The sequence below is a fragment of the Streptomyces sp. CS113 genome (assembly GCF_002188365.1).
Classification (GTDB): Bacteria; Actinomycetota; Actinomycetes; order Streptomycetales; family Streptomycetaceae; genus Streptomyces; species Streptomyces tendae.
In genome coordinates this window covers 2824895-2880438 of sequence record NZ_KZ195574.1, presented here as the reverse complement: position 1 = coordinate 2880438, position 55544 = coordinate 2824895, and the positions used below count along the sequence as shown (strand labels likewise).

The window sequence follows — 55544 nt, the reverse complement described above, 5'->3', positions numbered from 1 at the left end:
GGCGCAAGGCCCTGCTCGTCGCGGCCTGGAGCGCCGCGGGCATCGTGGTCCTGGGCGGCACCGGAGCCGGAGTCCTGTACTTCAAGCTCAACGGCAACCTCACGAGCGTCGACATCGACCAGGCGCTCGGCGCCGACCGGCCCGACAAGGCCGACAACGGCTCGGAGAACATCCTGGTCCTCGGCTCCGACACCCGCTCCGGCGGCAACAAGAAGCTCGGCGGCGGCACCGACGACGGCACGGCCCGCTCGGACACCGCGATGATCGTGCACGTCTACAAGGGCCACAAGAAGGCCAGCGTGGTCTCCATCCCGCGCGACACCCTCATCGACCGCCCCGACTGCACCGACACCGACGGCGGCGAGCACCCCGCCGCCGACGACGTCATGTTCAACTCCGCCTACTCCACCGGCGGCGCCGCCTGCGCCGTGAAGACCGTCGAGTCGATCAGCGGCCTGCGCATGGACCACTACCTGGAGGTCGACTTCAGCGGCTTCCAGAACCTCATCGACGACCTGGGCGGCGTCGACGTCACCACCACCGAGGCCATCAAGGACCCCGACAGCCACCTCGACCTGCCCGCCGGCACCCACACGCTCGACGGCGAACAGGCCCTCGGCCTGGTCCGCACCCGGCACGGCGTCGGCGACGGCTCCGACCTCGGCCGCATCCAGCTCCAGCAGGCCTTCGTCAAGGCCCTGGTCGACCAGGTCAAGGACGTCGGCCTGCTCGGCAACCCCAAGAAGCTGTACGACATCGCCGACACCGCCACCAAGACCGTGACCACCGACTCCGACCTGGGCTCGGTCAACTCCCTGATGTCCTTCGCGAGCAGCCTGAAGGGCATCGGCCCGGACAAGATGCACATGATCACCATGCCGGTGGTCTACGACCCCGCGGACCCGAACCGGGTGCTCCTGGAGAAGACCAAGGCCGACCAGGTGTGGACGGCCCTCAAGAACGACCGCCCGATCCCGGAGTCGGCCACGCAGGGCACGGCCACCGGTGAGGCCAAGGGCGTCGTCAACTCCGGGGAATAGATCACCCCGCCCCCCGGTTTTGGGGGATGGCGCCAGTCCTGGCAGACTGGTACGTCGGCTCCGGTTCACGCTCCCGCATCCCGTGGAAGCGACCCGGCGCCCTCCCGGAACAGTAGGAGACACCTTGAAGCGCGACATCCACCCCGAGTACGTCGAGACGCAGGTCAGCTGCACCTGTGGCGCGTCGTTCACCACCCGCAGCACCATCGAGTCCGGCACCATCCGGGCCGAGGTCTGCTCCGAGTGCCACCCGTTCTACACGGGCAAGCAGAAGATCCTCGACACCGGTGGCCGTGTGGCCCGCTTCGAGGCCCGCTTCGGCAAGGCCGCCGGCTCCAAGAAGTAGCGAGCCTCCAACCGCCGGTCCACGGCCGCATCCCCTCCCCGGGGAGCGCCGGGACCGGCGTTTTTGGTCGCCCGCCTTCCCCTTCCCAAGCAGTAAGCAGGAGCCCAAGATGTTCGAGGCCGTCGAGGAACTCGTCGCCGAGCACGCCGACCTGGAGAAGAAGCTCGCCGACCCGTCGGTCCACTCCGACCAGGCCAACGCGCGCAAGCTGAACAAGCGGTACGCCGAGCTGACCCCGATCGTCGCCACGTTCCGCTCCTGGAAGCAGACCGGCGACGACATCGAGACCGCGCGCGAGTTCGCGGCCGACGACCCCGACTTCGCCGCCGAGGTCAAGGAGCTGGACAAGCAGCGCGAGGAGCTCACCGAGAAGCTGCGCCTGCTGCTCGTCCCGCGCGACCCCAGCGACGACAAGGACGTCATTCTCGAGATCAAGGCGGGCGCGGGCGGCGACGAGTCCGCCCTGTTCGCCGGCGACCTGCTGCGCATGTACCTGCGCTACGCCGAGCGGATCGGCTGGAAGACCGAGATCATCGACTCCACCGAGTCCGAACTGGGCGGCTACAAGGACGTCCAGGTCGCGGTGAAGACCAAGGGCGGCCAGGGCGCCACCGAGCCCGGCCAGGGCGTCTGGGCCCGCCTCAAGTACGAGGGCGGCGTGCACCGCGTGCAGCGCGTCCCCGCGACCGAGTCCCAGGGCCGGATCCACACCTCCGCCGCGGGTGTCCTCGTCACCCCCGAGGCCGAGGAGATCGACGTCGAGATCAACCCCAACGACCTCCGCATCGACGTCTACCGCTCCTCCGGGCCCGGCGGCCAGTCCGTCAACACCACCGACTCCGCCGTGCGCATCACGCACATCCCGACCGGAGTCGTCGCCTCCTGCCAGAACGAGAAGAGCCAGCTGCAGAACAAGGAGCAGGCGATGCGTATCCTGCGCTCCAGGCTGCTCGCGGCGGCGCAGGAGGAGGCGGAGAAGGAGGCCGCGGACGCCCGGCGCAGCCAGGTCCGCACCGTCGACCGCTCCGAGAAGATCCGCACGTACAACTTCCCGGAGAACCGCATCTCGGACCACCGTGTCGGCTTCAAGGCCTACAACCTGGACCAGGTCCTGGACGGCGACCTCGACTCGGTGATCCAGGCCTGCGTCGACGCGGACTCGGCGGCCAAGCTCGCCGCCGCGTAAGCCCCGTAGCCGCACCCGTACGCCCGTACCGGACGACCAGCTCAGCCCCGGAGGACCAGCGTGAACCTGCTGCTCGCGGAGGTGGCCCAGGCCACCCAGCGGCTGGCCGACGCCGGCGTGCCCTCGCCGCGCACCGACGCGGAGGAGCTCGCCGCGCATCTCCACGGCGTCAAGCGGAGCGAGCTGCACACCGTGCCGGACGCGGACTTCGACGCCCGGTACTGGGAGGTCGTCGCCCGCCGGGAGGCGCGCGAGCCGCTCCAGCACATCACCGGCCGCGCCTACTTCCGCTACCTGGAGCTCCAGGTCGGCCCCGGCGTCTTCGTGCCCCGCCCCGAGACCGAGTCGGTCGTCGGCTGGGCCATAGACGCGGTGCGCGCCATGGACGTCGTCGAGCCATGCATCGTCGACCTGTGCACCGGCTCGGGCGCCATCGCGCTCGCGCTCGCGCAGGAGGTGCCGCGCTCGCGCGTGCACGCCGTGGAGCTGTCCGAGGACGCCCTGGTGTGGACGCGCAAGAACATGGAGGGGTCCAGGGTCGACCTGCGCCAGGGAGACGCCCTGACGGCCTTCCCGGACCTCGACGGCCAGGTCGACCTGGTCGTGTCCAACCCGCCGTACATCCCGCTCACCGAGTGGGAGTACGTCGCCCCCGAGGCCCGCGACCACGATCCCGAACTGGCCCTGTTCTCCGGCGAGGACGGCCTGGACCTGATCCGCGGCCTGGAACGCACCGCGCACCGGCTGCTGCGCCCCGGCGGCGTGGTCGTCGTCGAGCACGCCGACACCCAGGGCGGCCAGGTGCCGTGGATCTTCACCGAGGAGCGGGGCTGGGCCGACGCGGCCGACCACCCCGACCTCAACAACCGGCCCAGGTTCGCGACCGCCCGCAAGGCCCTGCCGTGAGCGACCGCACCCCGCCGACTTCGACCCCGCAGATCCCGCAGTACGTGTACGAGGAGGCCCGCTAAATGGCACGGCGATACGACACCAACGACGCGACCGACCGAGTGACCGGTCTGCGCGAGGCCGCGTCCGCCGTCCGCCGGGGCGAGCTGGTGGTGCTGCCCACGGACACCGTGTACGGCATCGGCGCCGACGCCTTCACCCCGGAGGCCGTCGGCGACCTGCTGGAGGCCAAGGGGCGCGGCCGCAACATGCCCTCCCCGGTCCTCATCGGCTCGCCGAACACCCTGCACGGCCTGGTCACCGACTTCTCCGAGATGGCCTGGGAGCTGGTCGACGCCTTCTGGCCCGGCGCGCTGACCCTGGTCGCCAAGCACCAGCCGTCTCTCCAGTGGGACCTGGGCGAGACCCGGGGCACGGTCGCCGTCCGCATGCCGCTGCACCCGGTCGCCATCGAGCTGCTCACCGAGGTCGGCCCGATGGCCGTCTCCTCCGCCAACCTGACCGGCCACCCGGCCCCCGAGGACTGCGACGCGGCCCAGCAGATGCTCGGCGACTCCGTCTCCGTCTACCTCGACGGCGGCCCCACCCCCGGCATCGTCCCGTCGTCCATCGTCGACGTCACCCGCGAGGTGCCCGTGCTGCTGCGCGCGGGCTCGCTGTCGGCGGAGGAGCTGCGCAAGGTGGTACCCGACCTCGAGGTGGCGAATTGACGGCCCCTGAGACGGGGCGTGGCATAGGCAACGGGGAACGCGCCGCGGAGATCACGACCACGTTCGTCGGACTTCCGCGCGACAGCTTCCGCATCCTCCACGTCAGCACCGGAAACGTCTGCCGCTCGCCCATCACCGAGCGGCTGACCCGGCACGCGGTGCAGGAGCGGCTCGGCGTGCTGGGCGGCGGCCTGATCGTGGAGAGCGCCGGCACCTGGGGCCACGAGGGAGCCCCCATGGAGGCGAACGCCGAGACGGTCCTCACCGACTTCGGCGCCGATCCCGCCGGCTTCACCGGCCGCGAGCTGCTCGACGAGCACGTGATCCGCGCCGACCTGGTCCTCACCGCGACCCGGGACCACCGGGCACAGGTCATCTCCATGGGCCACTCGGCGGGCCTGCGCACCTTCACCCTGAAGGAGTTCACCCGCCTGGTGAACGCCATCGACCCGGCGACGCTCCCGCCCCTGGAGGACGGCGTCGTCGCCCGCGCCCGCGCCCTGGTCCGCGCGGCCGCCGCGCTGCGCGGCTGGCTCCTCGCGCCCACGGTGGAGGCGGACGAGGTGTACGACCCGTACGGCGCGCCCCTGACGTTCTTCCGCTCGATCGGCGACGAGATACACCAGGCGCTGGACCCCGTGGTGACGGCCCTGACGGGGGTTCCCGCGCGGGCGTGAGGCGGGGTGGGGCTCGCGGGCCTACATTGGTCGTACGTCACCGTCGACGCATGCCCGGAGCGCACCATGTCGGTCACCCACGACGTCATCGAGGCCGAGGACAGCTCGCTCGGCGTCCTGCTGAGCCAGGACCCCGAGCTGGCCGAGATCCTGTTCGCCGAGGGCCGCCGGCAGTCGACGACCCTCCAGCTGATCGCCGCCGAGAACTTCACCTCCCCCGCCGTGCTGGCCGCCCTGGGCTCCCCGCTGGCCAACAAGTACGCCGAGGGCTACCCGGGCGCCCGCCACCACGGCGGCTGCGAGATCGTCGACGCCGCCGAGCGGCTCGCCGCGCAGCGCGCCCAGGCCCTGTTCGGCGCCGAGCACGCCAACGTGCAGCCGCACTCCGGCTCCTCCGCCGTGCTGGCCGCCTACGCCGCCCTGCTGCGTCCCGGCGACACCGTCCTGGCCCTGGGCCTGCCGTACGGCGGCCACCTCACCCACGGCTCGCCGGGGAACTTCTCCGGCCGCTGGTTCGACTTCGTCGGCTACGGCGTGGACGCGGAGACCGGGCTGATCGACTACGACCAGGTGCGCACCCTGGCCCGCACGCACCGCCCCAAGGCCATCGTGTGCGGCTCCATCGCCTACCCCCGCCACGTCGACCACGCCGCCTTCCGGGCCATCGCCGACGAGGTGGGCGCCTACCTCATCGCGGACGCCGCGCACCCGATCGGGCTGGTCGCCGGGGGAGCGGCGCCCAGCCCGGTGCCGTACGCCGACATCGTGTGCGCCACCACGCACAAGGTGCTGCGCGGCCCCCGCGGCGGCATGATCCTGTGCGGAAGCGAACTGGCCGAGCGGGTCGACCGGGCCGTCTTCCCGTTCACCCAGGGCGGGGCCCAGATGCACACCATCGCCGCCAAGGCCGTCGCCTTCGGGGAGGCGGCGACCCCCGCCTTCGCCGCGTACACCCACCAGGTGGTCGCCAACGCCCGGGCCCTCGCGTCCCACCTGGCGGCCGAGGGCCTGGTCGTCACCACCGGCGGTACGGACACCCATCTGCTCACCGTCGACCCCGCCCCGCTCGGCGTCGACGGCAAGGCCGCACGGGGGCGGCTGGCGGCGGCCGGGATCGTCCTGGACTGCTGCCCGCTGCCGCACGGCGACGCCCGCGGGCTGCGCCTGGGCACCGCGGCCGTGACCACGCAGGGCATGGGGGAGCGGGAGATGCGGGCGGTGGCCACGCTGCTCGCCGGGGTACTCAGGGGCGACCCGGAGCCCACCGCGGCGCGGGGCGACGTACGGGACCTGGTGACGGAGTTTCCTCCGTATCCGGACTGAGATCTCCCGCGGTGTCCGGGCCGGGGCGGGGGAGGCGGACACGGGTGCACAGCCGCACGTGCAACCATCGTCGTTACCCGGAAGTCCTCATCCATATGCGTGGATGGCTAGGCTGTGAGGCCGGGAATGGCCAGCGAGACCTGTGGGGAAGCCCGTGCGTGAATACCTGCTGACGCTCTGCGTCACGGCCGCGGTGACGTATCTGCTCACCGGGCCGGTACGCAAGTTCGCGATCGTGGCGGGTGCGATGCCCGAGATCCGGGCCCGCGACGTGCACCGGGAACCCACTCCGCGGCTCGGCGGGATCGCCATGTTCTTCGGGCTGTGCGCGGGCCTGCTGGTCGCCGACCACCTGACCAATCTCCACCAGGTCTTCGAGCAGTCCAACGAACCGCGCGCGCTGCTCTCCGGCGCCGCCCTGATCTGGCTGATCGGTGTCCTGGACGACAAGTTCGAGATCGACGCCCTGATCAAGCTGGGCAGCCAGATGATCGCCGCCGGCGTGATGGTGGTGCAGGGTCTGACGATCCTGTGGCTGCCCATCCCGACCGTGGGCACGGTCGCGCTGACCCAGTGGCAGGGCACGCTCCTCACCGTGGCGTTGGTCGTCGTGACCATCAACGCGGTCAACTTCGTCGACGGCCTCGACGGTCTCGCGGCCGGCGTGGTGTGCATCGCGGCGGCGGCGTTCTTCATGTACGCCTACCGGATCTGGTACTCGTACGGCATCGAGGCCGCGGCGCCCGCCTCGCTGTTCGCCGCCATCCTGATGGGCATGTGCCTGGGCTTCCTGCCGCACAACATCCATCCCGCGCGCATCTTCATGGGCGACTCGGGCTCGATGCTGATCGGCCTGGTCCTGGCGGCGAGCGCGATCTCCATCACGGGCCAGGTGGACCCGGACAGCCTCTTCGGCGGCTCCGAGCGCAACACCGTGCACCAGATGGTGCCGGTCTACATCCCGCTGCTGATGCCGCTGACCATCATCGCCATCCCGGCCGCCGACCTGATCCTGGCGATCGTGCGCCGCACCTGGCGCGGCCAGTCGCCGTTCGCCGCGGACCGGGGGCACCTGCACCACCGCCTGCTGGAGATCGGGCACTCGCACAGCCGCGCGGTGCTGATCATGTACTTCTTCTCGGCGCTGATCGCCTTCGGCGCGCTCGCCTACTCGGTGAACGCGGCGTCGATGTGGATCGTCCTGGGCGTCGTCTTCCTCAGCGCGATCGGTCTGGTCCTGCTCCTGCTGCCGCGCTTCACCCCGCGCGCCCCCCGCTGGGCCGAGGCCTTCGTGCCGCCGCGCTACCGGCGCCGCCGGGCGGCCACCGCCACCGCGGCCGAGGGGGCGGCCCCGGCGGTCGCGGAGGAGGACGACGAGGAGGAGCGGGTGCGCGTCACCGTGGGCGTCTCGGGCGTCAACGGGGCGACCGCCGTCGGACCCCGTTCGCGGGCACGGTAAGAAAAGGCGTGGGGATAAACCTCCCCATTACCAGACAAGTGGGTGCAGTAATTGCACAAACGCGCACTGTCACTCTCACGTGTGACAGCAAGCACACCCACAGGTAAAGACCTCATCAAATAGTTTGTGATACGGTTCACGAGTATTCCCGGGTTAGAGCCCAAGGACCGTAGTGCGACGGTCTCTTGAACGTGCGGACACCGTCCGACCCGGGGCTACGCTCGTCCATGACGACACCTGCCCCCTGTGTGTTGAAAGCGGAGTTGCCGCCATGCCGTCCAATGACGTCCGGATCCTGCTTCAGGCTGCCGTGCCCACGGCTGCCGTCGGCGCTGTAGCCGCCGTCGTCAGTGCCGTGGTCGCCGGTGGCAAGGGCGCGGTCGGAGCCGTCGTCGCGACCGTGGTTGCGATGCTCTTCATGGGGATCGGCCTCTACGTCCTTCAGCGCACCGCCAAATCGCTTCCGCACCTTTTCCAGGCGATGGGCCTGATGCTCTACGCGGCACAGATCCTGCTGCTGTTCGTCTTCCTCGCCGTCTTCAAGAACACGACGCTGTTCAACCCCCGGTCCTTCGCGATCACTCTGGTCGCCGTCACGCTCGCGTGGATCGCGGCGCAGACGCGGGCGCACATGAAGGCCAAGATCCTCTACGTCGAGCCCGATCCGACGGGCGAAAAGCCCGAAAAGACGGGCCACTCGTCGTGAGGGGTAGGGCCGGGATAAAGAGGCAAGTGAAGTCCTGCTATCGTCCGGTGCCAACTGCGGCATCGCGGGCGCGGGCATCTCGGCTGACGCCTGCTGAATCGCGAGGCGAGATGCCCCACAGCCGCCCCCACATCCGTAACACCAGTCCCGTGCCGAACAGCGGTTACGCGCCGCGCCGACACAACGAGGTTGCCGTACCCATGCGCCACGATGAAGGAGCCCGCGGTGAGTGCTGACCCGACGCAGGTGCTCGCCTTCGAGACCGACTGCCACCTGTTCGACGGGTGTGGCTTCCCGGCTCCCGGCCTGCATTCGTTCCTCTTCGAGCCGCTCTGGGGCAACGCAGACGGCAACGGCATGTACTTCAACAAGCCGATGCTGCTGGCCCTGCTCGGCTCGATCATCATCGTGGGCTTCTTCTGGGCCGCCTTCAACAAGCCGAAGGTTGTCCCGGGCAAGCTCCAGATGGTCGCCGAGGCCGGCTACGACTTCATCCGCCGCGGCGTGGTGTACGAGACGATCGGCAAGAAGGAGGGCGAGAAGTACGTCCCGCTCGTCGTGACGCTCTTCTTCTTCATCTGGATGATGAACCTCTGGTCGATCATCCCGGTCGCCCAGTTCCCGGTGACGTCGATCATCGCCTACCCCGCGGGCATGGCCGCGATCGTCTACATCCTGTGGGTCTCGCTGACCTTCAAGCGCCACGGCTTCGTCGGCTTCTTCAAGAACGTCACCGGCTACGACAAGTCGCTCGGCGCGGTGCTGCCGCTGGCCATGACGATCGAGTTCTTCTCGAACCTGATCGTCCGCCCCTTCACCCACGCCGTCCGGCTCTTCGCGAACATGTTCGCGGGCCACACCCTGCTGCTCCTCTTCACGATCGCCAGCTGGTACATGCTGAACGGCATCGGCATCGCCTACGCGGGCGTCTCGTTCGTGATGACGATCATCATGACGGCCTTCGAGCTCTTCATCCAGGCCGTGCAGGCTTATGTGTTCGTGCTGCTGACCTGCACCTACATTCAGGGCGCGCTCGCCGAGCACCACTGAGTCGTCCCGCACCACACCCCAGCCGTCCGGTGGCCAACCCCCACCGGTCCGTAAAGAGAAGGAAGAACTGGCATGTCCCAGACCCTTGCTGCCGTCGAAGGTTCGCTCAGCTCCGTCGGTTACGGCCTGGCCGCCATTGGCCCCGGCGTCGGCGTCGGCATCATCTTCGGTAACGGCACCCAGGCCCTCGCCCGCCAGCCCGAGGCGGCCGGTCTGATCCGCGCCAACCAGATCCTGGGCTTCGCGTTCTGTGAGGCGCTCGCCCTCATCGGTCTCGTCATGCCGTTCGTCTACTAAGACGAGCACGGACGACCGACCCTTTCGACGAAAGGCACTGATGTGAACTCCGCCCTGGTTTTCCTGGCGGCTGAGGGTGAGAAGGAGAATCCCCTCATTCCGCCGTGGCCGGAAGTTGTCATCGGCCTCATCGCTTTTGCCATCGTCTTCGGCTTCCTCGCCAAGAAGCTCCTCCCGAACATCAACAAGGTTCTGGAAGAGCGCCGCGAGGCCATCGAGGGCGGTATCGAGAAGGCCGAGGCCGCGCAGACCGAGGCCCAGAGCGTCCTCGAGCAGTACAAGGCACAGCTCGCCGAGGCCCGGCACGAGGCCGCGCGACTGCGTCAGGAAGCGCAGGAGCAGGGCGCCACGCTCATCGCCGAGATGCGCGCGGAAGGCCAGCGGCAGCGTGAGGAGATCATCGCCGCCGGTCACGCCCAGATCCAGGCCGACCGCAAGGCCGCCGCGTCCGCGCTGCGCCAGGACGTCGGACAGCTGGCCACTCAGCTGGCCGGCAAGCTGGTCGGCGAGTCCCTCGAGGACCACGCCCGCCAGAGCCGTGTGATCGACCGGTTCCTGGACGAGCTGGACGACAAGGCGACGACGGCAGAGGCAACCCGATGAGTGGGATGCACGGAGCGAGCCGCGAGGCCCTGGCCGCCGCGCGCGAGCGTCTCGACGCGCTGACGGACTCCACGTCCGTGGACGCCGGCTCGCTCGCCGACGAGCTGGCCGCCGTCACCGCGCTGCTCCACCGCGAGGTGTCGCTGCGTCGGGTCTTCACCGACCCGGCGCAGTCGGGCGAGGCCAAGGCCGAGCTCGCCCAGCGTCTCCTCGGCACCCAGGTCAGCGGCCCGGCCGTCGACCTGGTGGCCGGCATGGTGCGCTCCCGCTGGTCGCAGCCCCGCGACCTGGTGGACGTGCTGGAGGTGCTGGCGAACACCGCCGACCTCACCGCCGCCCAGAAGCGCGGCCGGCTCGACAACGTCGAGGACGAGCTGTTCCGGTTCGGCCGGATCGTCTCCTCCAACACGGAGCTGCGCGCCGCGCTCACCAACCGGTCGGCCACCACCGCGGCCAAGGGCGAGCTGCTGCGCAGCCTGCTCGGCGGCCGTGCGGAGCAGACCACCGAGCGTCTGGTGACGCGCCTTGTCACCGCGCCGCGGGGACGTAGCCTGGAGTCGGGACTCGAGTCCCTGTCCAAGCTCGCCGCCGACCGGCGCGACCGGATGGTCGCCGTGGTCACCTCGGCGGTGCCGCTGAGCGACACGCAGAAGCAGCGCCTCGGCGCGGCCCTCGCGAAGGTCTACGGCCGTCCGATGCACCTCAACCTCGACGTGGACCCCGAGGTCCTCGGCGGAATCCGGGTGCAGGTCGGTGACGAGGTCATCAACGGCTCCATCGCGGACCGCCTGGAGGACGCCGGCCGCCGGCTGGCGAGCTGACGCCTCACGCGACGGCGATCGCGACAACAGCACAGCAGGACAGCAGTAACAGAGCAGTAGCAGTACGTACTTACGACGGCCCTGGTTGGGCCGTGCAGAGGATTCACCTCTCATTGGGGGGAGTCCCGACTCGTGGAATACCCCCCAAGTGAAACTTCGGGCCCAACAAGGAGAGCAGGGAACTCAGATGGCGGAGCTCACGATCCGGCCGGAGGAGATCCGGGACGCACTGGAGAACTTCGTCCAGTCGTACAAGCCGGACGCGGCCTCGCGCGAGGAGGTCGGTACGGTCACCCTTGCCGGCGACGGCATCGCGAAGGTCGAGGGCCTGCCCTCGGCCATGGCCAACGAACTGCTGAAGTTCGAGGACGGCACCCTCGGCCTCGCCCTCAACCTCGAGGAGCGCGAGATCGGTGCCATCGTCCTCGGTGAGTTCAGCGGCATCGAGGAGGGGCAGCCGGTCTCGCGTACCGGTGAGGTCCTCTCCGTGGCCGTCGGCGAGGGCTACCTCGGCCGCGTCGTCGACCCCCTCGGCAACCCGATCGACGGCCTCGGCGAGATCGAGACCAGCGGTCGCCGCGCCCTCGAGCTGCAGGCCCCCACGGTCATGCAGCGCAAGTCGGTGCACGAGCCGATGGAGACGGGCTACAAGGCCGTCGACGCCATGACCCCGATCGGCCGCGGCCAGCGCCAGCTGATCATCGGCGACCGCCAGACCGGCAAGACCGCCCTGGCCGTCGACACGATCATCAACCAGCGCGACAACTGGCGCACCGGCGACCCGAACAAGCAGGTCCGCTGCATCTACGTCGCCATCGGCCAGAAGGGCTCCACCATCGCGTCCGTGCGCGGCGCGCTGGAGGAGAACGGCGCGCTGGAGTACACGACCATCGTGGCCGCCCCGGCGTCCGACCCGGCCGGCTTCAAGTACCTGGCGCCGTACACCGGCTCGGCCATCGGCCAGCAGTGGATGTACGAGGGCAAGCACGTCCTGATCATCTTCGACGACCTGTCGAAGCAGGCCGACGCCTACCGCGCCGTGTCGCTGCTGCTGCGCCGCCCGCCGGGCCGTGAGGCCTACCCGGGTGACGTCTTCTACCTGCACTCCCGTCTGCTGGAGCGCTGCGCGAAGCTCTCCGACGCCGAGGGCGCCGGCTCGATGACCGGTCTGCCGATCGTCGAGACCAAGGCCAACGACGTGTCGGCGTTCATCCCGACCAACGTCATCTCCATCACCGACGGCCAGTGCTTCCTGGAGTCCGACCTGTTCAACGCCGGTCAGCGTCCGGCCCTGAACGTCGGTATCTCGGTCTCCCGCGTCGGTGGCTCCGCCCAGCACAAGGCCATGAAGCAGGTTTCCGGCCGACTGCGCGTGGACCTCGCCCAGTTCCGTGAGCTGGAGGCGTTCGCCGCCTTCGGTTCCGACCTGGACGCCGCGTCGAAGTCGCAGCTGGAGCGCGGTCAGCGCATGGTCGAGCTGCTGAAGCAGGACCAGTACCAGCCGATGGCCACCGAGGACCAGGTCGTCTCCGTCTGGGCCGGCACCACCGGCAAGATGGACGAGGTGCCGGTCGGCGACATCCGCCGCTTCGAGAGGGAGCTCCTCGAGTACCTGCACCGCCAGGAGCAGGGCCTCATGACCTCCATCCGCGAGGGCGGCAAGATGTCGGACGACACCCTCCAGGCCGTCGCCGAGGCGATCGCGTCGTTCAAGAAGCAGTTCGAGACCTCGGACGGCAGGCTGCTCGGCGAGGACGCCCCGTCCGCCGCCAAGTGACGTAAGGAAGGGACCTGACTCATGGGAGCCCAGCTCCGGGTCTACAAGCGTCGCATCCGATCCGTCACCGCGACCAAGAAGATCACCAAGGCGATGGAGATGATCGCCGCCTCGCGCGTCGTCAAGGCGCAGCGCAAGGTGGCGGCCTCCACGCCGTACGCGCGGGAGCTCACCCGCGCGGTCACGGCGGTCGGTACCGGGTCGAACACGAAGCACCCGCTCACCACGGAGGCGGACAGCCCGAGCCGTGCCGCGGTCCTGCTCCTCACGAGCGACCGCGGTCTGGCCGGCGCCTTCAACTCCAACGCCATCAAGGCGGCGGAGCAGCTGACCGAGCGCCTCGAGCGTGCGGGCCGCCAGGTCGACACGTACATCGTCGGCCGCCGCGGTCTGGCCCACTACAACTTCCGCGAGCGCAAGGTCGCGGAGTCGTTCGCGGGCTTCACCGACGAGCCGGCGTACGCGGACGCCAAGAAGGTCGCGGCGCCGCTGATCGAGGCCATCGAGAAGGACACGGCGGAGGGCGGCGTGGACGAGCTCCACATCGTCTACACCGAGTTCGTCTCGATGATGACGCAGACGGCGGTCGACTCCCGGCTGCTGCCGCTGAGCCTCGACGAGGTCGCGGAGGAGTCCGGCGCGAAGGACGAGATCCTTCCGCTGTACGACTTCGAGCCGTCGGCGGAGGACGTCCTCGACGCCCTGCTGCCGCGCTACGTCGAAAGCCGCATCTACAACGCGCTGCTCCAGTCGGCTGCCTCCAAGCACGCCGCCACCCGGCGCGCGATGAAGTCGGCCACCGACAACGCGGGCGAGCTGATCAACACGCTCTCCCGTCTTGCCAACGCGGCCCGCCAGGCCGAAATCACCCAGGAAATCAGCGAGATCGTCGGTGGCGCCAGTGCCCTGGCCGACGCGAACGCGGGGAGTGACAACTAATGACCACCACTGTTGAGACCGCGACGGCCACGGGCCGCGTCGCCCGGGTCATCGGCCCGGTCGTCGACGTGGAGTTCCCCGTCGACGCGATGCCGGACATCTACAACGCGCTGCACGTCGAGGTGGCCGACCCGGCCAAGGAGGGTGAGCTCAAGACGCTGACCCTCGAGGTCGCCCAGCACCTCGGTGACGGCCTGGTCCGCACCATCTCCATGCAGCCCACCGACGGCCTGGTCCGCCAGGCCGCGGTGACGGACACGGGCTCGGCCATCTCCGTCCCCGTCGGCGACTTCACCAAGGGCAAGGTGTTCAACACCCTCGGTGAGGTGCTGAACGTCGACGAGCAGTACACCGGTGAGCGCTGGCCGATCCACCGCAAGGCCCCGAACTTCGACGAGCTCGAGTCGAAGACCGAGATGTTCGAGACCGGCGTCAAGGTCATCGACCTGCTGACCCCGTACGTCAAGGGCGGCAAGATCGGTCTGTTCGGCGGTGCCGGCGTCGGCAAGACGGTGCTCATTCAGGAGATGATCTACCGCGTCGCCAACAACCACGACGGTGTCTCCGTGTTCGCCGGTGTCGGCGAGCGCACCCGTGAGGGCAACGACCTCATCGACGAGATGAGCGAGTCCGGCGTCATCGACAAGACCGCGCTGGTCTTCGGTCAGATGGACGAGCCGCCGGGCACCCGTCTGCGCGTCGCGCTGGCCGGCCTGACCATGGCCGAGTACTTCCGCGACGTCCAGAAGCAGGACGTGCTGTTCTTCATCGACAACATCTTCCGCTTCACCCAGGCGGGTTCCGAGGTGTCGACCCTGCTCGGCCGCATGCCCTCCGCGGTGGGCTACCAGCCGAACCTGGCCGACGAGATGGGTCTCCTCCAGGAGCGCATCACCTCGACCCGTGGTCACTCGATCACCTCGATGCAGGCGATCTACGTCCCCGCGGACGACCTGACCGACCCGGCCCCGGCCACCACCTTCGCCCACCTCGACGCGACGACGGTGCTCTCCCGTCCGATCTCCGAGAAGGGCATCTACCCGGCCGTGGACCCGCTGGACTCGACGTCCCGCATCCTCGACCCGCGGTACATCGCGGCGGACCACTACCAGGCCGCGATGCGCGTGAAGAACATCCTCCAGAAGTACAAGGACCTCCAGGACATCATCGCGATCCTCGGTATCGACGAGCTGGGCGAAGAGGACAAGCTCGTCGTCCACCGCGCCCGTCGCGTGGAGCGCTTCCTGTCCCAGAACACCCACGTCGCCAAGCAGTTCACCGGCGTCGACGGGTCGGACGTCCCGCTGGACGAGTCGATCGCGGCCTTCAACGCGATCTGCGACGGCGAGTACGACCACTTCCCGGAGCAGGCGTTCTTCATGTGCGGTGGCATCGAGGACCTGAAGAACAACGCCAAGGAGCTGGGCGTCTCCTGAGCCCCGGCTCGCGGTGAGCCGCACGGTTCACCACCCGGAGGGGGCGGGCGCGTCCCGTCCCCTCCGGCACGCCCCTTAGACTTGTAACCAACACCCGGCTCTCCCGCCGGGTGGTGACCCGAGGAGCCACCTTGGCTGCTGAGCTGCACGTCGCGCTGGTCGCGGCCGACCGAGAGGTCTGGTCCGGCGAGGCCACCCTGGTCGTCGCGCGCACCACGTCCGGCGACATCGGCGTCATGCCCGGTCACCAGCCGCTGCTCGGTGTGCTGGAGTCGGGCCCGGTGACCATTCGTACGAGTGACGGCGGGACCGTCGTCGCCGCGGTGCACGGCGGTTTCATCTCGTTCGCCGACAACAAGCTGTCGCTGCTGGCCGAGATCGCCGAGCTGTCGGACGAGATCGACGTCCACCGCGCCGAGCGCAAGCTCGAGCAGGCGAAGGCGGAGGGCGACGCCCACGCCGAGCGCCGCGCGGACGTCCGACTGCGCGCGGCGGCGGGACGCTGATCCACAGCACAGTGCGATAGCGTCGTGCCATGACGTCACTCAGCCGCGGCTGGGACCGGAGCCATCCGGACCCGGCCGCGGCTGAGGCAGATCCGGGTGTTTTTTCCGTTCCGTTACCTAGGAGACGAGGAGGTCGGTGTCGATGGCCCTCGCTCTGACTGTGTGCGGAATCGTGGTGGCCGTGGTGGTGATCGGCCTCTTCGTCTTCGGTCTGCGCCGCCGGCTGATCCAGCGCTCGGGCGGCACCTTCGACTGCTCCCTGCGCTGGGACGCCCCCAAGGAGGGCGACACCACCGACGGCAAGGGCTGGGCCTACGGGGTGGCCCGCTACAACGGCGACCGGGTCGAGTGGTACCGCGTCTTCTCGTACTCCCCCCGCCCGCGCCGCGTCCTCGAGCGCTCCGCGATCGAGGTGGCCGGCCGCCGGGTGCCGGACGGGGAGGAGGAGCTGGCGTTGCTCTCCGACGCCGTGGTCCTGGCCTGTCTGCACCGGGGCACCCGGCTCGAACTGGCGATGAGCGAAGACGCGCTGACCGGATTCCTCGCGTGGCTGGAAGCAGCCCCGCCCGGTCAGCGCGTCAATGTCGCCTAATGGTCCCTACGGCTGCTGTTCTTACTTCAGGCCGCTGTCGATGGCGCTCACCAGTTCGCCGTTCGCGGTGTCGCCGCTGAACTCCCAGAAGAAGGCGCCGCCGAGGCCCTGCTGCTCGGCCCAGTCCATCTTCGACTTGATGGTGGCCGGGGTGTCGTAGGACCACCAGTTGGAGCCGCAGTGGGCGTACGCGGTGCCCGCGACGGTGCCGGTGGCGGGGCAGCTGTTCTTGAGGACCTTGTAGTCCTCGATGCCCGCCTCGTAGGTGCCGGTGGCCGGGCCGGTGGCGGTGCCGCCGGGCGCGGACTGCGTGACGCCGGTCCAGCCGCGGCCGTAGAAGCCGATGCCGATCAGCAGCTTGTCGGCCGGGACGCCCTTGGACTTGAACTTCGCCATCGCGTCGGCGGTGGTGAAGCCCTGCTGCGGGATGCCGTCGTACGCGGTCAGCGGCGAGTGCGGAGCGGTCGGACCGTTCTTCGCCCAGGCACCGAAGAAGTCGTACGTCATCACGTTGTACCAGTCGAGGTACTTCGCGGCCTCGCCGTAGTCGGCGGCGTCGATCTTGCCGCCGTCCGTGCCGTCGGCGGTGACGGCCGCGGTGACCAGGTAGTCCTGGCCGAACTCGGCGCGCATGGCCTTCATCATGCTGCTGAAGGCGTTCGGGGCGCTGGTCTCGTCACAGCTGAGACCGCAGGCGTTCGGGTACTCCCAGTCCAGGTCGATGCCGTCGAAGACGTCGGCCCAGCGCGGGTCCTCGACCAGGTCGTGGCAGGACTTCGCGAACGCGGCCGGGTTCTTCACGGCGTCGGGGAAGCCGCCGGACCAGGTCCAGCCGCCGAAGGAGTAGAGGATCTTGATGTTCGGGTACTTGGCCTTCAGCTTGCGCAGCTGGTTGAAGTTGCCGCGCAGGGGCTGGTCCCAGGTGTCGGCGACGCCGTCGACGGACTGGTCGGCGGTGTACGCCTTGTCGTAGTCGGCGTACGCGTCGCCGATGGTGCACTTGCCGCCCTGGACGTTGCCGAAGGCGTAGTTGATGTGCGTGATCTTGTCGGCGGAGCCGGAGGTGACCAGGTTCTTCACGTGGTAGTTGCGCCCGTAGACGCCCCAGTTGGTGAAGTAGCCCATCTTGACCTCGTCACCGGTGCCGGGGTTGCCGCCGTCCCCGCCGGTGGTGGTGACCTTCACGGAGCCGCTGGCCGGGCCGGTCTGGTCGCCGGTGTCGCGGGCCTTGACGCTGTACGAGTAGGCGGTGCCCTTGGTGAGGCCGTTGTCCGTGTAGGTGGTGCCGGTGACGGTGGCGACCTTGGCGCCGTCCCGCAGGACGTCGTAGTTCTTGACGCCCTTGTCGTCGGTCGCCGCCGACCAGGACAGCTTCACCGAGGTGTCGGTGATGTCGGAGGCGGTGGGCGTGCCGGGCGCGGAGGGGGCCGCGTCGCCGGGGACCGAGGTGCCGTCGCAGCTGCCGCCGTTGAGCTTGCAGTTGGACGGGGAGCCGGGCCCGCTGCCGTTGAAGCCGAAGGAGACCGAGGCGCCGGGGGCGAGCGTCCCGTTCCAGCCGACGTTCTTGGCGGTCCAGTGGTCGCCGGAGTTGGTGACGGTGGCGTCCCAGGCGGAGGTGACCTTGGTGCCGGTGGGGAAGTCCCACTCGACGGTCCAGGAGCTGAGGGAGGTGGTGCCGGTGTTCTTCACCGTCCAGCTGCCGCCGAAGCCCGTGCCCCAGTCCGAGGTCTTGGCGAAGGTGGCCGTCGCGCTCGTGGCCGCCTGGGCCGGGCTCGCGAGGCCGACCAGGCCGGCGAGGGGAAGCGCCAGGGTCGCTGCGAGTGCCGCGGCTTTGTGTCTGAAGCGCATGTGCGCCTCCTTATAGGGGGATGTTGTCGAGGGCATGACTGAGCCTCATGCCCGCAGTGCGGCGAGAATAGAAAGGTCTGGACCATAGGTCAATAGGTCTGGACCAATGTGGCGCCCGGGGGTTGAGCCGGTGGTTGAGAGGGGAAACTAGATCCCCAACTCCTGCGCCAGTACCGCCGCTTGCACCCGGCTGCGCAGCCCCAGCTTCCCCAGCAGGCGGCTGACGTGCGTCTTCACCGTGGCCTCCGCCATGTCCAGGCGCTCGGCGACCGCCGCGTTGGACAGCCCCTCGCCGAGGCACGACAGCACCTCGCGCTCACGCCGGGTCAGCTCCCGCAGCACCGCCGGGTCCGCGGTCGGTTCGCGCACCGGCTGCGCGGCGAACTCGGCGATCAGCCGCCGGGTGACGGCCGGGGCCACGATGCCCTCGCCGCCGGCCACCGTGCGCACGGCCGCGAGCAGGTCCTTGGCGTCGGTGTTCTTCAGCAGGAACCCGGCGGCCCCCGCCCGCAACGCCCCGAAGACGTACTCGTCCAGATCGAACGTGGTCAGCACCAGGACGTCGGCGAGCTGCTCCCCGACCACGATCCGGGTCGCCGAGACGCCGTCCATACGCGGCATCTGCACGTCCATCAGCACCAGGTCGGGACGGAGCTCCCGGGCCAGCGTCACCGCCTGCTCGCCGTCCGCGGCCTCGCCCACCACCTCGATGTCCGGGGCGCTGCCCAGGATCAGCACCAGTCCCGCGCGGACGGCGGACTGGTCCTCGGCGACGAGGACGCGGATCATGCCAGGTCTCCTTCGGTCAGGGGCAGCGTGGCGCGCACGGCCCAGATCTTGCCGCCCGCCGGGCCGGGGTCCGCCACCGCCCCGGCCTCGAACGTGCCGCGCAGCAGCGCGGCCCGCTCCCGCATCCCGACCAGACCGGCGCCGGAGCCGGGAGCGCGCGGGGTGTCCCGCTCGCCGTACGGGCTGGTCACCTCGACCCGCAGGGCGCCCTCGTGCCGGTCGAGCCGGACCCGGACGGTGCCCCGCGAGGCGTGCTTGAGCGCGTTGGTGAGCGACTCCTGCACGATCCGGTACGCGGCCAGCTCGACCGGCGCGGGCAGGTTGTCGGCGGGGCCGGCGTCGAGGGTGACGTCGAGGGTGACGTCGAGGCCGTTGGCGCGGGCGCCGTCGACCAGCGCGCCGAGCCCGCCGAGGGTGGGGGCGGGGGCCGGTTCGGTGTCCCCGCCGCTGTCCCGCAGGATGCCGATCAGGCGTCGCATCTCGGCCAGTCCCGCCACGCTGTTCTCCCGGATTACGCCGAGCGCCTGCCGGGTGGTCGCCGCGTCGTCCAGGGAGAGCGCGGCCGTGGAGTGGATGGCGATCGCGGAGAGGTGGTTGGCGACCATGTCGTGCAGCTCGCGGGCCATCCGGGAGCGCTCCGCCGTCACCGCCTGGACCCGGTCCATCTCCGCGAGCAGCGCGGTCTGCTCGGCCCGCAGCAGCGCGGCGTCGGCGGCCTCGCGGTGGTTGCGGACGATGAGCCCCGTGGAGGCGGGCGCGAAGGACACGACGCCGACGGCGACGCCGATGAGCAGTGTCTCGGGCACCCGCCACACAGCGAACGGCACCAGCGTCGAGGCGACGGTGAGCAGCCCGGTGATCCACGGGATGCGCCGTGCCGAGGCGGGCGGGCCGTACAGCACGGCGGCGTACATCAGGTCGGTGTACATGATCACCGTGACCAGGCTGCCCTGGGTGAGCGTGTCCGCGGCCAGCGCGACGGTGCCGATCAGCAGACCGGTGCGCGGCGCGGCCCGGCGCAGCAGCTCGCAGCCCGCCATGACGGCGAGCGGCAGCAGCAGCGGCCAGCCGCCGTCGAACAGCACGATCGGCTCGTCGGCCGGCCGTACGCCGAGGCCGATGCCCCACAGCAGCAGCCCGCCGAGCAGACCCGCCGACGCGGCGTACACGTCGAAGCGGCGCGGGCGGGGGAGTCGTGCGGCCATGCCACCATCCAACACGGCCCGCGCCCCGCCCGCCTGATCCCGGGGAAGGGTCCCGCACTGCATCTTTCGATGTACCGGAGGTTCGTCACCGCCGACGACGAACCCGGCGGATCCCCACGGGAGCCTGGAAGGGTGAACGAAGGGAGTGCGTCGTGGTCGTCGCGTTGATCATCGCCTGCGAGGTGGGCTTCTGGGTCCTGCTGGCCCTCGGGCTCGGCGCCCGCTACCTGTTGAAGTGGCGGCGCACCAGCGTGGTCCTGCTGCTGTGCGAGCCGGTGCTGGAACTGGTGCTGTTCGCCGTGACGGCGTACGACCTGAGGAACGGCGCCGAGCCCGGCTGGGAGCACGGCCTGGCCGCGCTGTACATCGGCTACACCGTCGCCTACGGCCACTACACGATCCGCTGGCTCGACGGCCACGCCGCCCACCGCCTGGCCGGCGGCCCGCCGCCGCGCAAGCCGCCGCGGCACGGGCTGCCCCGGGCCGCCCACGAGGGCCGGATGTGGCTGCGGACGGTCGTGGGTGGCGCCGTCTCCTCGGCGCTGCTCCTGGCCGCCGTCTGGTACGTCGGCGACGAGGGGGACGCCTCGGCCCTGGAGGCAACCCAGGGCGCGGTACTGAAGGTCGTCGGCATCCACGGCCTGATCGCCCTCACCTACCTGGTCTGGCCGAAGAAGGCCCCGGCGGGCAGCGCCCCGAAGGGGCGCGGGGAACTGGGCGAACAGCCACGACGATGTGATTAGACGATCGGCGGCCGGGTCGTCACGCCCCTCCCCGCGGAGCGCTCAGCGCTCCCCGCCCGGCACCCACAGCACGTCGCCGACCTCCTTGTTGGCCACCCGGGCCAGGATGAAGAGCAGGTCGGAGAGGCGGTTCAGGTAGGTCGCGGTGAGCGGGTTCATCGTCTCGCCGTGGGCCTCCAGGGCCGCCCAGGTGGAGCGCTCGGCCCGGCGGACCACCGTGCACGCCTGGTGCAGCAGGGCCGCGCCGGCGGTGCCGCCGGGAAGGATGAAGGAGCGGAGCTTCTCCACCTCGGCCAGGTAGCGGTCGCAGTCCGCCTCCAGCTTGTCGACGTAGAACTGCTCGACCCGCAGGGGCGGGTACTGCGGGTCCTCCACCACCGGCGTCGACAGGTCCGCGCCCACGTCGAACAGGTCGTTCTGGACGCGGACGAGGACCTTGACGACCTCCTCGGACAGGCCGCCCAGGGCGATGGCGGTACCGATCACCGCGTTCGCCTCGTTGGCGTCGGCGTACGCGGAGATCCTGAGGTCGGTCTTGGGGACCCGGCTCATGTCGCCGAGGGCGGTGGTGCCCTGGTCTCCGGTCCGGGTGTAGATGCGCGTCAGGTTGACCATGGGACCAGCGTAGTTACGCCCCGGCGGTGCGGAACACGCGTGTGCCCACCGTCACGGCCAGCGCGGTGAAGGCCAGCGCCACCAGGACGCCGTACAGCATGTGCGCCGTCGCGTAGGAGCCGACGTAGGCGTCCCGGACCGCGTCCACCAGATAGCGGAACGGCATCAGGTGCGAGAGCACGTCCAGCCAGGCCGGGCCCAGGGTCATCGGGAGCATCAGGCCGGACAGCAGCATCGACGGCATGGTCAGCGCGTTGACCGCGGGCCCGAACTCCTGTGGCGTACGCACCTTCATCGCCAGCGCGTACGACAGCGAGGCCAGCGAGACCGTGAGCAGGGCGACGAACGCGAAGCCGATCAGCACGCCGGGCAGCGGCGCGCGCAGGCCCATCACCAGGGCGGCGAGCACCAGCAGCACCGCCTGGAAGGCGAAGACGGTGGCGTCCCGCAGGACCCGCCCGAGCAGCAGCGCCAGGCGGCTGACGGGCGTGACGCGCATCCGCTCGACCACCCCCTGGCTGTTCTCGATGATGACCGAGAACCCGGCGAAGGAGGCGCCGAACAGGCCCAGTTGCAGCAGCAGGCCGGGGACCAGCACCTGCCAGGAGCTGCCCTGCCCGCCGAGCGGCAGGTCGGTCAGCAGCGGGCCGAAGAAGAGCAGGTACAGCAGCGGCATCAGCACGCCGAACAGCAGCGCGAAGCGGGAGCGCAGCGACTGGCGCAGATAGCGGCCGTAGATGAGGCCGGTGTCGTGGAGCAGCATGGGGAATCCTCGAAGGGTCAGACGGCGACGGGGGCGGCGTCGGCCGGGGCGGCGCTGCGGCCGGTGACGGCCAGGAAGGTGTCCTGGAGGGAGGCGTCGGGCGAGCCGCCGTACTCCAGCTTCAGGGCGGCCGGAGTGCCCTCGGCCACCACCACGCCGCCGTCCACGACCACCAGGCGGTCGGAGAGGGCGTCGGCCTCGTCGAGGTAGTGGGTGGTCAGGAAGACCGTGGTGCCGTGCTCGTCGCGCAGGCGGCGGACCAGGTCCCACAGGTCGGCGCGGCTGCCCGGGTCAAGACCGGTCGTCGGCTCGTCCAGGAAGAGCACCTTCGGGCGGTGCGTGAGCGCCATCGCGATGTCCAGCCGGCGCCGCTGCCCGCCGGAGAGCGCGCCGCACTTGCGGTCGAGCAGCTCGGTCAGGTCCAGGTCCCGGGCCAGCTCGTCGGCGCGCTCGGCGGCCCGCGCCCGGGTCAGCCGGTACAGGCGGCCCTGGGTGACCAGCTCCTCCCGCACGGTGATCTGCGCGTCCACCCCGCCCGACTGCGCCACGTACCCGCAGGCCGCGCGCACCCCGGCCGGGTCGGTCGCCAGGTCGTGGCCGGCCACGGTGGCCGCGCCGCCGGTGGGGGCCAGCAGGGTGGTGAGCATCCGCAGGGTGGTGGTCTTGCCGGCGCCGTTGGGGCCGAGGAAGCCCAGGATCTCGCCCGCGCGGACGGTGAGGTCGATGCCGCGCACCGCCTCGACCGGTCCGCGCTTCGTGGCGAAGGTGCGGGCCAGCTGGGCCGTACTGATGATTGCCATGCGCCCCAGAAAAACAGAGTCACTGAAATTTTGCAATGACCCCAAGTATTCAGCGGACCCAGCGAAGCTAGGATGCGGACATGGCCGAGGGACTCAGGGAGCGGAAGAAGCGGCAGACCCGGCAGTACATCTCGGATGTCGCCACGGGACTGTTCCTGGAGCGCGGTTTCGAGGCCGTGACGGTGGCGGAGGTCGCGGACGCCGCGAACGTCTCCGTCAACACCGTCTACAACTACTTCCCGGCCAAGGAGGACCTGTTCCTCGACCGCTCCAAGGGGGTCGTCGACCGGCTGTCGCGCTGGGTGCGCGGGCGCCGCGACGGGGAGTCGGCGGCCCGGGCCGTGCTGCGGGAACTGCGCGAGGAGGTCGAGTCGGTCTCGCCCCGGATCGGCCTCATGGACGGGTACGCGCGCTTCATGGGAGTCATCCACTCCTCGCCCGCGCTGCGTTCCCGGCTCTGGGCGATCGGCCAGGAGGTGCAGGACAACCTGGAGCACACCCTGCGCGAGGAGACCGGCGCCCCGGACGACGACCCCGTCCCTCCGCTGATGGCCGGTCAGATCAACTGGCTGCACGGCACGGTGATGGCGACCATCGGCCGCCGCCTGATGGCCGGCGGGAAACCCGCCGAAGTGTCCCGCGACATCCTCGTGCTGCTGGACGAGATGGAGGACCTGTTGAGTGACAGGGTGCTCAACTACGCCGTACGAGGCGAGCAGTGACACCCGAATGGCACCCCTCGGTGTGACGTCCGTCATTTGAGACGTGACGCGCGTTACTAACCGGTCACACAGCGCCTCACGCCCGCTAATCTCCGGCCGAGAGACGAGAATCAGCGCGTATCAGGGGAGTCGCACAGTGGCACGGAAGCTCGCCGTCATCGGAGCCGGTCTCATGGGATCCGGCATCGCCCAGGTCTCCGCGCAGGCGGGCTGGGACGTCGTCCTGCGCGATGTCACCGACGAGGCGCTGCGGCGCGGCACCGACGGCATCAGGGCCTCCTACGACAAGTTCGTCGCCAAGGGGAAGCTCGCCGCCGACGACGCCGAGGCCGCCCTCGGGCGCATCACCGCGACCACCGACCTGGACGCCGCCGCCGACGCGGACGTCGTCGTCGAGGCCGTCTTCGAGAAGCTGGAAGTCAAGCACGAGATCTTCCGTACTCTGGACAAGCTGGTGAAGGACGGGGCGATCCTCGCGTCCAACACCTCCGCCATCCCGATCACCAAGATCGCGGCCGTGACGGAGCGCCCCGAGCGGGTCGTCGGCACCCACTTCTTCTCGCCGGTCCCGATGATGCAGCTCTGCGAGCTGGTGCGGGGCTACAAGACCAGTGACGAAACGCTCGCCACCGCACGCGAGTTCGCCGAGTCCACCGGCAAGACCTGCATCGTCGTCAACCGCGACGTCGCGGGCTTCGTGACCACCCGGCTCATCTCCGCCCTCGTCGTCGAGGCCGCGAAGCTGTACGAGTCGGGCGTCGCCACCGCCGAGGACATCGACCTCGCCTGCAAGCTGGGCTTCGGCCACGCCATGGGACCCCTGGCCACCGCCGACCTGACGGGCGTCGACATCCTGCTGCACGCCACGGGCAACATCTACACGGAGTCCCAGGACGAGAAGTTCGCCCCGCCGGAGCTGATGCGCCGGATGGTGGACGCCGGTGACATCGGCCGCAAGAGCGGGCAGGGCTTCTACAAGCACTGAGGTCGCACCGGCCCCGGCAAACGTCACACGCCGGGGTGAATTCGGTATCGGTTCGCTTACAGGCGGCAACCTCCGGTCGTTTCGGCCAGTCAGAGGGTGCAACACCTGATATCGCCGAGAGACCACAACGCGCGCAACGCAACGCCGAAGACGAAGAAGACGACGAAGAAGACGCACGCCGGGGAGCGCATATGCACATCAGGGGCGACCACGTCGAGCTGGTCGTCGGGGGCCGCCTCGACGTCCGCAGCGCGGCGGACGCCCGTACGGTCCTGCACTCGGCCGTCGACGACGGAGCCGGCGACCTGGTGCTCGACCTGTCAGAGCTGGACTCCTGGGACGCCACCGGACTCGGCGTGATCATGGGAGCCCACCGGCGGGCCGGCCGCTGCGGGCGGCGGCTGGTGCTGCGCGGTGTGCCGCCGCAGATGCAGCGCCTGCTGGTGGCCACCCGGCTGCACCGGATCCTCGCCATCGAGGGCGGCATCGGTGTGGAGACCCTGCCCCGCGTGTAAGTGAAGGTTCACACCTCCGACACACGCAATCCTCACGAGACCGTGACCTCTCGGGCCGTCCGGCACCCCGGACTGTCGGAGATACTGGGCGAAGGTTTAGGGTCTGGCTGCCCGCTGCCTTTGCAAACCCGCCGGCGGGCCCGGACCAGAAGCGACAGCGCGGTGTGCGGCAAGGCCGGGAGGGTGGTCCCTGCCGGGGCCCTGCACACGACGCTTTTGGGGGGCTTGAACCAATGGACCCGAACAACCGGGGCCCTGAGGAGTACGGCCAGGACGGCGACCACCAGGCGCCGCGCCCGCGCCCGCACAGGGACCCCATCACCTCCGACTTCGGACAGCACGCGCCCGCGCTCGCCCGCACGGCGCAGGTGGTGTCCGGCGACTTCCTGCTCACCGTCAACCCCGTCGACGGCAGCGAGATCGAGGTCTGCCCGCCCACCGAGCGGCCCGCCCGGCCCGAGAAGCTCACCGCGGCCGAACGCGCCGAGGCGGAGCGCGCCGCGCGGCCGCCCGTCCCGCCGGGACCGGTCCGCACCGTCCTCGGCCTGCTGGCCCGCGAGGACGAACGCGAGCGCCTGGTGCGCCTCCTCGCCCGCGGCCGCTCCGTCCGCCTCACCGGCCCCGCGGGCTCCGGCCGCACCAGCCTCCTCGACGTCGTCGCCGAGGACTGCGCGGGCCTCGCGCCCGACGGCGTCGTCCGCCTCAGCGGCCACCACCGCACCGCCGACGACCTCCTGCACGACCTCTTCCACGCCGTCCACCGCGCACCCCTGCACCGCCCGGGCCGGACGGAACTCCTCGGGTACCTGCGCGAGGTCGGCGCGGTCGTCGTCCTGGACGACATCGAGTTCGGCGGCACCGCCCTCGACGAACTCCTCGACGCCACCCCCGAGTGCGCCTTCCTCCTCGGCGCGACCCCGGAGGTGGCCGCACCCTCCGCCGACTCGGCCGTCGAGGAGGTCTTCCTCACCGGCCTGGACCGCGCGGACGGCGTGGAGCTGCTGGAGCGCGCCGCCGGGCGTTCCCTCACCGAGGAGGAGGCCAACTGGGCCGGAGACCTCTGGTTCGAGTCCGAGGGCCTGCCGCTGCGCTTCGTCCAGGCCGGTGCCCTGCTGCGCCGCCGGGACCGGGAGCGGGCCGGCGCCGACGCCGTCGACGAGTTCGGCGTCTTCGCCGACGCCCGCCCCACCGACGACACCCCCTACGACGCCGCCGAGGCCGACGACGTACCCCTGCCGTCCCTCGGCGAGGCCGCCGCGCCCGCGCCGCTGCTCGCCTCCCGGCTGAGCGCCTCCGCCCGCGCCACCCTGGAGTTCGCCGTCGCGCTCGGCGGCGAGGTGCCGCACCAGGCCCACCTGCCCGCCCTGGTCGGCGACACCCACGCGGACGCCGCCCTCGGGGAACTGACCGACTGCGGGCTGGTCTCCCCGGTCGGCTCCCGCTACCGGCTGGCCGCCGGGGTGCTCACCCAGCTGGAGAGCGCCGGGTACGCCGACGCCGTGCCGGAGCGGGCGCAGGCCGCCGCCCAGCACTACGCCTGGTGGGCCGGGCACCCCTCGGTCACCCCCGAGCGGGTCTGCGCCGAGGCCGACGCCGTCCTGGCCGCCCTCGCCGTGCTGGTGCCGACGACCACCCCGCCCGCGGACGACGCGGAGAGCCCCGCCGTCCAGCTGGCCCGCACCGCGGCGCCCGCGTTCGCCGCCGGACTGCACTGGGGCGCCTGGCAGCGGGCGCTGCGCTCGGGCACCGAGGCCTCCCGGCTCGCCGGTGACGTCGCCGAACAGGCCTACTTCCACCACGAGCTGGGCGTCCTCGCGCTGTGCGAGGACCAGCTGGACCGGGCGCGCGCCGAGCTGGAGGCCTCCATCGGGCTGCGCGGCGCGCTCTCCGACAAGCGCGGCGCCGTGGCGGGCCGCCGCGCCCTCGCGCTGGTCGCCGACCGCACCGGGGACACACCGGGCCTGGGCAGCGGTGCGGGCGCGTTCGGCGCGGCGGCCCCCGCCGCCGGACTCGGTGCCGTCGGCGCCGGGCTCGGTCCGACAGTGGGGGAGGAGGTGCCCGACGCCCGCAACGAGGAGTCGGCGTCGCCGTCCGCGGGCGTTCCCGCGCCCTTCCCGCCGCTCCAGCCGCGTCCGCAGTCCCCCACCCTCGTCACCCGCCGCGAGCCCGAGGAGGAGCCGTCCCGCACGGTCGTCGGCGGCATCAAGGGCTTCGCGCGGCGCAACCTGGTGGCCGCCGGAGCGGGCGCGCTGCTCGTCGCCGTGCTCGGCACGGTGGTCACCCTGGGGGCCACCTCCGAGAACGACCCCGGGGACCCCTCCAACGAGGTCGGCGTCAACCCGTCGGCCAGCCAGGGCATCGACGACGGCAGTCTGGGCGCGGACCGGCCCTCCGACGACGGCAAGGACCAGGAGACGCCCGGCGGCCCGACCGGCTCGGGCCCGGACGGCACCCCGGGGACCACGGACGACCCGGCACCGACGGAGTCGGGGCAGCCCTCGGACGGGCCGAGCAGTACCGGCGGCACCACCGACCCCGGGGACGAGGAGAGCCCGGACGACCCCGGGTCGCCGGACGAGCCGAGCAAGTCGCCGAGCGCGCCGACGACGAAGCCGACGTCGCCGAAGCCGACGGACACCGAGCCGACGGACCCCGGGACGCCCACCGAGTCCGACGACCCCACCACACCCGCCCCCACCGACACGGACACGCTGCCGCCCTCGACGCCGGAGACCTCCGACACGGCGAGCCGCGCGTCGACCCCCACCGCCGCCGGTTCCCCCGCGGACACCGCGACCGCCTCGCAGAGCGGCGCGGCGACCGGCGGACCGGGCACGGTGACGGGCCCGGTCATCTGACCGCGCGGGACGGGTGACAGCGCAGGAGGGCCGGGTCCGCCGCACGGACCCGGCCCTCCTCACGTCGTACGTGACGCGTCCTCAGGACGCGCCGCGCCCTCAGAACAGCCGCAGCTTGTCGTCCTCGATGCCCCGCAGCGCGTTGTAGTCCAGCACCTGGCAGCCGATGCCGCGGTCCGTGGCCAGCACGCGGGCCTGCGGCTTGATCTCCTGGGCGGCGAAGACGCCGCGCACCGGGGCGAGATGCGGATCGCGGTTCAACAGCTCCAGGTAGCGCGTGAGTTGCTCCACGCCGTCGATCTCGCCGCGCCGCTTGATCTCGACCGCGACGGTGCCGCCCTGGGCGTCCCGGCACAGGATGTCGACCGGGCCGATGGCGGTCATGTACTCGCGGCGGATGAGGGTGTAGCCCTCGCCGAGGGTGTCGATGCGGTCGGCGAGCAGCTCCTGGAGGTGTGCTTCCACGCCGTCCTTGATCAGGCCCGGATCGACGCCCAGTTCGTGCGAGGAGTCGTGGAGGATCTCCTCCATCGTGATGATGAGCTTCTCGCCCGCCTTGTTGACGACGGTCCAGACGCCCTCCTCGTCGCCCGTGCCCTCCTTCAGGGTGCAGGGCGGCGACATCCAGTTGAGGGGCTTGTAGGCCCGGTCGTCGGCGTGGATCGAGACGCTGCCGTCCGCCTTGACCAGGATCAGCCGGGGGGCCGAGGGCAGGTGGGCGGTGAGCCGTCCGGCGTAGTCGACGGAGCAGCGGGCAATGACGAGACGCATGGTCGGCAACGCTACTCGACGGGCCGGGCCCGACGCGATTCGCCCGTGCCCGCGCACCCCGGCGCACTGTCCCACTTCTCCCATTGGCCCCGTGTTGCGCACTGGCCGATTGTGGGCCTACGGGATGGTGTCCATCTGGGCATTCTCCTGGTGCCGTCACGATCGGTTGCTTACGGTATTGAACGGGAGGTCGCGAACTGTGTACGCAGCGTGTTCGGAATCGCGCACTCCCTTAACTGTCCGGCAACCCCTGCTGGTCGGGGGTGCGAGAGGAGAACCCATGTCGCTCGACGTCTCACCGGCCCTACTCGAACAGGCCGAGCGAGGCGAGGTCGACGAAGCAGACTTCGTCGACTGCGTCCGGACCTCCCTGCCCTACGCATGGGAGATGGTCAGCTCCCTGGTGGCACAGCTGAAGGTCGACGGCGGAGCCTTCGCCGACAACCAGACGCCCCCGCCGGACGAGCAGGCGCGCGGTCAGCTCCTGCGTGCGCTCGCGAGTGACGCCATACGCGGTGCACTTCAGCGGCACTTCGGCGTGCGGCTGGCCTTCCAGAACTGCCACCGGGTGGCGGTGTTCCCGTTGGACTCCTCTGTCGACGAGACGCTGACCAAGTTCACGTCGGTGCGCAGCCAGTTGCTGAACCAGTCGCCGGAACTGCGCGACTGCTGACGCCCGCGGTCCCCGCTTGCCGCTCCGTACGCGGGAGGTGCAGTTCTGTACCGGAGCGGCAAGCTCCCCGCCCGCCGGCTCAGCGGAGCTGGGGGAGTACCTCGGCCCCGAGCCGGCGTACGTTCTCCTCGGTCGCCGCCAGGTCTCCCGAGCCCTCGACGAGCAGGGCGAAGCGGGAGATGCCGGTCCGCTCGCCGGTGGCCGCGAGCCGGTCCGCGCACAGCCGGGGGGTGCCCACCGGGTGCAGCCCGCAGAGCAGTTCGGTGTAGGCGTGCGGGTCGCGCATCTGCCGGGCCCGGCCGTCCACCGTGACATGGGCGCCCAGGCCCTGCCGCAGCCAGCCCGGCATCGCCTTGAGCAGGGTCTCGGCCGCGTCCGAGCGCCGGTCCGCGATCTGGCAGACACCGGCCGAGACGTGCCCGGCGCCGTCGATCTCCGCCGCCGGACGCCCGGCCGCCCGCGCGTGGCGCCGCCACAGGGCGACCATCTCCGCCTTCTCCTCGTCGCCGACGTGCATCCCGAGGAGCATCGGCAGCCCCCGCTCGGCCGCCAGGCGCACACTCGACGGCGAGGTGCAGGCGACGACGACCTCCGGGCCCGGCTCCTCGGACAGGGACTCCGAGGGGCGCGGCACGACGGGCACCTCGCGGAAGCGGTAGCGGTCGCCCGAGGCGCCGACGGCCGGCTCGCGCAGCCAGCGCAGCAGCAGGTCGAGCGAGTCCGGAAACCCCTTCTCGTACGCCTGGAGACCCGCGCCGAACACCTCCAGGTCCACCCACGGGCCGCCGCGGCCCACGCCCAGCGAGAAACGGCCGCCGCTGGTGACGTGCAGCAGCGCGGCCTGCTCGCCGAGCGCCACGGGGTGGACGGTGGGCAGCACACTGACCGCGGTGCCGACCCGGATGCGCCGGGTGCGGCCCAGCAGCAGCGCGGCCAGGGTCACGGCCGACGGACACGTGCCGTACGGCACGAAGTGGTGTTCGGCCAGCCAGACCGCGTCGAGCCCGGCCTCCTCGGCGACCTCGGCCGAGCGGACCGCGCGGTGCAGCGCCTCCCCCTGGCCCTGGCCCGGGAACTGGGCGCCCAACACGAAACTTCCTACGCGCATTGCCTTTTCCTGCTTCCTCGGCCCCGACGTGGAGCTCCCCCGCACGGCATAACCGCCTGACACGTGCCGAGGACACGGCCGGACGAAGGAATTTGCGGATTGTCTGCAGAATCGGCCGTTGTCGAAGCGGTTCCCGGGCCCGGACGGACAACACCGGTCGGGGGAGTTGCGGTCTTCGGCGCCGTACGCGTACCCGTGTCCGTGCCGCGTAGGCTGGATGCGGCCCTGCTTCCTGTATAGCTCCGTGAGGTGTCCTGTGTCCCCGCGTCGCAACCGACCCAAGGGAGCCGGTCTCGCCGGCCGGAGCGCCGAGGAGGACGGCTCCGGCCGCTACGGCGGCTGGCAGTCCTCGGAGGACTGGCAGGGCGAGGAGTGGAGCGTACGGCACGTGGCGGGCGCGAGCGCGCAGGGCAAGTCGTACCGCTGCCCGGGCTGCGACCAGCTCATTCCGGACGGTGTCCCGCACGTCGTGGCCTGGCCGGCCCACTCGGGCGTCGACGAGCGCCGGCACTGGCACAAGGCCTGCTGGAACGCGAAGGACCGCCGCACCACGCGGGTGCAGCGGTCCCGTAACGCGCCGAGGTTCTGAGGCCCCTCCGGCCGCCCTACACGTCCCGCTTCTCCAGCAGGGCGAAGGCGGCCGCGAACGCGGCGGCGGTCACGCCCAGCACGATCCACAGCGGGTCCCAGCCCGAGGGCCCGGACTCGGAGAGCGAGTTGGCGTAGAAGATGCTCATCTGGTTCGGGATCGAGTACTCGAACAGCGCCTGCTGCACGTCCTTGAGCGACTCCGAGAACATGAACAGCGCGATCACCAGCGGGGCGAGCAGGACGCCGATCATGATGGTGATGGCGCCCGCCGAGTGCCGGATGATCGAGCCCATGGCCAGCGAGAGCAGCCCGAGCAGCGCGACATAGAGCGAGACGCCGACGGTGCCCTTCAGCCACTCCGCGCCGGTCGGGTTCTCGGCGCCGTTGCCCTCCAGCATGGACACGTGGGCCAGCCCGACCAGCGTCGCGGAGACCAGCGTCACCACGAAGGCCACCAGGAAGAACACGATGCCCTTGGCCGCCAGCACCCGGCCGCGGCTGGGGCAGGCGGTCATCGTCGTGCGGATCATCCCCGTGCCGTACTCCGAGGCGGTGGTCAGCACGCCGAGCGTGATCACGCACATGCTGCCGAGCAGCAGACCGAAGAAGCCGAGGCTCAGCGCGCTCTCCCCGGCCAGGTCGGAGTCCGAGCTCGCCACCACCGCGCCGGTCAGCAGTCCGATGCCGAGCACCAGCAGGACGAACACGCCCAGCGTCCACATCGTCGAGCGCACCGACTTGATCTTCGTCCACTCCGAGGCCAGCGCGTGCGCGAGAGTCGTGCGCACCACCGGGATCGGCGACGTGTACGTCGGGAACGGCGAACCGGGCGCCGCGTGCCAGTCGGGCGCGGCCTGCGGCGTCGGGGGCTGGGGCGTGCTCATCGGGCGTCCTCGGGCTTGGTCGGGTCGGTGACGGGCGCGCCCGCGGGCGGCGCCGGGGCCGCGGCGGGGGCCTGGGGCATCGGCGGGGCCTGGGGCGCCTGCTGCGCCGCGTACGGGTTGGCCGGCTGACCGCCCGGCACGGCACCGGGCGCCACCGGGGCGCCGTACGGGCCCGCCGGCACCTGACCCGGCGCGCCCTGCGGCGCGGCGAAGGGCTGACCGCCCTGCTGGGGCGGCGGCGGGGCGTACCAGTCGGGCTGGCCCTGTCCGGGCACCGGCATCGGCGGCTGCGCGCCGGGCGGCAGGGGCTGCTGGAGCCCCGCCTTCTGGTCGGCGGTCGACCGGTAGTCCACGGCGCCCTGCGTCATCCGCATGTACGCCTCCTCCAGCGAGGCCTGGTGCGGCGACAGCTCCCACAGCCGGACGTCGGTGTCGTGCGCGATGTCACTGATCCGGGGGAGGGCGAGGCCGGTCACCCGCAGCGCGCCGTCCTGCTCCGGCAGCACGTGGCCGCCCGCCTCGGTCAGCGCCGAGGTCAGCTTCTCGCGCAGTTGCGGCTCGGTGTCCGGTGTCCGCACCCGCGCGAAGTCGGCGGAGTTGGCCGAGATGAACTCCGTCACGCTCATGTCGGCCATCAGCTGGCCGCGCCCGATGACGATCAGGTGATCGGCGGTCAGCGCCATCTCGCTCATCAGGTGCGAGGAGACGAAGACGGTGCGGCCCTCCGCCGCGAGCGCCTTCATCAGGTTGCGCACCCAGTGGATGCCCTCCGGGTCGAGGCCGTTGACCGGCTCGTCGAAGAGCAGCACCTGGGGGTCGCCGAGGAGCGCCGCGGCGATGCCCAGCCGCTGGCCCATGCCGAGGGAGAAGCCCTTGGAGCGCCGCCTGGCGACGTCCTGGAGACCGACCACGCCGAGCACCTCGTCCACCCGCCGGGCCGGGATGCCGGACAGCTGGGCGAGGCTCAGCAGATGGTTGCGGGCGGCCCGGCCGCCGTGCACCGCCTTGGCGTCCAGGAGCGCCCCGACGTGGCGAGCGGCGTTCGGCAGCCTGCGGTAGGGGTGGCCGCCGATCGTCACGTGTCCCGCGGTGGGGTTGTCCAGGCCCAGGATCATCCGCATCGTCGTCGACTTGCCGGAGCCGTTGGGCCCCAGGAAGCCGGTGACGGCACCGGGCCGCACCTGGAAGGAGAGGTTGTACACAGCGGTCTTGTCGCCGTATCGCTTGGTCAGGCCGACAGCCTCGATCATGCTCCGCACCCATCGGAAGGTTCAGGGACAGCAGGGCACACGCCCCCGTAAGGGTTAGGAGGATATCCAGGCGCTGACGGTTCCGTTCAAGCCCGGGCAAAAACCGATGCCGTACGGAGGCCGGACGGAGGGAGTCAGGCGTCCCGCCGCTTCAGCACCGCGTACCCGCCCACGAGCGCCGCGATCACCCACAGTGCCATGATCCCGAGGCCGCCCCACGGCCCGTACGGCACGTCGTCGTCGATCGGCGTGACCACCTGCATGATCTTGCTGCCCGCCTGGTCGGGCAGGAACCGGCCGACCTTCTCCGTCGCCGGGACGTTGCCCAGGATGTTGGAGATCAGGAAGAAGAACGGCATCAGGATGCCCAGCGACAGCATCGGTGAGCGCAGCATCGCGGCGACGCCCATCGAGAACATCGCGATCAGGGTCATGTAGAGGCCGCCGCCGAACACCGCGCGCAGCACGCCCGGGTCGCCGATCGACGCCTTGAGGTCGCCGAGCATCGCCTGGCCCAGGAAGAACGTGGCGAAACTGGTGATCATGGCCACGACCAGGGCCAGGGCGGTGGCCACCGCGATCTTGCTGAACAGGAAGGTGCCGCGCTTCGGCACGGCGGCCAGCGAGGTGCGGATCATCCCTGAGCTGTACTCGTTGCCCACGACCAGCACCCCGAACACGATCATCGCCAGCTGGCCGAGGCTGGTGCCGGCGAAGCTGATGAAGGTCGGGTCGAAGGAGAGCTGGTCGCGCCGGCTCATGTCGCCGAACTCGCTCTTCGACAGGGCCGAGATCAGCATGCCGAGGGCGATGGTGACGACCACGGCGAGGCCCAGCGTCCACACCGTGGACGCGACCGACCGGATCTTGGTCCACTCGGACCGGACGACCTGTGTCGCCGCCATGCTCAACCCCTCTTCCAGTCGCTGCCCCACGGCTGCTGCGGAGGCTGCCCCGGTGGCTGTTGCTGCGGCACCGCGCCGGACGGCTGCCCGTCGTGCGCGTGGTACTCCACGGACTCCGCGGTCAGCTGCATGAACGCCTCCTCCAGCGAGGCGCGCTGCGGGCTCAGCTCGTGCAGCACGATCTGCTGCCGCGCCGCCAGCTCGCCGACCGCCTCCGACTTGTCGCCGTCCACCTCCAGGACCCCCTCGCCCGCCTCGACGACCGCGACCCCGGCGCCGTGCAGCGCGTCGAGCAGCTGCTCGCGCTGCGGGGTGCGGATCCGGACGTAGCTGCGGGAGTTCTCCGCGATGAACTCGGCCATCGACGTGTCCGCAAGGAGCCTGCCCTGGCCGATGACCACCAGATGGTCCGCGGTCAGCGCCATCTCGCTCATCAGGTGGGAGGAGACGAAGACCGTACGGCCCTGGGAGGCCAGGGTCTTCATCAGATTGCGGATCCAGTGGATGCCCTCGGGGTCCAGGCCGTTGACCGGCTCGTCGAACATCAGGATCCGCGGGTCGCCGAGCAGCGCGCCGGCGATGCCGAGCCGCTGCCCCATGCCGAGGGAGAAGCCCTTGGTCTTCTTCTTGGCGACCGCCGAGAGACCGACCGTGTCCAGGACCTCGCGCACCCGGCTCGCCGGGATGCCGTTGCTCTGCGCGAGGCACAGCAGGTGGTTGTAGGCGCTGCGCCCGCCGTGCCAGGCCTTGGCCTCGAGGAGGGCGCCGATGTACGTCAGCGGGTCCCTGAGCTGGTCGTAGTGCTTGCCGTCGATCCGCACGTCGCCGGCGGTCGGCCGGTCCAGGCCCAGCACCATCCGCATGGTCGTCGACTTGCCCGCACCATTGGGCCCGAGGAAGCCCGTGATGATGCCGGGTCTGACGGTGAAGGAGAGATTGTTGACCGCCACCTTCTCGCCGTACCGCTTGGTCAGCCCCTCGAGCTCGATCATGGCGCCCACGCTAGAACGGGACGAGGCCCACTGCCACCCCAGTGACAGAAGGCCTCGTCCTTCTTCGTACGTATTCAGCAGGCGTTCGCCCCCGCGTGGGCCGAGCCGCCTCAGCGGGACTGCTGGGCCGGAACCCCGCGGGTGACCGACTCGTCCTCGACGGACGGAGCGGCGGCCACCGCGGCACCCGTGAGGGACGCCAGCATCTCGCGCACGTTGGTGAGCTGCGCGTTGATGGAGTCGCGGCGGTTGGTGAGGGCGGCCAGCTCGCGCTCCGACTCCGAACGGATGCGGTCGGCCTTGGCGTTGGCGTCGGCCACGATGTCCTCGGACTGGCGCTGCGCCGTCTCCACGGTCTGGCGGGCCCGGCGCTCGGCGTCCGTGCGCAGCTTCTCCGCCTCCAGGCGCAGCTGCTCCGCGCGGTGCTCGATCTCCGCGAGCCGCTTCTCGGCCTTGGCCTGACGCGAGGCCAGGTCCCGCTCGGACTGCTCGCGGCGCTTGGCGAGGTTCGTCTCGAAGTCGGCGGCGGCCTGCGCGGCCTTGGCGCGGGTCTCCTCGAAGAGCGCGTCGGCCTCGTCGCGCTTGGACTGCGCGTCCTTCTGCGCCTCGGAGCGCAGCTGGGAGGCGTCGCCCTTGGCCTTCTCGACGATCCGGACGCCCTCGTCCTCGGCCTTGGCCTTGCGCTCGGCGGCGTACGACTCCGCGTCGTTGCGCACCTGCTGGGCCGAGGACTCGGCCAGCTCACGGTGCTGCTCGGCCGCGCGACGGGCCTCCTCGCGCAGGTCCTTCGCCTCTTCCTCGGCGAGCCGCAGGATCTTCTCGACCCGGGCGCCGAGCCCGGCGTACGACGGCTCGGCGTCGTTGACCTGGGCCTGGGCGTTCTGGGTCTCGAGGTGGAGCTCCTCGATGCGCTTTTCCAGAGCGGTGATGCGGGCGAGAGCGCTGTCACGGTCGGAGACGAGCTTGGAGATGCGTTCGTCCACCTGAGCGCGGTCGTACCCACGCCGCACAAGCTCGAAGCCGTAGGGGGAAGTGTCGCTCATGGGGTTCCTGTCGAAAGAGACCGGGTGAGGTGATAGAGGGAATCCTAGGCGCCAATGCGGTGTGTCATCGAGCGGATGCACGTTTGATACGGAGAATGACACCTCTTTTGAGTGGCTGACCCTCGGATGGCTTGCCAAAGCCTTGGGCAAGGGTCCCGTCGGGACTCGGCCAAAGATCTCCAGCAGACACCCAAACCACCCCGAATGCTAGCCGTCTGACGACTTGCCACCCGAACGTGGGGCGCCCACCGTCGCTCCGGCCTTCACCCCGTTGTCCTTCGCGCCCCCGGGTGCCTCGAACGACTCCAGCGCCTCCAGGACGTCCTGCACCCGGGAGATCTCCGCGTTGATGTCCTCGCGGCGCCGGACCAGCACCTCCAGCTCGCGCTTGCCCTCGTCGACCGTGGCGCGGGCCTCGCGGACCGCCTCGGCCTTCAGCTCCTCGGCCTCGCGGACCAGGGTGGCCTTCTTCTGCTCGGCCTCCTTGAGCAGCCCCTCGGCCTTCTTGACGGCGGCGATGCGCACCTTGCCGGCCTCGGAGTTGGCCTCCGACACCAGCTCCTTGGCCTTCGCCTCCGCCTTGGCGAGCTGCTCCTCGGCGGCCTTGATGAGCGCGTCGCAGCGGTCGCCGGCCGACTTCATCGTCTCGGCGGCCTCGCGGCGGGCCCGCTCGTGCAGCTCCTCGATCTCGGAGGTGAGGCGCTCGCGCAGCTCCTCCGCGCGCTCCCTTATGGCGGTGGCGTCCCGGCGGGCGCCGACGAGCAGCTCGTCCGCGTCCGTACGGGCCTTCTCCACCCGGGTGTTGCCCTCGACCGTCGCCTCCTGGACGATCCGGTCGGCCTCCGAGCGGGCCGCGCCGACCATCGTGTCGGCCTGCGACTCGGCGTCCGCGGTGGTCTTCTGCGCCTGCTGCTGCGCCTCGGTGAGCAGCTTGTCGGCCTCCGCGGTGGTCTCCGTGATGAGCGTGTCGACCTGCTCGGCGGCCTCGGAGCGCCGCTTGTTGGCGTCCTTGCGGGCCTCGTCGAGGGTGCGCTCGGCCTCCTCGCGGGCCGCCGTGGTGACCCGCTCGGCCTCGGCCGCCGCCTCGCGCCGGACCCGGTCGGCCTCGGTGCGCAGCCGCTCGGCGTGCTGCTGCGCGGAGCCGACGGTGTCGGCGGCCTCGGCCCGCAGCCGCTCCGCCTCCCCGGTGGCGTCCGAGACCAGCTGCTCGGCCCGGGCGCTCGCCTCGGCCCGTACCCGGTCGGCCTCGGCGATCGTCTCGGTGCGCAGCCGCTCCGCCTCGGTGGCCGCCTCGGTCCTGACCCGCTCGGACTCGCTCGCCGCCTCGGCGGTGACGCGCTCCGCCTCCGCGAGCGTCCGGGTGCGGATCCGGTCGGTCTCGGCCGCCGTCTCGGTGGTGAGCCGCTCCGCCTCGGAACGCGCCTCGGTGATCAGGGTGTCCGCCTGCGTCGCCGCGTCGGACCGGATGCGGTTGGCGTCCTCGCGGGCGTCCGCCCGGGTGCGCGACGCGGACTGCTCGGCCTCGGCGATGGCGTCGGAGGCCTCGGTGCGCACCCGCTGGGCGTGCTCGGAGACGTCCGCGCGGATCCGGTCGGCCTCGGTGATGGCCTCGGACACGGTCCGCTCGGCCAGCGCCTTGGCGGCCTCGGTCTCCTCCTGCGCCTCGCGCCTGAGGCGCCCGGCGTCCTCGCTCGCCCGCTCCCGCTCCGCGTAGGCGTCGGCGCGGACCCGGTCCGCCTCCTCCTGGGCCTCGGTGCGGGTGCGTTCGGCGGCGTGCTCGGCGGCGCTGCGCAGCCCGGTGATCTCCTCCTGGGCCTGCTCGTGCAGCCCGGCGACCGACTCCCGTACCTGCGTCGCGTGCTGCTCGGCGGCCGACACCATCTCGGTGGCGCGCCGGTCGGCCTCCTCGACCAGCCGGACCGCCTCGGCCTGGGCCTCCTCCACGCGGTTGCGCGCCGAGGCCAGCAGCTCCTCGCTCTGCTCGCGGGCCCGCTCGCGCTCCTGGTCGGCCTCCTGCCGGGCCGAGCCGAGGAGTTCCTCCGCCTCGCGGCGGCGCCGGGCGGCCTCCTCCTGGGCGGCGGCCAGCGCCTCCGACGCCTCGGCGGCGATGCGCTCGGCGGCGGTCTGCGCCTCCGCCCGCACCCGGTCGGCGCTCTCCTGCGCCTCCGTCTTCAGCCGCTCCGCCTCGTTGGCAGCCTCCGAACGCAGCCGTACGGCGACGGCCTCGCCCTCCGCGCGGGAGGCGGACGCGTCCGCGGCGGCCTCGGTGCGCAGCCGCTCGGCCTCCGTCTCGGCCTGCTGCTGGAGCGTACGGACCCGCTCCGCGGCCTCGGTGCGCAGCCGCTCGCTCTCCTCGGCGGCCTCGCGGCGGATCCGCTCGCCCTGCTCGCGGGCCTCGCCCAGCGCCTCCTCGGCGGCGGTGCGGCGCTCCTCGGCCTCGGTGTGCAGCCGCGTCAGCTCCTCGGCGGCCTCCGCCTGCCGGGCCTCGACGGCGCGCTCGGTCTCCTCGCGCAGCTCGCGGGCGGCCCGCTCGGCCTCGGACTGGAGCTCCGCCACCCGTTCGGCGGCCTCCGTGCGGTGCCGCTCGGCCTCCGCGCGGGTGCGCTCCAGGGTCTCCTCGGCCTGCCGGCGCAGGGTGGTCGCCCGCTCGATCGCCTCGGCGCGGACCTTCTCGCCGTCCGCCGTCGCGCTCTGCCGCAGCTCGTCGGCGTCCGCCTTGGCCTTGGCGAGCAGCTCCTCGGCGGTCTTCGCCGCCTCCTCGATCTGCGCCACGGCCTCCTTGCGGGCCTCGGCGCGGATCTTCTCGCCCTCGGCGACCGCGTCCGCCCGCAGCTGCTCGGCCTCGCCGCGCAGCCGGCGCGCCTCCTCCTGAAGCTCGACCGTCTTGGCGCGGTACTCCTTGGTGTCGTCCTTCGCCGCGCCCTTGAGCTCCTCGGCGATGTCGTGCGCCTCGGCGCGCAGCCGGTCCGCCTCGGTCTCGGCCTCGGTGCGGATCCGCTCGGCCTCCTCGGTGGCGGCCTTCGTGGTGCGCTTGGCGTCCTCCGACGCCTTGTTCAGCACGTCCTCGGCCGTCTTGGCCGCCTTGGACAGCTGGGTGGCCGACTCCTCGGCGGTGATCGTGCGGGCCTTCTCGGCGGCCTCGGCGACGATCCGCTCGGCCTCGGCGCGGGCGTCCGCGACCACCTGCTCGGCCTCGGACCTGGTGCTCTCGGCGTCCTTGGTGGCCTCGCCGACCAGCCGGGCGACCTGCTCCTTGGCGGTACGGGTGCGCTGCTCGTTGGTCGCCTCGGCGCTGGACAGCGCCTTGGCCGCGGCCTCCTCGGCCTCGGCGACCACCTTCTCGGCCTCGGCCTGCGCCTTGCGCAGCGCCTCCTCGGCCTCCGACATGCGCCGCTCGGCGGCCCGGCTCAGCTCCTGGACCTCGCGGCGGGTGGACTCCGACTCGGAGGCGGTGGAGCTGCGCAGCTGCTCGGCGTGGTCGGTGGCCTCCTGCGCCTGCGTCGAGGCGGCGTTCAGCAGCCGCTCCGCGTCGGTACGGGCCCGGCGCAGGATCTGCTCGGCCTCGGCCCGCGCGCTCTCCGCGTCGCTCCGCAGCCGCTGCCGGGCCTCGGCGGTCAGCCGCTCGGCCTCCGCGCGGGCCGCGCTCATGGCCTGCTCGGCCTCCGCGCGGGACTCGTCGAGCAGGCGCCTGGCCTGCTGCTCGGTGCGGGCGCGCAGCTGCTCGGCCCAGGCGACGTTCTCGTTGACGTGCGACTCGACCGTCTGCCGGCGCTCGGCCAGCTCCTGGTCCAGCTGCTGGCGGCGGGTCACCGCCTCCTGGTGCAGCTCCGCCTGGAGCCGGGCGGCCTGCTCGGCGTGCTCCTGGAGGATCCGCTGGGTCTGCGCCCGGGCCTGGCTCAGCTCCCGCTCCGCGTCGGCGCGCAGCTGGTCGGCCTGCGTCTGCGCGTTGCGCAGCAGCTGCTCGGCCTGGTACCCGATGTCGCCGCCGTCGAAGGCGGGCCGGGACATGATGGTGCGCCGCGCCTCGTGCAGCTTGGCGCGCAGCACCTCGACCTGGTAGCCGAGGTCCTCGGCGTGCTGGATCGCCTTTTCCCGCTCGGTCTTCAGCCGCTTCATCTCGGCCTCGAACCGAGAGAGGTGGTCGACGTCAGCCGCCGGCTCTCGCTCCTGGCTCTCGTAGCCCCGCACTGCGCGGTCCCATCCGTCCCCTGGTCGCAAATCTTCCCGAACGAGCTCCGTCCGTCCGACGGACGGGGCCCCCGGGGAATGGTGTCAGATCAACGGCGGAGCATGTGCTGCTGCCCCGTCGCCCGCCCCCCGAAACACGACCCCGGCGGTCCCGGCGCCGAAGACGACAGGACCGGGTCACCCTGGACTGAGCGGCGACCGCACCCAACCCTACCGGCCCCTATGTACGAGGGTCAGTGCTCAGGTGACTCAACGGCCGCCGATGTGACCAGTTCTGTCAGTACGCCATGGCAGTCCTTGGGGTGCAGGAAGGTGATCCGCGACCCCATGGAACCGCGCCGGGGCTCGTCGTACAGAACGCGTACGCCCTTGCTCCGGACGTCCGCGGCGTCCGCGTCCACGTCCGCCGTGCCGAAGGCGATGTGGTGGACGCCCTCGCCGTTCTTGGCGAGCCACTTGCCGACCGCGGAGTCCTCGCGGGTCGGCTCCAGGAGCTGGAGGTAGGAGGCGCCCCCGTCCGACGTATCGTTGATCTTGAGCATCGCCTCGCGCACGCCCTGCTCCTCGTTGACCTCGGTGTGGAACACCTCGAAGCCGTAGGTGGCACGGTAGAAGTCGACGGTCGCGTCGAGGTCGTGGCAGGCGATTCCGATGTGGTCGATTCGCGTCAGCATGGTTTCAGTGCAGCGCTCCGGAGGTGGTTACGCAACGTGCGCGCGATCACACCGACAGCCCGGTGACGGGCGGGATACCGCTCAGTACATTCGAGTAAACCCTCGTTCACTCCTCGGCCTGTGCGGGCCGGAAAAGGGGACCGCAGCCCATGTCTTCTGGAACCACTGAAACCGCTGGAACCGCTGGAACGAACGCCACCACCTCCGTCATCGTCGCGGGTGCCCGCACCCCGATGGGGCGGCTGCTCGGCTCCCTGAAGTCCTTCTCCGGGGCCGACCTCGGCGGCTTCGCGATCAAGGCCGCCCTCGACCGCGCGGGGATCGGCGGCGACCAGGTGCAGTACGTGATCATGGGGCAGGTGCTCCAGGCCGGTGCCGGGCAGATCCCCGCCCGCCAGGCCGCCGTCAAGGCCGGCATCCCCATGAGCGTCCCGGCGCTCACGATCAACAAGGTCTGCCTCTCCGGCCTCGACGCCATCGCACTCGCCGACCAGCTCATTCGCGCGGGTGAATTCGACGTGATCGTCGCCGGCGGCCAGGAGTCCATGACCAACGCCCCGCACCTGCTGCCCAAGTCCCGCGAGGGCTACAAGTACGGCGCGGTCCAGATGATCGACGCGATGGCCCACGACGGCCTGACCGACTCCTTCGAGGACATCGCCATGGGCGAGTCCACGGAGAAGCACAACACCCGGCTCGGCATCGAGCGCGCCGCCCAGGACGAGATCGCCGCGCTGTCCCACCAGCGCGCCGCCGCCGCCCAGAAGAACGGCGTCTTCGACGCGGAGATCACCCCGGTCGAGATCCCGCAGCGCAAGGGCGACCCGGTGCTGTTCGCCAAGGACGAGGGGATCCGCGGCGACACCACCGCCGAGTCGCTCGGCAAGCTGCGTCCGGCCTTCGCCACGGACGGCACCATCACCGCGGGCTCCTCCTCGCAGATCTCCGACGGCGCGGCGGCCGTGGTCGTCATGAGCCGGGCCAAGGCCGAGGAGCTGGGCCTGGAGTGGATCGCGGAGATCGGCGCGCACGGCAACGTCGCGGGCCCGGACAACTCTTTGCAGTCGCAGCCGTCGAACGCCATCCGGCACGCCCTCAAGAAGGAGGGCCTGGAGGTCGGCGACCTCGACCTCATCGAGATCAACGAGGCGTTCGCGGCCGTCGCCGTCCAGTCAATGAAGGACCTCGGCGTGTCCACCGAAAAGGTGAACGTCAACGGTGGTGCCATCGCCCTCGGACACCCCATCGGCATGTCCGGCGCCCGGCTGGTGCTGCACCTGGCGCTGGAACTGAAGCGGCGCGGCGGCGGCGTCGGCGCGGCCGCGCTGTGCGGCGGCGGCGGGCAGGGCGACGCGCTGATCGTGCGGGTGCCCGGGGCCTGACCCCTCAGAACCGAGGTCTCGCCGGCGCTACGAGACCTCACCGAACGGAGCTGAACGGAGCTGTGATGCAGGACGTCTCCTCACTGGTGGCCCAGGCCCGAGAAGGCCGGCCGCGGGCCGTGGCCCGGCTGATCTCCCTGGTGGAGGGGGCGTCCCCGCAGCTCAGGGAGGTCATGGAGGCGCTCGCGCCGCTCACGGGCAACGCCTACGTGGTCGGTCTGACCGGCTCCCCGGGCGTCGGCAAGTCGACGTCCACCTCGGCGCTGGTGACGGCCTACCGCAAGCAGGGCAAGCGGGTCGGCGTGCTCGCCGTCGACCCGTCCTCCCCCTTCTCCGGCGGCGCCCTGCTCGGCGACCGGGTCCGGATGTCGGAGCACGCCTCCGACCCGGGCGTCTACATCCGCTCGATGGCGACCCGCGGCCACCTCGGCGGCCTCGCCTGGGCCGCGCCGCAGGCGATCCGCGTGCTGGACGCGGCCGGCTGCGACGTGGTCCTGGTCGAGACGGTGGGCGTCGGCCAGTCGGAGGTCGAGATCGCCTCCCAGGCCGACACCTCCGTCGTCCTGCTCGCCCCCGGCATGGGCGACGGCATCCAGGCGGCCAAGGCCGGAATCCTGGAGATCGGCGACGTCTACGTGGTCAACAAGGCCGACCGCGACGGGGCCGACGCGACCGCCCGCGAGCTGAACCACATGCTGGGGCTCGGCGAGGCACGCGCCGCCGGCGACTGGCGCCCGCCCATCGTCAAGACGGTCGCCGCGCGCGGCGAGGGCGTCGACGAGGTCGTCGAGGCGCTGGAGAAGCACCGGGCGTGGATGGAGGAACGGGACGTCCTCGGCGAGCGGCGCCGCGTCCGGGCCGCCCGCGAGGTCGAGACCATCGCCGTCACGACGCTGCGGGAACGCATCGGGGACCTGCACGGGGACCGGCGGCTGGGCGCGCTGGCGGAGCGGATCGTCGCCGGGGAGCTGGACCCGTACCGGGCGGCGGACGAGCTGGTGGCGGGGCTGACGCGGGGCTGACGCGGGGAGTGAGCGGTGCGGGGGGTCTTGCGTGGGGTTTCTTCGCCCCCGCCGCCCCTTCCCTTCCCGACCCTGGGGGCTGCCGCCCCCAGACCCCCGCTTTCGGCCTGAACGGCCTCGTCCTCAAACGCCGGACGGGCTAGAGTGACGCGCATGTTCCTCCTCTTGGCATAGGGCCCGCCCCGCACGCGACCGCCGGATCCGGCCGTCGCGCGCCTCGGCGTCCCCCCGTTGCCTCCCTCTGAGGAACTTTCGCGTGTCCACGCTCTCTCCGCGGCCCTCGTATGCCGTTGTGCTCCGTGTCCCCCATGCCCGCCGTACGTTCGCGGCCGCCCTCGTCGGGCGGCTGTCGTACGGCACGGTCTCCCTCGCCCTGATGCTTGCGCTGACCCGGTCCAGCGGGTCGTACGCCGTGGCCGGGCTGGTCATGGCGCTCTTCGGCGCCACGAGCGTCTTCCTGTCCCCCTACCGCGCCTCCCTCGTCGACCGGCACGGTCCGCGCCGGGCCCTGCTGCCCATGGCCCTGCTGTACGCCGTCCTGCTCTGCGCGCTGGCGGCGGCCTGCCGGCGTCCGGGCACGTCCGAGGCCGTCCTCGCGGTGACCGCCGCGTTCGCGGGCGCCTGCACGCCCCCACTCGGCCCCACGATGCGCGCGGTGTGGGCGGAACTGCTGCCCGACCGGGCCCTGTTGCAGCGTGCCTACAGCCTGGACGGCGTCGCCGAGGAGCTGCTCTTCGTCTCCGGTCCGCTCCTGGTCGGCGGCATCGTCGCCGTCGCGCCGCCGACCGTCGGCGTCGTGCTCAGCGCGGTGCTGGTGGCGGTCGGCACCCTCGCCTTCGTCACCTCGCCGGCGACCGCCGCGCTGCGTCCGGCGGGGCCGGAGAAGAACGAGGGCCCCGCTTCGAAGGGCCGTGCCGACGGGCAGGCCCGGGCGCTGTTGCAGCCCGTCCTCGTCGCGGCAGGGGTCGGCGTGTCGGTGAGCGCCGTCGACCTCCTCGTCGTGGCCTTCGCGGGAGAACGCGGCCTCGGAGACGGCGCGGTCGCCTGGGTGCTCGCGGCGCTGTCGGTGGGCAGTGCGGTCGGCGGTCTCGTCAACGGCGCCGTCGCCTGGAGTTCGCCCACCCGGGCGCGGCTCCCCTTCTTCGCGGCCGGGCTCGGGCTCTGCCTCGCCGCCGCGGGCCTCGCGCCCGGACTCGGCACGCTGGTGCCGGCCGTCATGTGCGCGGGCCTGTTCGTGGCCCCGGCGCTGACCACGGCGTACCTGATCGCCGACGAGAGCGTGCCGGCCGGTTTCCGGGTCCGGGCGGGCGCCTGGTGCAACACCGCGGTGAACGCCGGAAGTTCCGCCGGGGCCGCCGCCGTCGGGCTGCTGGTGGAGCGGTTGCCGCTGCCGGTGTGCTTCGCGCTCTCCGGCGCGGTCGCCGCGGCGGCGGCACTGGTGCCGGGGTACCGCCGCGGGGCGCCCCGGCCCGCCGCAGGGGCCGGAGGGGCCGCTCAGTCGTCGTCGGTGTCGTCGGAGCTGCCGGAGTCGTCGGCGTCGTCCGAGTCGTGAGAGCCGTGCGCGTCGTCCGAGCGGTCGGCCGTGACCTTGCCGGTCTTCGGGTCGACCCGCCAGTCCTGCTCACCCTTGCCGGAGGCGTGCGTCTCGACCTCCCAGGCGGGCTTGCCGTCGCCGTGGTCGCCGTCGTCGTCCAGCTCGACGGAGGTGACGGTGCCGTGTCCGGCCGCCGCCTTCGCCGCCTCGGCGGCGTCCACCGAGGTGCCCTTCAGGGCCGCGCGCACCTCGGCGGTGTCGTCCTCGTCGTCGTCCCGCTCCGAGCCCAGCACCTTGCCGGTGGCCGGGTCGACCCGGACGCTGTGCCAGGTGCCGTCGCCGGAGAGGACGTCGACCTCCCAGGCCGCGCGCTCCCGGCGGTCGTCCCCGTCGTCGTCCTCGTCGTCCAGTTCGGCGGAGACGGCCGTGCCCGGGGTGTCCGCCAGCGCGGCGGCGACGGCGTCGGCGGCCGTGACCTTCGCGGAGGCCGCGCCGGAGTCGTCGCGCCGGTCGTCGTCGGTGTCGTCGGCCTCGTCCCGTACGCCGTCGTCGTCCGACACGGTGACGGCCGAGGCGTCCGCGACGTCCGCGCGGGACGCCGTACCCCGGTCGTCGTCCCCCGTCGTCGCGAGGGCCGTCGCCGTACCGCCGCCGACCAGCGCGGCCGCGGTGACGGCGGCGATCACGATGTTGCGCTTCATGCTGTTTCCTCCGAGTCGTCCAGAGTCCCGTCGTTTTCGACGTGTTCACTGTCGCGGACCGACGCTGAGGCCAACCTGAAGCCGCCTGAAGGGATCTTCAGCTCGGCTTTGGGACCCTCTACCCATGCGCCTGTTGATCGTGGAGGACGAGAAGCGCCTCGCCGTGTCGCTCGCCAAGGGCCTCACCGCGGAGGGATACGCCGTGGACGTCGTCCACGACGGCCTGGAGGGACTGCACAGGGCGGGCGAGGGCGTGTACGACCTCGTCATCCTCGACATCATGCTGCCCGGCCTCAACGGCTACCGGGTCTGCGCCGCCCTGCGCGCCGCCGGGCACGAGGTCCCGATCCTGATGCTCACCGCCAAGGACGGCGAGTACGACGAGGCCGAGGGCCTGGACACCGGCGCGGACGACTACCTCACCAAGCCCTTCTCCTACGTCGTCCTCGTCGCCCGCGTGAAGGCCCTGCTGCGGCGGCGGGGGCAGGGCGCCGGAGCCTCGCCCGTGCACGTCCACGGCGACCTCAGGGTCGACACCGGCGCCCGCCGGGTGTTCCTCGGCGAGGACGAGGTCGCCCTCACCGCCAAGGAGTTCGCCGTCCTGGAGCAGCTCGTGGTGCGGGCCGGTCAGGTGGTGTCCAAAGCGGAGATCCTGGAGCACGTCTGGGACTTCGCCTACGACGGCGACCCGAACATCGTCGAGGTGTACGTCAGCGCGCTGCGGCGCAAGCTGCGCGCCGGGCTCATCCGGACCGTGCGCGGCGCCGGTTACCGGTTGGAGACCGGGCGGTGAGCCGCCTCTTCGGCTCGGTGCGGGCCCGTGCCACGCTCGCCGCGACCCTCGTGGTCGCCGTCGCCCTCGTCGCCGCCGGCACCGCCGTCCTGCTGTCCCTGCGCTCCAACCTGCTCGGCGAGGCGGGCACCCAGGCCGAGCGCTCGGCGCGGGAGGTGGCGACGGAGCTGGCCGTCGGGACGCCGTACGCGGACCTGTCGCTGGACGTGGACGACCGGCCGGTGCAGGTGGTCGACGAGGACGGTGCGCTGGTCGCCGCGAGCGAGGACCTGGAACGGATCAGCGGCACCGGCGTCGACCAGGTGAAGCCGCGGCCCGCCGCATCCCCGGACGGGGAGGACGACGACGCCGACGACGATGACGACTCCGGCGAGTCCCTCGAACCGGGTGAGATCGGCGGACGGATCACCGTCAGCGACGGCTCGGCGACCATCGACGGGGACACGGAGGACTACCGCTTCGCCGCCGTCCCGGTGAAGACCGACGACCGGGGCACGCTCACCGTCTACGCCGGTGCCCCGCTCTCCGCCGAACACGGCGCCGTGGACACCGCGCTGACCGTGATGCTGATCGGCTTCCCGCTGCTGCTCGCGGTCGTGGCGTGGGTGACCTGGCTGGTCACCCGGCGCGCGCTGCGCCCCGTGGAGGGCATCCGGCGCGAGATGGCCGCGATCACCGCCAGCGAGGACCTGGCCCGCCGCGTCCCGGTGCCGGGCACCCACGACGAGGTGGCCAGGCTCGCCTCGACCACCAACGAGACGCTGGCGGCGCTGGAGTCCTCGGTGGAGCGGCAGCGCGGCTTCGTCGCGGACGCCTCGCACGAGCTGCGCAGCCCGATCGCGTCGCTGCGCACCCAGCTGGAGGTGGCCGCCGCCCATCCGGAGCTGCTGGACCTGGACGGCGCCGTGGCGGACACCGTACGGCTCCAGCGGCTCGCCGCCGACCTGTTGCTGCTGGCCAGGCTGGACGCGGGGGAGCGGCCCGCCGAGGCCCGGGTCGACCTCGCGGCGCTCGCGCGGGAGGCGGCCGAGGGCCGGGCCGGGGTGAGCGTGCGGGGCGCCGAGGACCCGGTGAGCGTGGCCGGATCGCGGGGGCAGCTGGGGCGGGTCCTGGCCAATCTGCTCGACAACGCGCAGCGGCACGCCCGGTCGGCGGTGGAGGTGTCCGTACGGCGGGACGGGGACGCGGTGGTGGCCGCCGTGGCCGACGACGGCGACGGCGTGCCGGCGGCCGACCGGGAGCGGATCTTCGAGCGCTTCGTACGGCTCGACGCCGCCCGCAGCCGCGACGACGGCGGCGCCGGTCTCGGGCTGGCCATCGCCCGCGACGTGGCCGTACGGCACGGCGGCACGCTCACGGTGCACGACGCGCCGGCAGGCGGCGCCCTGTTCGAGCTCCGCCTGCCGGGTGACCGGGCCGGCACGGCCCGGGAGATGTGATTAGGGACTCAGGGGCTCAGGGACGTCCCCGCTGCCCGCGCAGGTGTTCCGCGATGGGCTTGAGCGCCTTGTCCAGCTCCGTCAGGTCCTCCGGGGCCAGCAGGTCGATGAAGTGCCTGCGGACGGAGGCCACGTGGTGCGGCGCGACCTTCCGCATCGTCTCCATGCCGTGCTCGGTGAGGACGGCGAAGAGCCCGCGCCGGTCGGACTCGCAGTTCTCCCGCCGGACCAGGTTCGCGTTCTCCATGCGGGTGATCTGGTGGGACAGGCGGCTCTTGGACTGCATCGTGGCAGTGGCCAGGTCGCTCATCCGCATTCTGTCGCCCTCCGACTCGGAGAGGTTCACCAGGATCTCGTAGTCGTTCATTGTCAGGCCGAACGGTTGCAGGTCCTTCTCGAGCTGGTGCGTCAACAGCCTGTTGACCTCCAGGTGGGTGCGCCAAGCACACTGCTCCGTATCGGTCAGCCAGCGAGTGGCCGTCTCGGTCTCCATGAATGAAGTCTACCTAAAAGGTTGAAAGGTGAACTAGTGAGGGGTTTTCCGTGACGGTGACGGTGCGCACGCGTTCGATGTCACACTCCGCAGATTACCGCTCACAGCCCGAAGCGGCGCTGGAGGTCTCCCAGCTGTCCGGGAAGCCCCGGTGCTCCGGACCGGCCTCCCGGCGCTCCGGAAGGCCCGCCTCCGGGTACCCCCGCCTGCTGCGGAGGAGTCCCCACGGACTGCTCCGCCATCAGCGTCTCGCTCGACTGCAGCAGCACCGTGCCGGCTCCCACGAACTCGAACTGGTGCTCCTCCCCGGAGGCCCCGCCGAGCCCCGTCATCGCACGTAGACCGCCCAGTAGACCGGTCATGTACCCGTGGTCGTAGTGGTGGCACGGGGACGGGCAGTCGGCCCAGCCGACCAGGGCCTGCGGGTCGACCCGGACCGGCGGTTCCACGAACACCACCGGACCGTTCGACGCGGCCACGAACTTTCCGGTTCCGATCAGCGTCAGGAAGCCCGGCACGATCGACTGCTTGAGCGCGAGGCTTGGCTGAAAAGCGAGCAGGTTGCCCGAGCGAATGGTCAGGTTGCCGTCTTCGAGGTCGTAGGAATTCACGTCGAAGGCCCGGTCGGCGAGGAGCATCTTGCCCGAGCCCTCCGCCACGACCCAGTCGCTCGCGTGCAGAGGCGAATGGAACGACGTGCGCACCAGACGGTCCAGCCGGCCGTGCCCGATCCCGTTGAAATCGATCGTCCCGTAGTAGGCGATCATCTTCCCCTTTTGCAGGAACCACTGGCTCCCCTTGAGCTCCACGCAGAAGGTGTACGGGTTGACGTTGTCGTCGGCCGGCAGCGTCGCCGGGTCGTGGTGGACCGTGCTCACAGCTTCTCCTCCGACGCCTGGACGAACACCGTGCCGCTGCCGCTCAGCTCCAGCTGGAACGCCTCGCCGGAGCCGCGCCCCACCATGTCCCGCCAGCCCAGGGCCGTGGACAGCTTGTTGCGCACGTCGCCGTGGTGGGCGACGTAGGCCTGCGGGTCGACGCGCACCGGGCGCTGCGGGGTGATGGGCACCTCGAAGACGCCGCCGTGGGCCATCACCGCCACCGAGCCGTGGCCCTTCAGGGACGTGGTGAACAGCCCCTGCCCGCTCACCTGGCCCCGCACCATGCCCATGACGCCGCCCTGCGAGCCGAGGAACACCGTGCTCTGCTCCAGGGTGCCCTCGAAGGCGAGGAGGCGGTCCGCCTCCACGTAGAGGGTGTCGCCCGACAGGTTGATCACCTGGACGTGGTGGCCGCCGTGCCCGAAGAACACGGTGCCGCTGCCCTCCACGGTCATCAGCGGGGTGTCCTCGTTCGCCACCCGGCGGCCGATCATCGACATGACCCCGCCCTGGCCGCCGCGGAGATTCGGGGTGAAGGACACCTCGCCGCGGTAGGCGAGCATGGCACCGCGCTGACTGAACAGCCGCTGCCCGGGTGCGACGGTCGCCTGGACCATCTTCGAATTGATCTCCTGGAAGGCCATGGTCAGACGTCTCCCGCGATCGTGTTCCGCTCGCTCGGCTGCACGTACACCAGTCCGTCGCCCTCGAAGCGGATCTGGAAGGCCTCGCCGCCGCCCTCCCCGAACAGGGTGCGGAAGGTCACACCCGACTGGAAGGACTGCCGCAGGTTCCCCTGGTGCGCCACGTACGCCCCCGGGTCGACGGTCAGCGGGTACTGGGCGCTGACCCGCAGCACCACCGCGGGCCCGTCGGACATGATCGCCGCCTGCCCGTGCCCCTCGATCGTCGTGGTGAACAGCCCGTTGCCCTGGGAGGCGCCGCGCGTGCCCGTGAAGCTGGTGCCGGTGCGCAGTCCGGCGTCGGCCGCCAGGAAGTTGCTCGACTCGACGTACAGCTTGTCGCCCTGGAGACCCACCAGGGTGATCTCCGAGGCCCGGTCCGCGAACCAGCAGGTCCCCTGCCCCCTCACCTCCATCACCGTCATCTGCTCGCCGGTGATCCGCCGGGTCACCATCCCCCGGAGGCCCTCACCACCGCCGCTCAGCTTCTTGAAGGCCATCTCCCCGTCGTACGCGACCATCGAGCCGTTCTTCGCCTTCACGGCGTCCGAGGTCAGGTCGACGGCGAGGACCTTGCTGCCTTGAAGTCGGAACATCGCCACGCTGTGAAAGTAGCCCCGCCACGGGTGGACAGAACAGGGCCCACGGGTGGAGACCGACCCTGAGTCCATCCCTTGGGGCATTGTTTGCCACAATGGGCGAACGATTGTGCTTCCGTTCACAAGGCGGACCGCACACGCCACCCGCGCCGTCAGCGACTCCCTCCCACCGAAGGTGACCCGTGGACCTCAAGACCGCCACCGCCCTCCGCCGCCTCCGCCTGGTCTCGGCCCCCGAGGCGATCTCGTTCCTCCTCCTGCTCGTCTGCTCGGTCCTGAAGCGGACCACCGACTTCAACGCGGTGCCGGCGATGGGCATGATCCACGGTGTCCTCTTCGTGCTGTACGTGATCTTCTGGGCGGACGCCTGGAACCGCGCCAAGTGGCCGCTGAAGACCGCCGCCCTCTACTTCGTCCTCTCGGTCCTGCCGACCGGTGGCTTCTTCGCCGACCGCAAGCTCAAGCGCGAGGCCGAGACCGCGGTCATCGCCTCCCGCGCCCGCCAGGAAGGGATCGTCAACGCATGATCGTCGCCTTCTCCGTGACGCCGCTCGGCGTCGGCGAGGACGTGGGGGAGTACGTCGCCGACGCCGTCCGGGTGGTCCGCGAGTCCGGGCTGCCGAACCGCACCGACGCGATGTTCACGTCCGTCGAGGGCGAGTGGGACGAGGTCATGGACGTCGTCCGGCGGGCCGTGGCCGCCGTCGAGGCCAGGGCGCCCCGGGTCTCCCTGGTCCTCAAGGCGGACATCCGCCCCGGCGTGACGGACGGCCTCACGTCCAAGGTCGAGACGGTCGAGCGCCACCTCGCCGGATGAGCGCCCGGCCGGCACCCCTGCGCGGTCGGTGGTATCGAAGGGCGAGACGGGGCTGACCGGCATGTGACCGGCCGGTAAGGTCTCTTGCCGTGCCGAAGCCCCTCAGTCTCTCCTTCGATCCCATCGCCCGAGCCGACGAACTCTGGGCACAGCGCTGGGGCGGTGTGCCCTCCATGGCGGCGATCACCTCGATCATGCGGGCCCAGCAGATCCTGCTGGGCGAGGTCGACGCCGTGGTCAAGCCGTACGGGCTGACGTTCGCGCGGTACGAGGCGCTGGTGCTGCTCACCTTCTCCAAGTCGGGCGAACTGCCGATGTCCAAGATCGGCGAGCGCCTGATGGTGCACCCCACCTCCGTGACGAACACCGTCGACCGGCTGGTGCGCTCCGGTCTGGTGGCCAAGCGCCCCAACCCCAACGACGGCCGCGGCACCCTGGCCACCATCACCGACAAGGGCCGCGAGGTCGTCGAGGCGGCCACCCGCGACCTGATGGCGATGGACTTCGGCCTGGGCGCGTACGACGCCGAGGAGTGCGGGGAGATCTTCGCGATGCTGCGGCCGCTGCGGGTCGCCGCGGGGGACTTCGAGGAGGACTGAGCGCGCGGGCCGGCGGGCCCGGCGAGTCGCCCGACCCGGTCGAAGATCGCGCGAAACGGGCGGTTACGCTCGGAGCCATGAAAAAGAGCGTGCTGACCCGCTACCGGGTCATGGCGTACGTCACCGGTGTGCTGCTGATCGCGCTGTGCCTCGGCATGATCGCGAAGTACGTGCTGGATCTGGGCGGCGCCGCGGACTTCACCCAGGTCGTCAGCATCGCCCACGGCTGGCTGTACGTGATCTACCTGGTCTTCGCCTTCGACCTGGGCTCCAAGGCGAAGTGGCCGGTGAAGAAGCAGCTCTGGGTGCTGCTCGCCGGGACCGTTCCGACCGCGGCGTTCTTCGTGGAGCGCAGGGTCACCCAGGAGCTGGACGCGAAGGCCGCCGCCGCCGAGGCGCCCGCCCCCGTCAAGGCGTAACCGGCTCCTCGCGGGCCGTCCCACCGCCGTACGGACACCCGTACGGCGGTACCCCATCGACATTTACTTGGACGTCCTAGTAAATTCGAGGGTATGGACGCTCACGCCATAGAGGAGGGCCGCCTTCGCTGGCAGGCCCGGTACGACGCGGCGCGCAAGCGCGACGCGGACTTCACCACGCTCTCCGGAGACCCCGTGGAGCCGGTGTACGGGCCCCGCCCCGGGGACGAGTACGAGGGCTTCGAGCGGATCGGCTGGCCGGGCGAGTACCCCTTCACCCGCGGCCTGCATCCGACCGGGTACCGAGGGCGTACGTGGACCATCCGGCAGTTCGCCGGGTTCGGCAACGCCGAGCAGACCAACGAGCGCTACAAGATGATCCTCCGCAACGGCGGCGGCGGGCTCTCGGTCGCCTTCGACATGCCGACCCTGATGGGCCGCGACTCCGACGACCCGCGCTCGCTCGGCGAGGTCGGGCACTGCGGCGTCGCCATCGACTCGGCCGCCGACATGGAGGTCCTGTTCCAGGACATCCCGCTCGGGGACGTGACCACCTCCATGACGATCAGCGGGCCCGCCGTGCCCGTGTTCTGCATGTACCTGGTCGCCGCCGAGCGCCAGGGCGTCGACGCGTCGGTGCTCAACGGCACGCTGCAAACCGACATCTTCAAGGAGTACATCGCGCAGAAGGAGTGGCTCTTCCAGCCCGAGCCGCATCTGCGCCTGATCGGCGACCTGATGGAGTACTGCGCGGCCGGCATCCCCGCCTACAAGCCGCTCTCCGTCTCCGGGTACCACATCCGCGAGGCCGGTGCGACGGCCGCGCAGGAGCTGGCGTACACCCTGGCGGACGGCTTCGGGTACGTGGAGCTGGGGCTCAGCCGCGGCCTCGACGTGGACGTCTTCGCGCCCGGCCTCTCCTTCTTCTTCGACGCGCACCTCGACTTCTTCGAGGAGATCGCCAAGTTCCGCGCGGCGCGCAGGATCTGGGCGCGCTGGATGCGGGACGTGTACGGGGCGCAGACCGACAAGGCGCAGTGGCTGCGCTTCCACACCCAGACCGCCGGTGTGTCGCTGACCGCGCAGCAGCCGTACAACAACGTGGTCCGTACGGCCGTGGAGGCGCTCGCGGCGGTGCTCGGCGGCACCAACTCCCTGCACACCAACGCGCTCGACGAGACCCTCGCCCTGCCCAGCGAGCAGGCCGCCGAGATCGCCCTGCGCACCCAGCAGGTGCTGATGGAGGAGACCGGCGTCGCCAACGTCGCCGACCCGCTGGGCGGTTCCTGGTTCATCGAGCAGCTGACCGACCGCATCGAGGCGGACGCGGAGAAGATCTTCGAGCAGATCAAGGAGCGGGGGCTGCGGGCCCACCCCGACGGGCAGCACCCCGTCGGCCCGATCACCTCGGGACTGCTGCGGGGCATCGAGGACGGCTGGTTCACCGGCGAGATCGCCGAGTCGGCCTTCCGCTACCAGCAGGCTCTGGAGAAGGACGACAAGAAGGTGGTCGGCGTCAACGTCCACACCGGCTCCGTCACCGGCGACCTGGAGATCCTGCGGGTCAGCCACGAGGTGGAGCGCGAGCAGGTGCGGGTGCTGGGCGAGCGCAAGGCCGCCCGCGACGATGCGGCGGTGCGGGGCGCCCTGGACGCGATGCTGGCGGCGGCCCGCTCCGGGGGCAACATGATCGAGCCGATGCTGGACGCGGTGCGGGCGGAGGCGACGCTCGGGGAGATCTGCGGGGTGCTGCGGGACGAGTGGGGGGTGTACACGGAGCCGGCGGGGTTCTAGCTGCCGGAGCCGGTGCGGGCGTCTCCAGGGGGCTCCGCCCCCTGGACCCCCGGACTATGCCCACCCACCACCCGACTCGGTCGGCCGAGAAGTCAGCCGTCAGCCGTCGGCCGGCTCGGTCGGCTGTGAGGCCAAGCCCCACAGCAGTACCTGCGTCAGACCGCGTACCCACTCCTCGTTCGCGGTCTCCGCGCTGACCAGCGTGCGGTGCACCACCGCTCCCGCGACCATGTCGAAGATCAGGTCCGCGGTGCGCGCCGCCTCCGCCGCGTCCGGCTCCGGCGGCAGCTCGCCCCGGGCCTGGGCCCGTGCCCTGCCCTCCAGCACCAGGCGCTTCTGCCGCTCGACGATCGAGGTGCGGATGCGCTCGCGCAGCGCGTCGTCCCGCGTGGACTCCGCGACCACCGCCATCAGACCGCTCCTGGCCTCCGGACGGGCCAGGATCGCCGCGAACTGGAGCACCACGCCCTCGATGTCGGCGGCGAGGGAGCCGCGGTCGGGCAGCTCCAGCTCGTCGAAGAGCTCCGCCACCGCGTCCACGACCAGCTCGTTCTTGCCCGCCCAGCGGCGGTACAGCGTCGTCTTGGCAACCCCGGCCCGCGTGGCGACGTCTCCCAGGGTGAGCTTCGACCAGCCGAGATCCACCAGGGCGGCCCGCGTCGCGGCCAGGATCGCGGTGTCCGCCGCGGCACTGCGCGGGCGCCCGGCACGGCCGGCGGGGGTGCTGCTCTGCATCCCCCGACCTTAACCGGCGGGTAACACGCGGTCCCTCGTGAGACAGATCACCGGGGCGGGGTGTCGCGACGGGCCCTCCTGGCATTACGCTACGACGCGTAGCGAAAGCGCGGGTCCGCCCGCGCCCCAGCGACGACCACGGGCGTGGGGTGGGGACCCGGCGCCGAGCAGGACGTACATCGGGCAGTACACAGGCCGAACAGCACACATCCGGGCGGGCTTTCGACCCGGTTTTCACACGCGCGCGCCGTACGGGGGAGGATAGACCCATGCAGCCACGGAACATGTCCATGAGCGGGGTCGTCGACCTCGCCGCGGTGAAGCAGGCCCAGGAGGCCAAGGCCAAGGCGGAGC

At 71.4% G+C, this 55544-nt stretch carries 57 protein-coding genes (2 of these 57 running past the window's edge); 36 read left to right on the top strand and 21 right to left on the bottom strand.

The annotated features are described in order from the left end of the window. The 18 genes from B9W62_RS12325 to B9W62_RS12240 form a co-directional block, all read left to right on the top strand. Positions 1 to 1040, top strand: partial view of an LCP family protein gene (locus B9W62_RS12325; protein WP_087807225.1) — the 3' portion only. 109 nt of this gene lie to the left of the window's left edge; only the last 1040 of its 1149 coding nucleotides appear in the window; its start codon lies beyond the left edge, outside the window; it ends in the stop codon at positions 1038 to 1040. Between the two features lie 124 nt (positions 1041 to 1164). Beyond that, the gene (gene rpmE, locus B9W62_RS12320) at positions 1165 to 1386 is read left to right on the top strand and encodes a 50S ribosomal protein L31 (protein ID WP_015657814.1); all 222 of its coding nucleotides are present in this window, start codon (positions 1165 to 1167) and stop codon (positions 1384 to 1386) included. Positions 1387 to 1495: 109 nt separating this feature from the next. After that, positions 1496 to 2572 carry a peptide chain release factor 1 gene (prfA, locus tag B9W62_RS12315; RefSeq protein ID WP_087807224.1) on the top strand — a complete coding sequence of 359 codons (1077 nt, stop codon included), beginning with the start codon at positions 1496 to 1498 and terminating at the stop codon, positions 2570 to 2572. A gap of 60 nt (positions 2573 to 2632) precedes the next feature. Further along, a complete protein-coding gene (gene prmC / locus B9W62_RS12310) occupies positions 2633 to 3478 on the top strand; it encodes a peptide chain release factor N(5)-glutamine methyltransferase (protein WP_087807223.1) in 846 nt (281 codons plus the stop codon). A gap of 65 nt (positions 3479 to 3543) precedes the next feature. Beyond that, entirely contained in the window at positions 3544 to 4191 is a 648-nt protein-coding gene (locus tag B9W62_RS12305) for an L-threonylcarbamoyladenylate synthase (protein ID WP_087807222.1), read from the top strand. Next, entirely contained in the window at positions 4188 to 4868 is a 681-nt protein-coding gene (locus B9W62_RS12300) for an arsenate reductase/protein-tyrosine-phosphatase family protein (RefSeq protein WP_087807221.1), read from the top strand. Before B9W62_RS12305 ends, B9W62_RS12300 begins: the two co-directional genes overlap by 4 nt. Positions 4869 to 4934: 66 nt before the next feature. Further along, positions 4935 to 6191: a serine hydroxymethyltransferase gene (glyA, locus tag B9W62_RS12295; protein WP_087807220.1), complete on the top strand. Its 1257-nt coding sequence runs from the start codon at positions 4935 to 4937 to the stop codon at positions 6189 to 6191. Positions 6192 to 6345: 154 nt separating this feature from the next. After that, on the top strand, positions 6346 to 7650 hold the full coding sequence (locus tag B9W62_RS12290) for an MraY family glycosyltransferase (RefSeq protein WP_087807219.1): 1305 nt from the start codon (positions 6346 to 6348) through the stop codon (positions 7648 to 7650). Positions 7651 to 7921: 271 nt separating this feature from the next. Beyond that, complete coding sequence (locus B9W62_RS12285) at positions 7922 to 8356, top strand: Cg1360 family ATP-synthase-associated protein (RefSeq protein WP_087807218.1); 435 nt, start codon at positions 7922 to 7924, stop codon at positions 8354 to 8356. A 210-nt stretch (positions 8357 to 8566) separates the two neighbouring features. Continuing rightward, positions 8567 to 9406, top strand: coding sequence for a F0F1 ATP synthase subunit A (gene atpB, locus B9W62_RS12280; RefSeq protein ID WP_179235452.1), 840 nt, complete (start codon positions 8567 to 8569; stop codon positions 9404 to 9406). Between the two features lie 72 nt (positions 9407 to 9478). Further along, on the top strand, positions 9479 to 9703 hold the full coding sequence (atpE, locus tag B9W62_RS12275; protein ID WP_030545783.1) for an ATP synthase F0 subunit C: 225 nt from the start codon (positions 9479 to 9481) through the stop codon (positions 9701 to 9703). A gap of 42 nt (positions 9704 to 9745) precedes the next feature. Beyond that, positions 9746 to 10306, top strand: coding sequence for a F0F1 ATP synthase subunit B (locus B9W62_RS12270; RefSeq protein WP_179235451.1), 561 nt, complete (start codon positions 9746 to 9748; stop codon positions 10304 to 10306). 5 nt (positions 10307 to 10311) lie between these two features. Next, complete coding sequence (locus tag B9W62_RS12265) at positions 10312 to 11127, top strand: F0F1 ATP synthase subunit delta (protein ID WP_179235450.1); 816 nt, start codon at positions 10312 to 10314, stop codon at positions 11125 to 11127. Positions 11128 to 11314: 187 nt separating this feature from the next. Next, a complete protein-coding gene (atpA, locus tag B9W62_RS12260; protein WP_087807216.1) occupies positions 11315 to 12904 on the top strand; it encodes a F0F1 ATP synthase subunit alpha in 1590 nt (529 codons plus the stop codon). Positions 12905 to 12925: 21 nt separating this feature from the next. After that, the gene (locus B9W62_RS12255) at positions 12926 to 13843 is read left to right on the top strand and encodes a F0F1 ATP synthase subunit gamma (RefSeq protein WP_087807215.1); all 918 of its coding nucleotides are present in this window, start codon (positions 12926 to 12928) and stop codon (positions 13841 to 13843) included. Further along, positions 13843 to 15279: a F0F1 ATP synthase subunit beta gene (gene atpD / locus B9W62_RS12250; protein WP_087807214.1), complete on the top strand. Its 1437-nt coding sequence runs from the start codon at positions 13843 to 13845 to the stop codon at positions 15277 to 15279. Before B9W62_RS12255 ends, atpD begins: the two co-directional genes overlap by 1 nt. 131 nt (positions 15280 to 15410) lie before the next feature. After that, positions 15411 to 15785 carry a F0F1 ATP synthase subunit epsilon gene (locus B9W62_RS12245; RefSeq protein WP_030187277.1) on the top strand — a complete coding sequence of 125 codons (375 nt, stop codon included), beginning with the start codon at positions 15411 to 15413 and terminating at the stop codon, positions 15783 to 15785. 142 nt (positions 15786 to 15927) lie between these two features. After that, positions 15928 to 16377 carry a DUF2550 domain-containing protein gene (locus tag B9W62_RS12240; RefSeq protein ID WP_087807213.1) on the top strand — a complete coding sequence of 150 codons (450 nt, stop codon included), beginning with the start codon at positions 15928 to 15930 and terminating at the stop codon, positions 16375 to 16377. Positions 16378 to 16398: 21 nt separating this feature from the next. On the opposite strand, the gene B9W62_RS12235 is transcribed toward B9W62_RS12240, so the two are convergent. From B9W62_RS12235 to B9W62_RS12225, 3 genes are all read right to left on the bottom strand, one after another. After that, positions 16399 to 18225: a glycoside hydrolase family 18 chitinase gene (locus B9W62_RS12235; RefSeq protein ID WP_087807212.1), complete on the bottom strand. Its 1827-nt coding sequence runs from the start codon at positions 18223 to 18225 to the stop codon at positions 16399 to 16401. A 147-nt stretch (positions 18226 to 18372) separates the two neighbouring features. Next, the gene (locus tag B9W62_RS12230; protein WP_087807211.1) at positions 18373 to 19014 is read right to left on the bottom strand and encodes a response regulator; all 642 of its coding nucleotides are present in this window, start codon (positions 19012 to 19014) and stop codon (positions 18373 to 18375) included. Beyond that, positions 19011 to 20219, bottom strand: coding sequence for a sensor histidine kinase (locus B9W62_RS12225; RefSeq protein WP_087807210.1), 1209 nt, complete (start codon positions 20217 to 20219; stop codon positions 19011 to 19013). Before B9W62_RS12225 ends, B9W62_RS12230 begins: the two co-directional genes overlap by 4 nt. 152 nt (positions 20220 to 20371) lie before the next feature. On the opposite strand from B9W62_RS12225, the gene B9W62_RS12220 reads away from it, so the two are divergent. Then, positions 20372 to 20962 (top strand): hypothetical protein, encoded by a 591-nt coding sequence (locus B9W62_RS12220; protein WP_087807209.1) that lies wholly within the window; start codon positions 20372 to 20374, stop codon positions 20960 to 20962. Positions 20963 to 21004: 42 nt separating this feature from the next. Here B9W62_RS12220 and B9W62_RS12215 read toward each other — a convergent pair whose 3' ends face one another. Genes B9W62_RS12215 through B9W62_RS12205 form a run of 3 tightly spaced genes read right to left on the bottom strand, consistent with a single transcriptional unit; the run spans position 21005 to position 23140 of the window. Continuing rightward, a complete protein-coding gene (locus B9W62_RS12215; protein WP_087807208.1) occupies positions 21005 to 21577 on the bottom strand; it encodes a cob(I)yrinic acid a,c-diamide adenosyltransferase in 573 nt (190 codons plus the stop codon). Between the two features lie 13 nt (positions 21578 to 21590). Then, entirely contained in the window at positions 21591 to 22340 is a 750-nt protein-coding gene (locus tag B9W62_RS12210; RefSeq protein ID WP_087807207.1) for an ABC transporter permease, read from the bottom strand. Positions 22341 to 22357: 17 nt separating this feature from the next. Next, complete coding sequence (locus B9W62_RS12205; RefSeq protein WP_087807206.1) at positions 22358 to 23140, bottom strand: ABC transporter ATP-binding protein; 783 nt, start codon at positions 23138 to 23140, stop codon at positions 22358 to 22360. Between the two features lie 80 nt (positions 23141 to 23220). On the opposite strand from B9W62_RS12205, the gene B9W62_RS12200 reads away from it, so the two are divergent. The 4 genes from B9W62_RS12200 to B9W62_RS12185 all read left to right on the top strand — a co-directional run bounded on the left by B9W62_RS12200 (position 23221) and on the right by B9W62_RS12185 (position 28220). After that, complete coding sequence (locus B9W62_RS12200) at positions 23221 to 23862, top strand: TetR/AcrR family transcriptional regulator (protein ID WP_087807205.1); 642 nt, start codon at positions 23221 to 23223, stop codon at positions 23860 to 23862. Between the two features lie 136 nt (positions 23863 to 23998). Beyond that, a complete protein-coding gene (locus B9W62_RS12195; protein WP_087807204.1) occupies positions 23999 to 24847 on the top strand; it encodes a 3-hydroxyacyl-CoA dehydrogenase family protein in 849 nt (282 codons plus the stop codon). 191 nt (positions 24848 to 25038) lie between these two features. Continuing rightward, a complete protein-coding gene (locus B9W62_RS12190; RefSeq protein WP_087807203.1) occupies positions 25039 to 25362 on the top strand; it encodes an STAS domain-containing protein in 324 nt (107 codons plus the stop codon). A 233-nt stretch (positions 25363 to 25595) separates the two neighbouring features. Beyond that, on the top strand, positions 25596 to 28220 hold the full coding sequence (locus tag B9W62_RS12185; RefSeq protein WP_087807202.1) for an ATP-binding protein: 2625 nt from the start codon (positions 25596 to 25598) through the stop codon (positions 28218 to 28220). A gap of 99 nt (positions 28221 to 28319) precedes the next feature. On the opposite strand, the gene nucS is transcribed toward B9W62_RS12185, so the two are convergent. After that, entirely contained in the window at positions 28320 to 28991 is a 672-nt protein-coding gene (gene nucS, locus B9W62_RS12180) for an endonuclease NucS (protein WP_179235449.1), read from the bottom strand. Between the two features lie 280 nt (positions 28992 to 29271). Here nucS and B9W62_RS12175 point away from each other — a divergent pair, with 280 nt between their 5' ends. After that, the gene (locus B9W62_RS12175) at positions 29272 to 29664 is read left to right on the top strand and encodes an SCO5389 family protein (protein ID WP_003973607.1); all 393 of its coding nucleotides are present in this window, start codon (positions 29272 to 29274) and stop codon (positions 29662 to 29664) included. Between the two features lie 79 nt (positions 29665 to 29743). Here B9W62_RS12175 and B9W62_RS12170 read toward each other — a convergent pair whose 3' ends face one another. Continuing rightward, positions 29744 to 30772, bottom strand: a complete 1029-nt coding sequence (locus B9W62_RS12170) for an LLM class flavin-dependent oxidoreductase (RefSeq protein ID WP_087807200.1) — start codon at positions 30770 to 30772, stop codon at positions 29744 to 29746. Between the two features lie 256 nt (positions 30773 to 31028). On the opposite strand from B9W62_RS12170, the gene B9W62_RS12165 reads away from it, so the two are divergent. Further along, positions 31029 to 31361 (top strand): ATP/GTP-binding protein, encoded by a 333-nt coding sequence (locus B9W62_RS12165; protein ID WP_087807199.1) that lies wholly within the window; start codon positions 31029 to 31031, stop codon positions 31359 to 31361. Positions 31362 to 31377: 16 nt separating this feature from the next. Here the strand turns inward: B9W62_RS12165 and B9W62_RS12160 are convergent, their stop codons facing one another. The 7 genes from B9W62_RS12160 to mce all read right to left on the bottom strand — a co-directional run bounded on the left by B9W62_RS12160 (position 31378) and on the right by mce (position 41299). Then, positions 31378 to 32247 (bottom strand): ABC transporter permease, encoded by an 870-nt coding sequence (locus B9W62_RS12160; RefSeq protein ID WP_087807198.1) that lies wholly within the window; start codon positions 32245 to 32247, stop codon positions 31378 to 31380. Further along, entirely contained in the window at positions 32244 to 33497 is a 1254-nt protein-coding gene (locus B9W62_RS12155) for an ABC transporter ATP-binding protein (RefSeq protein ID WP_087807197.1), read from the bottom strand. Before B9W62_RS12155 ends, B9W62_RS12160 begins: the two co-directional genes overlap by 4 nt. 134 nt (positions 33498 to 33631) lie before the next feature. After that, positions 33632 to 34402, bottom strand: a complete 771-nt coding sequence (locus tag B9W62_RS12150) for an ABC transporter permease (RefSeq protein ID WP_179235448.1) — start codon at positions 34400 to 34402, stop codon at positions 33632 to 33634. Between the two features lie 2 nt (positions 34403 to 34404). After that, positions 34405 to 35394, bottom strand: a complete 990-nt coding sequence (locus B9W62_RS12145; protein ID WP_179235447.1) for an ABC transporter ATP-binding protein — start codon at positions 35392 to 35394, stop codon at positions 34405 to 34407. Positions 35395 to 35504: 110 nt separating this feature from the next. Further along, complete coding sequence (locus tag B9W62_RS12140; protein WP_087807194.1) at positions 35505 to 36437, bottom strand: coiled-coil domain-containing protein; 933 nt, start codon at positions 36435 to 36437, stop codon at positions 35505 to 35507. A gap of 207 nt (positions 36438 to 36644) precedes the next feature. Beyond that, positions 36645 to 40625, bottom strand: coding sequence for a polarized growth protein Scy (scy, locus tag B9W62_RS12135; protein WP_087807193.1), 3981 nt, complete (start codon positions 40623 to 40625; stop codon positions 36645 to 36647). A gap of 233 nt (positions 40626 to 40858) precedes the next feature. Further along, positions 40859 to 41299, bottom strand: coding sequence for a methylmalonyl-CoA epimerase (gene mce / locus B9W62_RS12130; protein WP_087807192.1), 441 nt, complete (start codon positions 41297 to 41299; stop codon positions 40859 to 40861). A gap of 149 nt (positions 41300 to 41448) precedes the next feature. On the opposite strand from mce, the gene B9W62_RS12125 reads away from it, so the two are divergent. The 3 genes from B9W62_RS12125 (at position 41449) to B9W62_RS12115 (ending at position 45255) form a co-directional block, all read left to right on the top strand. Continuing rightward, positions 41449 to 42681, top strand: coding sequence for an acetyl-CoA C-acetyltransferase (locus B9W62_RS12125; protein WP_087807191.1), 1233 nt, complete (start codon positions 41449 to 41451; stop codon positions 42679 to 42681). Between the two features lie 65 nt (positions 42682 to 42746). Continuing rightward, on the top strand, positions 42747 to 43703 hold the full coding sequence (gene meaB / locus B9W62_RS12120; protein WP_087807190.1) for a methylmalonyl Co-A mutase-associated GTPase MeaB: 957 nt from the start codon (positions 42747 to 42749) through the stop codon (positions 43701 to 43703). Positions 43704 to 43959: 256 nt separating this feature from the next. Continuing rightward, positions 43960 to 45255, top strand: coding sequence for an MFS transporter (locus B9W62_RS12115; RefSeq protein WP_087807189.1), 1296 nt, complete (start codon positions 43960 to 43962; stop codon positions 45253 to 45255). Here the strand turns inward: B9W62_RS12115 and B9W62_RS12110 are convergent. Beyond that, a complete protein-coding gene (locus tag B9W62_RS12110; protein ID WP_087807188.1) occupies positions 45198 to 45938 on the bottom strand; it encodes a PepSY domain-containing protein in 741 nt (246 codons plus the stop codon). The genes B9W62_RS12115 and B9W62_RS12110 overlap by 58 nt on opposite strands. A gap of 124 nt (positions 45939 to 46062) precedes the next feature. Here B9W62_RS12110 and B9W62_RS12105 point away from each other — a divergent pair, with 124 nt between their 5' ends. Continuing rightward, positions 46063 to 46731 (top strand): response regulator transcription factor, encoded by a 669-nt coding sequence (locus B9W62_RS12105; RefSeq protein WP_087807187.1) that lies wholly within the window; start codon positions 46063 to 46065, stop codon positions 46729 to 46731. Further along, positions 46728 to 48170, top strand: a complete 1443-nt coding sequence (locus B9W62_RS12100) for an ATP-binding protein (RefSeq protein ID WP_087807186.1) — start codon at positions 46728 to 46730, stop codon at positions 48168 to 48170. The genes B9W62_RS12105 and B9W62_RS12100 overlap by 4 nt, the downstream gene beginning before the upstream one ends. 16 nt (positions 48171 to 48186) lie before the next feature. Here the strand turns inward: B9W62_RS12100 and B9W62_RS12095 are convergent, their stop codons facing one another. From B9W62_RS12095 to B9W62_RS12080, 4 genes are all read right to left on the bottom strand, one after another. Then, the gene (locus B9W62_RS12095) at positions 48187 to 48663 is read right to left on the bottom strand and encodes a MarR family winged helix-turn-helix transcriptional regulator (protein ID WP_087807185.1); all 477 of its coding nucleotides are present in this window, start codon (positions 48661 to 48663) and stop codon (positions 48187 to 48189) included. Between the two features lie 101 nt (positions 48664 to 48764). Beyond that, positions 48765 to 49541 (bottom strand): AIM24 family protein, encoded by a 777-nt coding sequence (locus tag B9W62_RS12090; protein ID WP_087807184.1) that lies wholly within the window; start codon positions 49539 to 49541, stop codon positions 48765 to 48767. Continuing rightward, a complete protein-coding gene (locus tag B9W62_RS12085) occupies positions 49538 to 50188 on the bottom strand; it encodes an AIM24 family protein (protein WP_059301495.1) in 651 nt (216 codons plus the stop codon). Before B9W62_RS12085 ends, B9W62_RS12090 begins: the two co-directional genes overlap by 4 nt. 2 nt (positions 50189 to 50190) lie before the next feature. Further along, positions 50191 to 50823 (bottom strand): AIM24 family protein, encoded by a 633-nt coding sequence (locus tag B9W62_RS12080; RefSeq protein ID WP_087807183.1) that lies wholly within the window; start codon positions 50821 to 50823, stop codon positions 50191 to 50193. Positions 50824 to 51008: 185 nt separating this feature from the next. Here B9W62_RS12080 and B9W62_RS12075 point away from each other — a divergent pair, with 185 nt between their 5' ends. The 5 genes from B9W62_RS12075 (at position 51009) to B9W62_RS12055 (ending at position 54455) form a co-directional block, all read left to right on the top strand. Beyond that, positions 51009 to 51353, top strand: coding sequence for a DUF3817 domain-containing protein (locus tag B9W62_RS12075; protein ID WP_087807182.1), 345 nt, complete (start codon positions 51009 to 51011; stop codon positions 51351 to 51353). Next, positions 51350 to 51643, top strand: coding sequence for an MTH1187 family thiamine-binding protein (locus B9W62_RS12070; RefSeq protein ID WP_030187368.1), 294 nt, complete (start codon positions 51350 to 51352; stop codon positions 51641 to 51643). The genes B9W62_RS12075 and B9W62_RS12070 overlap by 4 nt, the downstream gene beginning before the upstream one ends. A gap of 89 nt (positions 51644 to 51732) precedes the next feature. After that, positions 51733 to 52242, top strand: a complete 510-nt coding sequence (locus B9W62_RS12065; protein ID WP_087807181.1) for a MarR family winged helix-turn-helix transcriptional regulator — start codon at positions 51733 to 51735, stop codon at positions 52240 to 52242. Positions 52243 to 52319: 77 nt separating this feature from the next. Beyond that, on the top strand, positions 52320 to 52661 hold the full coding sequence (locus tag B9W62_RS12060) for a DUF3817 domain-containing protein (protein ID WP_179235446.1): 342 nt from the start codon (positions 52320 to 52322) through the stop codon (positions 52659 to 52661). Positions 52662 to 52754: 93 nt separating this feature from the next. Then, the gene (locus tag B9W62_RS12055) at positions 52755 to 54455 is read left to right on the top strand and encodes a coenzyme B12-dependent isobutyryl-CoA mutase large subunit (protein ID WP_087807179.1); all 1701 of its coding nucleotides are present in this window, start codon (positions 52755 to 52757) and stop codon (positions 54453 to 54455) included. A gap of 99 nt (positions 54456 to 54554) precedes the next feature. Here the strand turns inward: B9W62_RS12055 and B9W62_RS12050 are convergent, their stop codons facing one another. Beyond that, positions 54555 to 55190 (bottom strand): TetR/AcrR family transcriptional regulator, encoded by a 636-nt coding sequence (locus B9W62_RS12050; RefSeq protein WP_087807178.1) that lies wholly within the window; start codon positions 55188 to 55190, stop codon positions 54555 to 54557. Positions 55191 to 55459: 269 nt separating this feature from the next. Between B9W62_RS12050 and B9W62_RS12045 the strand changes: the two genes are divergently transcribed. Continuing rightward, positions 55460 to 55544 carry the start of a tetratricopeptide repeat protein gene (locus tag B9W62_RS12045; protein ID WP_179235445.1) on the top strand. It continues 893 nt past the right edge of the window, so only the first 85 of its 978 coding nucleotides appear in the window; its start codon is at positions 55460 to 55462; the stop codon falls past the right edge of the window.

Coding starts and splice junctions, on each gene's coding strand:
- B9W62_RS12145 (WP_179235447.1), bottom strand. CDS start 35,394: ATGATCGAGCTCGAGGGGCTGACCAAGCGGTACGGCGAGAAGGTGGCG.
- B9W62_RS12230 (WP_087807211.1), bottom strand. CDS start 19,014: ATGATCCGCGTCCTCGTCGCCGAGGACCAGTCCGCCGTCCGCGCGGGA.
- atpD (WP_087807214.1), top strand. CDS start 13,843: ATGACCACCACTGTTGAGACCGCGACGGCCACGGGCCGCGTCGCCCGG.
- B9W62_RS12235 (WP_087807212.1), bottom strand. CDS start 18,225: ATGCGCTTCAGACACAAAGCCGCGGCACTCGCAGCGACCCTGGCGCTT.
- B9W62_RS12085 (WP_059301495.1), bottom strand. CDS start 50,188: ATGGCCTTCCAGGAGATCAATTCGAAGATGGTCCAGGCGACCGTCGCA.
- B9W62_RS12095 (WP_087807185.1), bottom strand. CDS start 48,663: ATGGAGACCGAGACGGCCACTCGCTGGCTGACCGATACGGAGCAGTGT.
- B9W62_RS12110 (WP_087807188.1), bottom strand. CDS start 45,938: ATGAAGCGCAACATCGTGATCGCCGCCGTCACCGCGGCCGCGCTGGTC.
- B9W62_RS12205 (WP_087807206.1), bottom strand. CDS start 23,140: ATGGCAATCATCAGTACGGCCCAGCTGGCCCGCACCTTCGCCACGAAG.
- B9W62_RS12055 (WP_087807179.1), top strand. CDS start 52,755: ATGGACGCTCACGCCATAGAGGAGGGCCGCCTTCGCTGGCAGGCCCGG.
- atpA (WP_087807216.1), top strand. CDS start 11,315: ATGGCGGAGCTCACGATCCGGCCGGAGGAGATCCGGGACGCACTGGAG.
- B9W62_RS12240 (WP_087807213.1), top strand. CDS start 15,928: ATGGCCCTCGCTCTGACTGTGTGCGGAATCGTGGTGGCCGTGGTGGTG.
- B9W62_RS12050 (WP_087807178.1), bottom strand. CDS start 55,190: ATGCAGAGCAGCACCCCCGCCGGCCGTGCCGGGCGCCCGCGCAGTGCC.
- B9W62_RS12255 (WP_087807215.1), top strand. CDS start 12,926: ATGGGAGCCCAGCTCCGGGTCTACAAGCGTCGCATCCGATCCGTCACC.
- B9W62_RS12200 (WP_087807205.1), top strand. CDS start 23,221: ATGGCCGAGGGACTCAGGGAGCGGAAGAAGCGGCAGACCCGGCAGTAC.
- atpE (WP_030545783.1), top strand. CDS start 9,479: ATGTCCCAGACCCTTGCTGCCGTCGAAGGTTCGCTCAGCTCCGTCGGT.
- mce (WP_087807192.1), bottom strand. CDS start 41,299: ATGCTGACGCGAATCGACCACATCGGAATCGCCTGCCACGACCTCGAC.
- B9W62_RS12185 (WP_087807202.1), top strand. CDS start 25,596: ATGGACCCGAACAACCGGGGCCCTGAGGAGTACGGCCAGGACGGCGAC.
- B9W62_RS12125 (WP_087807191.1), top strand. CDS start 41,449: ATGTCTTCTGGAACCACTGAAACCGCTGGAACCGCTGGAACGAACGCC.
- B9W62_RS12210 (WP_087807207.1), bottom strand. CDS start 22,340: ATGCTGCTCCACGACACCGGCCTCATCTACGGCCGCTATCTGCGCCAG.
- glyA (WP_087807220.1), top strand. CDS start 4,935: ATGTCGGTCACCCACGACGTCATCGAGGCCGAGGACAGCTCGCTCGGC.
- B9W62_RS12160 (WP_087807198.1), bottom strand. CDS start 32,247: ATGAGCACGCCCCAGCCCCCGACGCCGCAGGCCGCGCCCGACTGGCAC.
- B9W62_RS12175 (WP_003973607.1), top strand. CDS start 29,272: ATGTCGCTCGACGTCTCACCGGCCCTACTCGAACAGGCCGAGCGAGGC.
- atpB (WP_179235452.1), top strand. CDS start 8,567: ATGAAGGAGCCCGCGGTGAGTGCTGACCCGACGCAGGTGCTCGCCTTC.
- prfA (WP_087807224.1), top strand. CDS start 1,496: ATGTTCGAGGCCGTCGAGGAACTCGTCGCCGAGCACGCCGACCTGGAG.
- B9W62_RS12150 (WP_179235448.1), bottom strand. CDS start 34,402: ATGGCGGCGACACAGGTCGTCCGGTCCGAGTGGACCAAGATCCGGTCG.
- B9W62_RS12190 (WP_087807203.1), top strand. CDS start 25,039: ATGCACATCAGGGGCGACCACGTCGAGCTGGTCGTCGGGGGCCGCCTC.
- B9W62_RS12285 (WP_087807218.1), top strand. CDS start 7,922: ATGCCGTCCAATGACGTCCGGATCCTGCTTCAGGCTGCCGTGCCCACG.
- B9W62_RS12225 (WP_087807210.1), bottom strand. CDS start 20,219: ATGGCCGCACGACTCCCCCGCCCGCGCCGCTTCGACGTGTACGCCGCG.
- B9W62_RS12170 (WP_087807200.1), bottom strand. CDS start 30,772: ATGCGCGTAGGAAGTTTCGTGTTGGGCGCCCAGTTCCCGGGCCAGGGC.
- B9W62_RS12060 (WP_179235446.1), top strand. CDS start 52,320: ATGAAAAAGAGCGTGCTGACCCGCTACCGGGTCATGGCGTACGTCACC.
- B9W62_RS12215 (WP_087807208.1), bottom strand. CDS start 21,577: ATGGTCAACCTGACGCGCATCTACACCCGGACCGGAGACCAGGGCACC.
- B9W62_RS12140 (WP_087807194.1), bottom strand. CDS start 36,437: ATGAGCGACACTTCCCCCTACGGCTTCGAGCTTGTGCGGCGTGGGTAC.
- B9W62_RS12070 (WP_030187368.1), top strand. CDS start 51,350: ATGATCGTCGCCTTCTCCGTGACGCCGCTCGGCGTCGGCGAGGACGTG.
- B9W62_RS12265 (WP_179235450.1), top strand. CDS start 10,312: ATGCACGGAGCGAGCCGCGAGGCCCTGGCCGCCGCGCGCGAGCGTCTC.
- B9W62_RS12105 (WP_087807187.1), top strand. CDS start 46,063: ATGCGCCTGTTGATCGTGGAGGACGAGAAGCGCCTCGCCGTGTCGCTC.
- B9W62_RS12080 (WP_087807183.1), bottom strand. CDS start 50,823: ATGTTCCGACTTCAAGGCAGCAAGGTCCTCGCCGTCGACCTGACCTCG.
- meaB (WP_087807190.1), top strand. CDS start 42,747: ATGCAGGACGTCTCCTCACTGGTGGCCCAGGCCCGAGAAGGCCGGCCG.
- B9W62_RS12155 (WP_087807197.1), bottom strand. CDS start 33,497: ATGATCGAGGCTGTCGGCCTGACCAAGCGATACGGCGACAAGACCGCT.
- nucS (WP_179235449.1), bottom strand. CDS start 28,991: ATGCGTCTCGTCATTGCCCGCTGCTCCGTCGACTACGCCGGACGGCTC.
- B9W62_RS12305 (WP_087807222.1), top strand. CDS start 3,544: ATGGCACGGCGATACGACACCAACGACGCGACCGACCGAGTGACCGGT.